Consider the following 55309-nt stretch of genomic DNA (forward strand, 5'->3'; position numbering starts at 1 on the left):
TGCGGCGACGGATTGGCCGGCGTCGTCAACGACACATACTTGCCACCGAACACCGTCGTCGCCTTGATATCGGCATTCACATTCGACGGGATCAACTGCAAATACCGCGGATACACCTCGAGGATGAACTTCGCCGCCGGCTTGCCATCACGCACCGTCTCCGAAATCGACCCCACCCGGCCGATCTCCACCCCATTATAAGTCACCTTCGAACCCGGATCCATCACCAAACCGGCCCGCGAAGCCATCATCGTCAACTCGGTCTTGGGAGTGAAACCTCCGCGAAACTGGATGTAGACCAAGGTGAAGATCACCGCGAGCACCACCAGCACGACAAAGGTCATGAACCGGTAGGGCGGCTCTCGCGAGTCGTTGATCTGAACGGGTGAACCTTCCATGGCCTATTCCGTGGGCCGCAGGATTCTGGGTCCGAAGATGGGCGGCCGCCCGCGCGATCGGTTATCGGGGTAACCCACCGTCGCCACCGCTACCCCTTAACCTCGGGACCGTCGCCACCCGGCGCTGGCCTGTACACCTATGAAATAAGACCAGTGAAATGTACCGCGATGCAGTGGCACAAACAAAGCAACGGCGCAAACCGGCGGGCTCTCGAATAACTTCTCCCACCGACGGGGGCCTAGCGATTGCGTTGGGAAACGAATTATGTTCTCCCGCAGATGTTTCGCGCCCTGAGTATGCTGCTACGGGTTGATGGTGTTGTCGCCGACCCTGCGGCCCCAGACGTATTCGATCGCCTACGGCGATCCGGTGTGCAGGTTGTTGTAGGGCGCGAAATCAGTGCGCACACAACAAACACCGCGACGGCGACAGCTTGTTCGGCGGGTCCGTTGCGAGTTGATCTGGACGGGTGAGCCCGGGCCCGAATCTGCCGACAAGACCGCCGCCGCCCCTCACGTTCGCGCCGCAGCCGTCCGGGCGCTGCGGCGAATGACCCCAGACTTCGCCCGGGACACCTAGATAACCAGGACCCGTGCAATGTACCGCTTCGGCCCCGGGTGCTCGAACCAGCGTTCACATAATTCATGGCCGCCCTGGGTCCAGACCCCAGGTCTAGGCTCGATCAGGACTAGGAAAGGTGCGCGATGCTCGCAGCGTTCGGATTCGAATCCCTGGGCGTGGTCGTCGGGGATATGTACTTCATCGACCCGTCCCCGCACGAGGGTCAAGAGACCCCGGAGCGGGGCGTCAGACTGGAACTTCGGCTCGTCGACCGGGCCGCGCCCCAGGGCTCGATCTACGCCGGCGTCCCGATCGCCTTCACCCGCCCGGTGTGGCGGGTGGATCTTTTCGGGTCCACGGAGAGCCCGCCCGGGACACTGGACCGGGCCCATCACCACCCCCGTTTCGACGGCTGGGAGCCCAGCCGCCGGCACTTCGTCCCCGAGCTGTCGGCCGACCCCCTTGCCTGGTTGACCGAGCAGCTGGCCGACCCGGCCGCCGTGCTGGCCCGCGCCGGCGTCGACGAGGTCAGCGAAGCCGACACCGCCGGACTCGCGGCGGCCGCACCGGAGATCGTCGCCGCGGTGAAACGGTTGCTCGACGGGGTGCGCAGCGGCGAATTGGCCCCTGCCCCCGCCGAACCGGTTGCCGCCGCCCGCACCGGCTGGCTCTGATCGTCGGACGCGGGCCGACATGCATCAGCCCGACGAGGACTGTTTTTGGCTTGTCGGCCTTCGCTTGGTCTTCCATGCTCTGTAGCCGACTGTCGTGTGCGGCCTGCCAGTGTTGGTCGGCCTGATCCTGAAGCTGATCGGGATCGTCCACTCCCCATGCGGCAAATCGCATGGCGGCCTGTTGGTAGCTGTTCGCGGTCCGCTCGTGGGTCCGTGCCAACTCCTCGTGCCGCTGGGCGGCGGCGTGGTGGGCTCCTAGGGCATGGCGCACCGACTCCTCGGCGCGGTGACGCGCCAAGTCCACCGATTCCGACGACGGTCGATCGCCGGCGGCCAACTCATTTCGCCGTTGGTGAAGTTCCTGCACCCGCCGTCGTATCTGGGCCGTGCGGGTGGCCAAACTCGGTCGCGCGCCCTCGGCGGTCTCCGCGGCCTGTCGGGCGGCTCCGGCTCGGGTGCTGCCAACTGCCTCGGTGACTACATACCGATCGTCCCGAACGTGAAACCACGGTCGAGGTGCGCGCCGGACCACGTCGAGAAACCGGAGTCGCTGGTGGGTTAGCGTCGACCCGTGATCCTCAACAACATCGCCCTGACCACCCTTGACGGCCGGCCGACGACGCTGGCCGAATTGTCCGACGGCGCAACGCTGGTCGTCAACGTAGCCTCCAAATGCGGGCTGACGCCGCAATACACGGCACTCGAGAAATTGGCCAAGGACTATGGCGAGCGCGGCCTGACGGTCGTCGGCGTCCCCTGCAACCAGTTCATGGGCCAGGAGCCGGGCACGGCCGACGAGATCCAGGAGTTCTGCTCGACGACCTACGGGGTGACGTTTCCTCTGCTGGCGAAGACCGACGTCAACGGCGAGGACCGTCACCCGCTGTACGCCGAGCTGACCAAAACCGCCGACGCCGACGGCCAGGCCGGAGACATCCAGTGGAACTTCGAGAAGTTTCTCCTCGCCCCCGGCGGTGAGGTGGTGCACCGGTTCCGGCCCCGCACCGAGCCCGACGCCCCCGAGGTCATCAACGCCATCGAGGCCGTCCTGCCCCGATCGGCATGAAAGCGGCCCCCGGAAAATCTCCGGGAGCCGCTTTACCTGGTAGCGGGGACAGGATTCGAACCTGCGACCTCTGGGTTATGAGCCCAGCGAGCTACCGAGCTGCTCCACCCCGCGTTGGTGAATGCCAGGTTACCGAACCGGCGTCACGGCGACCAAATCGCGCGCTCAGCGGCAGTCGAAAGCTCAGATCGGTCAGTGCGACGGCGGGTTCAGCCCGTACCGCTGCGCGATGACGTCCATCCACTCCGGCGATCCGTACGTCAGCCCGTACTTGTCGGCGAGCTCGCCGAACTCGGGCAACTCGTGCAGCGGCGTGCCCGCCGGGCCGTCCGCGTGCTCGGTGAGCAACTCGCCGAGTTCCCGGAAATAGTTCTCGAATCCGCCCGGGGTGATGATCTCGACGATGCGGCCCGGCTCGCTGCCGGCATTCCACATCGCGTGCATCTGGCCGCGGGGTTTGGTGATGTAGCCACCGGGTCCCAAGACCACCTCGCTGTCGTCGGAGCGGAAGCCGATCTCGCCGGCCAGGACGATCGAATGCTCGTCCTCCCGGGTGTGCCGGTGCGCCGCCGTGAGCAGGCCGACCGCGAACGGGTGCTCGACGATGGACACCTCACCGCCGTTGGTCTTGCCGGATATCTTGAACACCGCCCCGAAGCCCGGCAGAGTGACGACGTCACCCTCCCCCGGCTGCACCACGGTCACCCCGATGTCGTTCAGCTCGGTCATGCGACTCACCTTCCTCTTCCTTGCGCCGCAATGCTCGGTCGGCTTGTCAGCCGGCTGCGGCCAGGCCGGTCATCGCGTCGTCATGCGGTGGCCACAGCGGTTGCGGTACCTCGATGCCGAACGGCTTGTCCCAGCCGTTGCGCGATGAAACCTCATGCACGGGATGGCGATTGGCCGCGACGCCCCACCTGCCCAGCGGATAACCGAGGGTGAGCATGGCCGACATCTTCCAGCCCTGCGCAACGGGAACGCCCAGCAACTCGTTCACCTCGTCCTCGAAATTGCGGAGCACCATCGTCATGACACCGCCGACGCCCTCGGCACGGGCCGCGAGCAACGCACTCCAGATCGCCGGGTAGATGTTCGCCCCGCCAAGGTCATCGATGGCGAAGACGAAGAGCAACAGGGGAATTTCTTCGAAGTGGTCGGCCAGGTAATCACCCGAGCCCTTCATTCGTCGCATGGTTGCAACGTGAGCGGCCGGGTCCGCACCGGGGGCCGTCGCCACCATCGGTCCCGTCCCCGCCTTGAACTTCTCGTATTCGAGGGCGCGCGCCTTCCGGAACAATTCGGCGAACTTTCCGATGAGTTCCGGATCGTCGACGGCCACGAAGTGCCAGCGCTGGGTGTTGCCCCCGTTGGGCGCGCGGACCGCCGCATCGAGGATGCGGGCCTGAGTGTCCAGCGGGATCGGATCCGGCCGCAGCCGCCGCATCATCCTGGTGGTGTAGAGGCCTTCGTAGATGTCCATGGCTTCGCTCCCTTCCGCTACTCGGGCCAGCTGTTGTTGAGGATGCGGTCGACGAAGTCGACGCGTTCGAACGCGGGATCGAAGTGCGCCAGCACGTCGGCGTTCATGGTGCCGTCGGTGGTCCGCGGGCGGTGCTTCATGCCGTCGTTGAACGCCGCCAGGATGCGCTGCTTGAACTGTGGGCGGGGGTGGGCGGCGGTCACCGCCGCGAGCGCCTCGGGAGCCAACTGCTCGCGTCCGACACCGACCACGTCGACTTCCACGCCGGCCTGCAGCAGGGCGACCTCGGGGGCCATGAACTCCGGGACGCCGGGGGTGGTGTGCAAGGCGATGCCGAGCCACACCTTGTCTGCGTCGGCTTCGTCGACGCCATGGTTGAGCAGGAAGTCCCGGGCCGCGTTGGCGCCGTCGACCTCGAAGCGGACGGCGGAGCCGCTGTAGCGCTCGGTCAGGCCGAGGTCGTGGAACATCGCCGCGACGTACAGCAACTCCGGATCGGGTTGCAGCCCACGACGCAGGCCCTGCAGCGCGCCGAAGAAGAACACCCGCCGGGAATGGTTGAAGAGCAACTCGTCCTCGGTGTCGCGGATGAGCTCGGTGACCTCGCGCACCAGCGCGGTGTCGGGCACGTGGACGCCGGCGATGGTGTCGATTGAGCTGGTAGTCATGGTGTCGTCTCCTTCCGGTTGCCTATGAGTGTGCGGCCGCCCGGGGAATCCGACCCTGCCCGTTCGGGCCGTCCTGTCCACAGAAAGCGACACAATGGCTGCGTGTCTGCAGCCAAAGCGCGTTCTCGGGTGGTGGCGATCGTCGTCTTCGACGGGGTGACGCTGTTAGACGTCGCGGGCGCCGGTGAGGTGTTCGTCGAGGCCAACCGGTTCGGCGCCGACTACGAGGTGAAAATCGCGTCCGTGGACGGGTGCGACGTCACCAGCTCGATCGGGGCGCGATTGGGCGTCACGGACAGCATTTCGGCGATTGACTCCGCCGATACCGTCATGGTCGCCGGCAGCGACAACCTACCGAGCCGCGCCATCGACCCCGCCCTGGTGGAGGCCATCCGATCGGTCTCGGCACGGACCCGGCGCCTCGCATCTATTTGTACGGGGTCGTTCATCCTCGCGCAGGCCGGCGTGCTGCGCGGCCGGCGTGCGACCACACACTGGCACGACACCCGGTTGCTGGCCCGGGCCTTTCCGGATGTGAGCGTCGAGCCGGACGCGATCTTCGTCCGCGACGGCGACATCTTCACCTCGGCCGGCATCTCGTCGGGCATCGACCTGGCGCTGGCGCTGGTCGAAATGGATTACGGACCGGAGCTGGTACGCGACGTCGCCAGGTGGCTGGTCGTCTACCTCAAACGCGCGGGCGGCCAATCACAATTCTCGGTCTTGCTCGAGGCCGATCCCCCACCGCAGTCTGCCCTGCGCCCGGTCACCGACGCGATCGCGGCCGACCCAGGTGCCGACTACAGCGTGAAAAAGCTTGCGGCCCTGGCCTCTTTGAGCACCCGCCAACTCACCCGGCTGTTTCAATCGGAGCTCGGGATGAGCCCGGCACGCTACGTCGAATTGGTTCGGATCGATTTCGCCCGTGGCGCACTGGAATCCGGCCGGTCGGTCACCGAGACCGCGGGCATGGCCGGCTTCGGCAGCATCGAAACGCTGCGACGCGCATTCGTCAACCACCTGGGCATCAGCCCCAAGGCTTACCGGGACAGATTCCGAACGGCCTACGCGTGACGGCTACTTGGTGTTGTTGTACTTGGTGATCGCGTCGTCCAGCCGCTGCAGCGCCGCACCGTAGCCGGCGAAATCGCCCTTCTTCTGCGCGTCCTTGGCCTCGCCGATCGCCGCCTGAATCTCTTGCAGAGCAGCGGATTTGGCGGGCGACAGCGTCACCGACCCGTCCGGAGCCGGGGGCACGGCCGCGACGGGCGGCGGCGATCCGGGTGTCGCGACCGGCGCCGGCGCGCTGGGCGGCGGACTCGCGACGGGTGTCCCTGCTTCGGTGGGCTGGATGCTCGTCGCGGCCGCACCCGCGCCCGGACCGAACAGCCCGGTCAGGGCGTCCCGCACGGTGGGGCCGTACCCGATCTTGTCGTTGTACATCATCGCCACCCGGATCAGCCGCGGGTAGGACGACGCCGCGTCGCTCGCACCCGGAGAGGCATACACGGGTTCGACATAGAGCAGCCCGCCCTGCCCCACCGGCAGGGTGAGCAGGTTGCCCCACCGGATCCGGTTCTGATTGTCGCGCCCGATCACGCCGAGGTCCTGGGACACCGCAGGATCGGTGGTGATCGCGTTGTTGGCCAGCTTCGGCCCGTTGACCTGACCCGGGATGGTCAGCACGGTGATCCTGCCGTAGGTCCCCGGGTCGGAGCTGGCGCTGATGTAGGCGGCCAGATAGTCGCGCTTGAACCTGTTCATCGCGCTGGTCAGCTGATACGACGCCGTATTGTCGTTCTTCGCAATGTTTTTCGCGACGATGTAGTACGGCGGCTGGTAGCTGCTGGCCGTCGGGTTCGGATCCAGCGGCACGTCCCAGAAATCCGAGGTCGAGAAGAACGTCACCGGATCGTTGACGTGGTATTTCGCCAGCAGCATCCGCTGCACCTTGAACAGGTCCTCGGGATAGCGCAGATGCTCGGCCAGCTCCGGGCTGATGTTGCTCTTGGGCTTCACCGTGCCCGGGAACACCCGCATCCAGGCCTTGAGCACCGGGTCCTGTTCGTCTTGCTGATACAGCGTGACGGTGCCGTCGTAGGCGTCCACGGTCGCCTTCACCGAGTTGCGGATGTAGGAGACCCGCTTGTCCGGCGCCAGCTTGTTGAACGCCACCTCGTTGGAGTCCGCGGTCGCCGATTCCAGCGACGTGAGTTCGGAATACGGGTAGTTGTCCAGTGTGGTGTAGCCGTCGATGATCCACACCAGTCGCTTGTTGACGATCGCCGGGTACACCGCGCTGTCAGTGGTCAGCCACGGCGCCACCGCCTCCACCCGCCGCGCGGGGTCGCGGTTGAACAGGATCTTGCTGTTGGAGCCGATCACGTTGGAGAACAAGAAGTTTCGCTCGGCGAACTTCGCGGCGAACACACTGCGCGACAGCCAGTCGCCGAGCGGGACCCCGCCGAGGCCGCTGTAGGTGTAGTTCTTGGTTTCGTTGTTGGTCTCGTAGTCGTATTCGCGATCGTTGCCGTTGCGGCCGACGATCGCGTAGTCGGCCGACGTATTGGAGATGACCGGCCCGAAGTAAACGCGCGGCTGGTCGAGTTGCGTTGGGCCATCGGACACCACCCCGCCGTTGGCACCGACGACGTTGACCAGGAACTCGGGGTAGCCACCGTTTTGGTTGGGATCGTTGGCGACGCCGCGGACCGTGTTGGCCGGCGAGGCGATGAACCCGTTGCCGTGGGTGTAGACGCTGTGCCGGTTGATCCAGTCTCGCTGGTTCTCGATCAGCCGGTCGGGGTTGAGTTCACGCGCCGCCACGACGTAATCACGCAACGCCCCGTTGCGGTCCTGGTAGCGGTCGATGGAGAGCTGGTCGGGAAAGTAGTAGAAGTTCTTGCCCTGCTGGAACTGGGTGAACGCCGGGCTGACGATCGTCGGGTCGAGTAGCCGGATGTTGGACGTGGTCGCGCGGTCGTCGGCGACCTGCTGGGCGGCGGCCTGGGCGTCGCCGGTGTAGTTGCGATAGGTGACCTGGTCGGAGGTCAGGCCGTAGGCTTGCCGCGTCGCGACGATGCTGCGGCTGATGTACTCGCTTTCCTTCTGCGCGGCATTGGGTTTGACGCTGATCTGCTCGACGATCAGCGGCCACCCGGCGCCAACGATCAGCGAGGACAACAGCAGCAGGACCAACCCGATCGCCGGGATCCGCAAGTCCTTGAGCACGATCGCGGAGAACACGGCGGCCGCGCAGATCAGCGCGATCGCCATCAGGATCAGCTTGGCGGGCAGCACCGCGTTGATGTCGGTGTATCCGGCGCCGGTGAACGGCTTGCCGCCGCGGGTGTGCGACAACAACTCATACCGGTCCAGCCAGTACGCGATCGCCTTGAGCACCACCAACAACCCGACCAGGGTGACCAGCTGGATCCGCGCGGAACGGCTCAGCGCGCCCGTTCGACCCGACAGCCGGATGCCGCCAAAGATGTAGTGCGCCAACAGGTTGGCGACGAAGGCCAAAAACACGGCGACGAACAGATAGCTGAGCAGCAGCCGGTAGAACGGCAACTCGAACGCGTAGAAGCCGAGGTCCTTGCCGAACTGCGGGTCCTTGATGCCGAAGTCGCCGCCGTGCAGGAACAACTGGATCCGCACCCAATAGCTCTGCGCGATGATGCCGGCCAGCAGACCGATCGCCACCGGGATGCCGGCGCTCACCAGTCGCAAGCGGGACAGCACCAGGGCGCGGTAGCGCGCCACCGGATCGTTGTCGTTGCTCGGCACGAACACCGGCCGCGTGCGGTAAGCCACCGCGAGCCCGGCGAACACGATGCCGCCGACCAACAGACCGGCGATCAAGAAGACCACGAACCGGGTGACCAGCACGGTGGAGAACACCGAGCGGTAGCCGAGCTCGCCGAACCACAGCCAGTCGACGTAGGCGTCGATCAGCCGCGGACCCGCGAGCAGCAGTGCGATCACACCCAGTGCGATCAGGATCAGAATCCGGCTACGCCGAGTCAGCTTCGGCATCCGTGCGGTGGGCCGCATCCCCACTGGCTACGCTCCCTGATCGATGGCTAGACGGTGACAACTCTACGCATGGCACTACCCGTGACCATCAAGGTTCGCTAGCAGCTTGGCGGCTGCCCACCCGACCCGATCGCGTGCAGCGCATCCACGGCCTGGCCGAGCGTCTCGACCTTGACCAGCCGCAGGCCGGACGGATTGTCCGAGCTGGCCTCGTAGCAGTTCTTCGCCGGCACCAGGAAGACCGTCGCCCCGGCCGCGTGCGCGGCGACCATCTTGTGGGTGATGCCGCCGATCTGGCCGACCTTGCCGTCGGACGAAATGGTGCCGGTGCCCGCGATGAAGTTCGACTTGGCCAAGTCCCCGGTGGTCAACTTGTCGACCACCGCCAAGCTGAACATCAATCCGGCGGACGGTCCGCCCACATTGGCCAGGTTGAAGTCCACGGAGAACGGCGCCCACGGCGCGTCGAGCACCGCGACACCCAGAAAGCCATAGTCGCGGTCCTTGTTGGCGCCCAGCGTGATCTGCGCCACCCCGGCCGGCTCCTTCTTGCGGCGGTAGTCGATCGTCACCACCTGGCCCGGCTTGGTGTTCTTCAGCAGTCCGGTGAACTCGTCGACGGTGGCCACCGGCACTCCGTTGACCGCGTCGATGGCGTCGCCCGTCTTGAGCTTGCCCGCCGAGGGACCCGGCTCGGGGACCTTGGCGACGGTCACCGCCGCGGGGTACTTGAGGTAGCCCAAGGCCGCATAGGCGGCGCTGTCCTCGGATTGCTTGAAGTCCGCGTTGTTGGCCTTGTCGACGTCCTCGCGCGACTTGCCCGGCGGATAGATGAGGTCGCGCGGCACCAGCTGTTCGGTGTCCGAGAGCCACAGCGTCAGCGCCTCGCCCAGCGTCAAATCGTCGCGCTGGGACACCGTCGTCATGTTGAGGTGGCCGGTCGTCGGGTGCGTCTGGGTGCCCTCGATCGCCACGACCTGCTTGCCGTCGACCTCGCCGAGCGTGTCGAAGGTGGGCCCGGGCCCCAGCGACACGAACGGCACCGTCACCACCGCCAGCAACACGCCGAACGCCAGGATCGGCACCAGCGCGACCATCAAGGTCAGGATGCGCCTGTTCACGCGGATCACACTAGACGGCGGCCCGGGCGCGGGGTTCGGCTGCAACGTTCTACCGCGTTCAGCTACAAGCTGACCCGAGGTCGCGCCCCCTGACCAAGTGGTGAGTACCGTTGGGGGTATGGCTGACCTGCCTTTCGGCTTCTCCTCCGGAGACGACCCCGACAAACCCGGGAAAAAAGATCCCGATTCGGGCTCGAACCCGTCTGACCCGTTCGCCGCCTTCGGCATGAGCGGTGAATTCGGCATGGGCGACCTGGGGCAGATCTTCACCCAACTGGGTCAGATGTTCAGCAGCGCGGGCACTGTCGGGTCGGGCGGAAGCGCCTCGGGTCCGGTGAATTACGAATTGGCGCGGCGGGTCGCGACGAATTCGATCGGTTTTGTGGCGCCGGTTCCGGACACCACCAACTCGGCGATCGCCGACGCGGTGCGCCTGGCCGAAACCTGGCTGGACGGGGCCACGGCGCTGCCCGCGGGCACCACGAAGGCGCTGGGTTGGACCCCCGCCGACTGGGTCGACAACACGTTGGAGACGTGGAAACGGCTCTGCGACCCGATGGCACAACAGATTTCGACGGTCTGGGCGGCGTCGCTGCCCGAAGAGGCCAAGAGCATGGCCGGCCCGCTCATGCAGATGATGTCGCAGATGGGTGGAATGGCGTTCGGGTCGCAGCTGGGGCAGGCGCTGGGCCGATTGTCCCGCGAGGTGTTGACCTCGACCGACATCGGTTTGCCGTTGGGGCCCAAGGGGATTGCTGCGGTGATGCCCGACGCCGTCGAGTCCTTCGCCACCGGCCTGGAACGGCCGCGTAGCGAGGTCCTGACGTTTCTGGCCGCGCGAGAGGCCGCCCACCACCGGCTGTTCAGCCATGTGCCGTGGCTGTCGAGCCAACTGCTTGGCGCCGTCGAGGCGTATGCGATGGGCATGGAGATCGACATGTCCGGCATCGAGGAGCTGGCCCGCGACTTCAATCCGGCGTCGCTGTCGGACCCGGCGGCCATCGAAAACCTGCTCGGGCAGGGCGTTTTCGAACCCCAGGCCACGCCGGCGCAGACGCAGGCACTGGAGCGCCTGGAAACACTGCTCGCCCTGATCGAGGGCTGGGTGCAGGTAGTGGTGGCGGGCGCGCTGGGCGACCGGATTCCGGGCGCGGCCGCGCTGGGCGAGACCATGCGCCGCCGCCGGGCCAGCAGCGGCCCCGCCGAGCAGACCTTCGCCACCCTGGTCGGCCTCGAGCTGCGGCCCCGCAAGATGCGTGAGGCCGCCGCGTTCTGGGAGCGGCTGACGGAGGCCGCCGGGGTCGACACCCGTGACGGGATCTGGCAACACCCCGACCTGCTGCCCGACGCCGATGACCTCGACGAGCCGGCCGGCTTCATCGACCGCGTCATCGGCGGGGACACCAGCGGGATCGACGAAGCCATCGCCAAACTCGAGCGCGAGGGCCAGGGCCCCGACGGCCCGGCCGGCGACGGCGGCCCTGTGGATAACTGACCGGAGACATCACCCCCGGCGTGACACAGTTGCGCGGTGACTCAGCGGTGCGGGGCCGTCCTTTCCACCTATGCGCTGGATCCCGCGTTGCCGGTGCTGCTGCGTCCCGACGGTGCGGTCCAGGTGGGCTGGGATCCGCGCCGCGCGGTGCTGGTCCGCCCGCCGGACGGCCTGGCCGCCGCCGAGCTGGCCACGCTGTTGCGGACGATGTGGTCGCCGACCCCCCTCTCGGAGCTGCAGCGCCGCGCGCTCGACCGAGGCCTGACCGACGCCGAGGGTCTGCGAAACCTGGTCGCGCAACTGGTCAAAGCCGGCGTCGCCACCGAATGCGGGCGACCGCGCGCCCGGGCGGCCTCGGTGCGGATCCACGGCCGCGGCCCGCTCTCCGAACTGCTGGTGGAAACGCTGCGCTGCTCGGGCGCCCGGATCGCGCACAGCAGCCAACCGCACGCCGCGGTGTCCGCCGACGACGTCGACCTGGTGGTGCTGTCGGACTTCCTGGTCGCCGACCCGCGCATGGTGCGTGACCTGCACAACCAGGGCGTCGCGCATCTGTTGGTGCGGGTGCGCGACGGCATCGGGCTGGTCGGTCCGCTGGTGATTCCCGGCGTGACCAGCTGCCTAAGCTGCGCCGACCTGCACCGCCGGGACCGCGACGCGGCGTGGCCGGCCATTTGCGCGCAGCTGCGGGAGACCGTCGGCGTAGCCGATCGGGCCACCGTTCTGGCGACCGCGGCGCTGGCGCTCAGCCAGGTGAACCGGGTGATCGCGGCCGTGCACGGGCAGGAGTCCGCCGAGCCCGGGCCTCCGCAGACGCTGAACGCGACCCTGGAATTCGACCTGCACACCGGCGCGATCGTGACACGACCGTGGACCAGGCATCCGTTGTGCTCCTGCTGACGCACTACTTCCGTTGCGGCACTTGGCGTCGTGGTCGCGAGGTGACGGCCGTTCGCTCCGCCGACCTGCACTTACGAAACGTGACAACGAGTGTTGTCGACGTCTCTCCACATCGCGCTGGTCATCATGGATGATGGATGCGTGGCAGATATCAAAAGGGGCCGTGCCGCGCGGAACGCGAAGCTGGCCAGCATTCCGGTCGGATTCGCCGGCCGGGCAGCGATCGGATTCGGTAAACGGCTGTCGGGCAAGTCCAGGGACGAGGTCCAGGCCGAGCTCCTGGAGAAGGCCGCCCACCAACTGTTCACCGTCCTCGGTGAGCTGAAGGGCGGCGCGATGAAGGTGGGTCAGGCCCTGTCGGTGATGGAAGCCGCGATTCCCGAGGAGTTCGGCGAGCCTTACCGCGAAGCGCTGACCAAGCTGCAAAAGGACGCCCCGCCACTGCCGGCGGCCAAGGTGCACCGCGTGCTCGATGCCCAGCTGGGCACCAAGTGGCGCGAGCGGTTCAGCTCGTTCGACGACACCCCGGTGGCCTCGGCCAGCATCGGCCAGGTCCACAAGGGCGTCTGGGCCGACGGCCGCGAGGTGGCGGTCAAGATCCAGTACCCCGGCGCCGACGAGGCGCTACGCGCCGACCTCAAGACCATGCAGCGCCTGGTCGGCGTGTTCAAGCAGCTCGCACCGGGCGCCGACATCCAGGGCGTGGTCGACGAGCTCATCGAGCGCACCGAGATGGAGCTGGACTACCGGCTGGAGGCCGAGAACCAGCGCGCCTTCGCCAAGGCGTATCACGACCACCCCCACTTCGCGGTGCCGCGCATCGTGGCCAGCGCGCCGAAGGTGGTGATCCAGGAGTGGATGCAGGGCACCCCGATGGCCGAGATCATCCGGCACGGCACCACCGAGCAGCGCGACCTGATGGGCACGCGACTGCTCGAGCTGACCTTCGACGCACCGCGCCGGCTGCAGATGCTGCACGGCGACGCCCACCCCGGCAACTTCATGCTGCTTCCCGACGGCCGCATGGGCGTGATCGACTTCGGTGCCGTCGCGCCGCTGCCCGGCGGGTTGCCGATCGAGCTCGGTATGACCATCCGGCTGGCCCGTGACAAGAACTACGACATGCTGTTGCCGACGATGGAGAAGGCCGGCTTCATCCAAAAGGGCCAGCAGGTGTCGGTGCGCGACATCGACGACATGCTGCGCCAGTACGTCGAACCGGTCGAGGTCGAGGTCTTCCACTACACCCGTAAGTGGCTGCAGAAGATGTCCACCATCGAGATCGACCGGTCGGTGTCCCAGATCCGCACGGCCCGCCAGATGGACCTGCCGCCCAAACTGGTCATCCCGATGCGGGTGATCATGTCGGTGGCCGCAATCCTGTGCCAGCTCGACGCCCACGTGCCGATCAAGGCGCTGTCCGAAGAGCTGGTGCCCGGCTTCGCCGAACCGGACAGCGCGGTCGTCTAGGTCAACTAGGCGGCGGCCTCGTCCTGACTGCCGCCCTTGCGGGGTCGTCCGCGCGGTCGTTTGAAGCTCAAAACCGCGCCGCGGTCGATGATTTCGCCGCCCCACACACCCCAGGGCTCGGCCCGTTCCAACGCGGCGGCCAGGCACTGCCGCCGGACCGGGCAGCCGGCGCACAGCGTCTTGGCCCGCTCGAGATCGGCAGGGGTGTCGGCGAACCACAGGTCGGGATCGCCGACATGACACGGCAGGGCTTGTCTGGGGACTGTCGGTGCCGACATGTCCTACCACCTACTTCCTGGTCTGGGTTACTTTGCCGTGATCCGGACCAGGTCGAAGGGGCGCCGACCTACAACTATGGCCACGGATCCTGGTGACGTCGGGTCCGTGGCCATCTGGGAGAAAACCGGGCTGGTGCTTACCTTGCCTTCGGTGGGCCCCCGACATCTACGGACGCGTCGGTCACGGCGGCGGCGCGATGCTTACGCGCGGCCGCCGGGGCGGCGTGTGCGGCATGGAAGGTACCCGCGGCCAGGGCGGGGCGGGCCATGCCTATGCCGAACGCGTCGTTGATCATCGTGGCCACCCTCCTTCTCCCGTAGTGCCGAGTTGCGGTTTCGAGGGTAAACGGTGACCACCGATGACCACAACCGATTTTCTGACCAGCGGGTTTACCGGTCAGCGCTTGCGGACCAGTTCCAACACATCGGGGCCGTACTGTTCCAGCTTGCGCGCGCCGATGCCGGGAATCCCGATCAGTGCCTCCTCGTCGCCGGGCAGCAGCTCGGCGATGGCGATCAGCGTGTTGTCGGTGAAGACGACGTAGGCGGGCACCTTCTGCTCCTTGGCGACGTCCAGGCGCCAAGCCTTGAGCCGCAGCAAGAGGTCCTCGTCGATGTCGGCGGCACAGGTCTCACAGCGCCGCAGCATGACGGCCGCCGGGGTGGTCAGGTTGTTGTTGCAGATCCGGCAGCGCGTCGCCGTGGCCCGGTTACGCCGGGACTTGTTCGGCGCCGCATCGGCCCGCGCCTGGGGCGCGATGCCGTTGAGGAACCGCGACGGCTTGCGGCCCTGGCGCCCGCCCGGGCTGCGCGCCAGCGCCCAGCTGAGCGCCAAATGCATTCGGGCCCTGGTGATTCCGACGTAGAGTAGCCGCCGCTCCTCCTCGACCGCTTCGCTTTCGGCGCCGTGTGCCAGCGCGTGCGAGATGGGCAGCGTGCCGTCGGCCAGTCCGACCAGAAACACCGCGTCCCACTCGAGCCCCTTGGCGGCGTGCAGCGAGGCCAGCGCGACGCCCTGCACCACCGGTGGGTGCCGGGCGTCGGCCCGCGTGCGCAGTTCGGCCACCAGTCGGGGGAAGTCGAGCTGCGGTCGTTGGGCCACCTCGTCGTCGACCAGCTCGGCCAGCGCGGTCAGGGCCTCCCATCGCTCCCGGGCCCGGGTGCCGACGGGTTCGGAGGCCGTCAGCCCCAACGGCTCCAGGATCGCGCGGACCACGGTGGTCAGCGGCTCCGGTAGGGGCTCGCCGCCGGTCCGCTCCGCGCCCCGCTGCAACGCCAGCAGGGCCTGCTTGATCTCCTGGCGGTTGAAAAATCCTTCGCCCCCGCGAACCTGATAGGGAATGCCGGCCTCGGTCAACGCCTCCTCGTAGATTTCCGACTGCGCGTTGACCCGGTACAGCACCGCGATCTCCGACGGCGGGGTGCCGGATTCGATGAGCCGCTTGATCGACACCGCGACCGCGGCGGCCTCGGCCGGTTCGTCGGGATGCTCGTGGAACGACGGCGCCGGACCCGGCGCCCGCTGACCCACCAGGTGCAGCTTGCTACCGGCGACCCGGCCGCGGGCCGCCGCGATCACCTGGTTGGCCAACGACACCACCTGCGGGGTGGAGCGGTAGTCGCGCTCCAGGCGCACCACGGTGGCGTCGGGGAACCGGCGGGAGAAGTCGAGCAGGAACCGCGGAGAGGCCCCGGTGAACGAGTAGATGGTCTGGTTGGCGTCGCCCACCACCGTCAGGTCGTCGCGATCGCCCAGCCACGCCGTCAGCACCCGCTGCTGCAACGGCGTGACGTCCTGATATTCGTCGACGACGAAGCAGCGGTACCGGTCCCGGAACTCCTCGGCCACGGCGGCATCGTTTTCGATCGCGGCCGCGGTGTGCAGCAACAGGTCGTCGAAATCCAGCAGGGTGACGTTCTCGTCGCGCACCTTGAGTGCCTCGTAGGCGGCGTAAACGCCGGCAACCCGGGCGGCGTCCAGCGGGATGTCGCGTGCGGCGGCGGCCACCGCGGCCGGGTATTCCTCCGGCCCGATCAACGACGCTTTGGCCCACTCGATCTCACCGGCCAGGTCGCGCACGTCGTCGGTGCTGACGTTGATGCGGGCGCGGCCGGCCGCCCGCGCGACCACCGCGAATTTGCTGTCCAGCAGCTGCCATCCCGTGTCGCCGACCACGCGCGGCCAGAAATACCGCAGCTGCCGGTGGGCGGCCGCGTGGAAGGTCAGGGCCGAGACCGCGCCGACGGTCGTGCCCGCGCCCGCCGTGGCGTCGATCGTGCGCAACCTCGAGCGCATCTCCCCCGCCGCCCGCTGGGTGAACGTGACCGCCAGCACCTGCCCGGCCGCCACGTGGCCGCCGGCGACCAGCTGGGCGATCCGGTGCGTGATGGTGCGGGTCTTTCCCGTTCCGGCGCCGGCCAGCACGCAGACCGGGCCGCGGGGAGCCAGCACGGCCTCGCGCTGCTCGTCGTCCAGCCCGGCTGTCAATGGATCGGCAACCGTCGGCATGGCGTCCATCTTGGCAGCGGTCGCCGACAAACCCGGCGCATCGCCACGCCCTAATCGGCGGGAGTGGCGAGTCGCCCCGGCGAGTCGGCGGATCTCACGACGCATTCCGCTGCGCGCCGGGGCCGCACCCCCGGCGTGGAATGCGTCGTCGCCCGGCTACGTTAACCAGCTATGACCTCTGCCCCGCTCACCGTCTACACGACCTCCTGGTGCGGTTACTGCCATCGGCTCATGACCGTGCTGAAGTCCAACGGAATCCCCTACGAGGCGGTCGACATCGAGCACGACGCGACGGCCGCTGATTTCGTCAGCTCGGTCAACGGCGGCAACCGGACGGTTCCGACGGTGAAGTTCGCCGATGGGTCGACGCTGACCAATCCGACCGCGGCCCAGGTGAAGGCGAAGCTGGCCGAGGCCGGCGCCTAGCTGTACCCGGTCAGTCGATCGCGGCCCAGGATTCGATGATCACCCGGGCGATCGAAATCGACCCGGGCAGCAGCAGTTTCGAGTCCGACGAGCTGGACCAGTCCCCCGCCGCCAGCGCGGCGCGCACCTCATCGCGGGTGAACCAGGCCGCCTCGGCGATCTCGCCGTCGTTGAACGAGAATTCTTCACCCGGGTCACCGACGGCGTGGAAGCCGACCATCAGCGAGCGCGGGAACGGCCACGGCTGACTGCCCAGGTATCGCACGTCGCGGACGCTCAGGCCGATCTCCTCGCGGATCTCGCGAGCGACGCACACCTCGAAAGATTCGCCGGCCTCGACGAACCCGGCCAGCAGCGAGAACATCCGCTCCGGCCACACCGCCTGGCGGGCCAGCACCGCGCGGTCACCGCCGTCGTGGATCAGGCAGATCACCGCCGGGTCGATCCGGGGAAACTCCTCGTGACCGGTGACCGGATTGACGCGGGCCCAGCCCGCCCGGGCCGGTCTCGTCGGCGAGCCGTCCTCGGGGCTGAAACGCGCCTTCTCATGCCAGTTCAGCAAGGCGACGGCGGCGGACACCAGCTGGCTGCTGGTGTCGTCGAAGATCGGGCCGAGGCTGCGCAGGTTCACCACCTCGGCGTGCGCGTCGGGATCCTCCGGGGCCTGCAGCGCGCCGCGGATGCCCCAGACGTGACGGCCGTCCTCGATGCGGCCCAGAAACACGGCCTCCGACGGCGGCTTGTCGCCTATTTCGACGGCGGCACCGAGAACCACCCTGCCGTCGGCGGCCAGCACCTGATTGCGCGAATCCACCCGCAGCAGCGCCGCATCCGCCCAGCCGGCGCTGGCCGCCTCGACGTCGGTGCGCAGCTGATCGGCGCGGTCGGCACCCACACGCGACAGCAGCGGGACGCTGCGCAGCTGAAAGTCCGCTATCGCCATCAGTGGTCGGCGTCTCGGATGTAGAGCAGTCGGTCGTTGGACTCGATGGCGTCCACTTCCGGTGCGCCGATGCGCAGCAGGTGGCCGTCGCGCACCACGCCGAGCACGATGTCGCGCAGGTGCCGCGGCGATCCGCCGACTTCGGTCTGCTCCACTTCCCGCTCGGCGATGGCCAGCCCGACGTCCGGGGTCAGCAGATCTTCGATCATCTCCACGACGCTGGGTGTGGTGGTGGCCAGCCCGAGCAGCCGGCCGGCGGTGGCCGAGGACACCACCACCGAGTCCGCACCCGACTGCTGCAGCAGGTGCTGGTTTTCCGTCTCGCGGATCGAGGCGACGATCTTGGCGTTGGGTGCGATCTCGCGGGCCGTCAGCGTCACCAGCACCGCGGTGTCGTCGCGGCTGGTCGCGACGATGATGGACGCCGCATGCTGGGCGCCGGCCAGCCGCAGCACGTCGGCTTTGGTGGCATCGCCATGCAGGGTGACCAGGCCCGCGCTTTGGGCGTGCTCGAGCGTGCTGCGATCGGTGTCGACGACGACGACCTCAGTCTGAACCGTCTCGTCACCGAGGATCGCGGCGACCGCCGTCTTCCCCTTGGTCCCATAACCGATCACGATGGTGTGGTTGCGCACTCTGCTCCTCCAACGCTGAATCTTCCACCCGTGGCGAGACCGCTCGGAAAGCACTTCGAGCGTGGTGCCGACCAACACGGCCAAGAACGCGATGCGCAGCGCGGTGAAGATCAGGGTGTGCACCAGACGCGCGGTTTCGGTGTACGGCGTGATGTCGCCGTAGCCGGTGGTCGACAGCGACACCGCTGAGAAGTACACACAGTCCAGGAAGGTCAGCGGTTCGTCGCGGACGTCACGGTAACCGTTGCGGTCCAGGTAGACGATGAGCGCCGCGGCGAACAGCACCACCAATGCGATGGCCAGGCGGCGGGTGATGACCCGGATGGGACTCGCATGCTCCTCGGGGATGCGCACCACGCCGATCAGCTGGTGGCCGCGCTGAGCAGTCAGGGTTTCGTCCAGACCGCGCAGCCTTCGGGACCTACCGTTGCCCACGGCGGCCCGTCATCGGCTTATCTTTTGCGCACGAGACACGCACGGGTCTTATGTAACCACGGCCACAGCTCCGCCAATACTCGGGCGGCGCACGTCACACCCGGACTCGACGGTCGCCGTCCGGATCCATCAGCAGCCCTGCGAGCGCCGCGTCGCTCGGCAGTTCCTCGGGTATCACGGTGGTGCGGGCACGCACGTAGTAGAAGGCGGTGCGCACCGAGGATTCCGGGACGCCGGCCAACGCCGCCCACGCCAGCCGGTACACGGCGAGCTGGACGGCGGCCTGCCGCATCGCTTCCGGCCCGCGCGGCGGTTCACCGGTCTTCCAGTCCACCACGGTGGCGCCGCCGTCGGGATCGGCGAAGACGGCGTCGATGCGCCCGCGTACCAGTGTGTCACCGATCGGCATTTCGAAGGGCACCTCCACGGCAACGGGAGTCCTTGCGGCCCAAGGCGATTTGTTGAAGGCATCCTGCAGCGCGGCCAGTTCCGCGGCGTCGCCGGCCTCGGAATCCGCGGCGCCCGGCAGATCGCCCAGCTCGAACAGACACTCGGCGCCATAGAATTTCTGAACCCAGGCGTGAAAGGCATTGCCCAACAGAGCATGCGGCTCCGGCCGAGACGGCAACCGGTGCACCAACCGCTGCACGGTGCCCGCCGGGTCGCGGGCCAGGCCGACCAGGGAGCTGACCGACAACTGGCCGGGCAGGGCACGGGGCGCCGGCTGCATCGCCCGGGCGCGCTCGGCCAGCAGCGCATCGACGTCGGCGGCCCAGCCCTCCACATCGACACCCGTCTCGCTCGTGGCGCTCATCAGCGCCTGCCTCACCAATGCGGCCCCATGCTCGAGGTCGTCGCGGCGCCGCGCCGGCGGTTCGGGCGGCCATACCGCTTCGACGACGTTGTCGCGTAGCGGGTTTCGTTCACCGTCGGCGGGCGGGGGCACCCAATGTTCCACCGTTCCGCAAGGGTCGCCGGTCGCGGCCGAATCATCGATCAAGGCCTTGATTTCGCAGAGGAATTCCGACGGCCCGCGCGGCTTGATGCCGGTGCCGCCCCAGTGGTGTCCGGACACCAGCAGGGTGTCCTCGGCCCGTGTGACGGCGACGTACAACAGCCGCCGCTCCTCGTCGATGCGCCGCTGCTCGAGCTGGCGGCGATGCTCGGAGATCTTGTCCGACAGTTGCTTTCGATTGGTGACGTCGGAGGTGTCCATTACCGGAATGCCCAGCGCGCCCGCGGCGGCGCGATCGCCGCGCAACAGCGGCGGCAGCTCGGCGGCGTCGGTGAGCCAAGTGCTCTTCGACCCCGTCGACGGGAAGGTGCCGCCGGACAGGTGGGCCACCGCGACGACCTGCCATTCCAGCCCCTTCGCGGAGTGCACGGTGAGCACCTGGACGCGGTCGCGGGCGACCGTCAATGGAGCTGGCGCCAAACCATTCTCGACGGTCTCGGCGACGTCGAGGAATGCCAGCAGGCCGGCCACCGACGTGGATGCCGATCCGTCCGCAGGCCCGGTCGCGGAGTCGGCGCTTTCCGCATAACCGGCGACGACGTCCGCGAACGCGTCCAGGTTCTCGGTGCCGGCCCAGCCGGCACCGAGAACCGCCGCGGCCCGGATTTCGCAGTCGATGCCCAGCACACGGCGCACCTCGGCGACCAAATCGGGCAGCGGGTGACCGAGGTGGGCGCGCAGCGCACTCAGCTCGGCGGCCAGCGCGGTGATGCGCCGATATCCCGGAGCCGAATAGGCGTTGGCCGCACCGGGATCGGAGATCGCGTCCGCCAGGCACACGGTATCGGCGTCGGGGCCGGCAGCCCTCGCGATCGACTCGGGCGAGGAAACAGCGGCGGGCGGCACGGCTCCGCCGAGTGCACGCGCGCGCTGCCACAGCGCCGCGAGGTCGCGGGCGCCGAGGCGCCAGCGTGGCCCGGTGAGCACCCGCATCGTCGCCGCGCCGGCCGTCGGATCGGCGACCAGGCGCAGCATGGCCACCACCTCCGCGACCTCGGGAATGGTGAGCAGCCCGGCCAGCCCGACGACCTCGACGGGGATGCCGCGGGCGCGCAACGCCTCGGCCATGGGCGCGGCATCGGCGTTGCGGCGCACCAGCACCGCGGCCGTCGGCGGCCCGGCGCCGTCGTCGCGGGCCCGCCGGTATCGCTGGTCGAGATGGTCGGCGATCCACTCCCGCTCGGCCGTGACATCGGGCAGCAATGCGCAGTGGACGGTACCGGCCGGGGCATCCGGGCGCGGGCGCAGCGCGTGCACCGCCACCGATCGCCGACGCGCCTCCGCCGAGACCGCGTTGGCAACCCGCAGGGTACGCGGCGGATTGCGCCAGCTGGTGCGCAATTCGAGGATCGGCGCGGGGGTGCCGTCGGATCGGGGGAAGTCGGTGGTGAACCGCGGCAGATTGGTCGCCGACGCGCCGCGCCAGCCGTAGATCGACTGAATGGGGTCGCCGACGGCCGTCAGCGCCAGCCCGTCGTCGACTCCCCCACCGAATAGTGCTGAGAGCGCGATGCGTTGGGCGTGCCCCGTGTCCTGATACTCGTCGAGGAGTACCACCCGGTAGCGGCCGCGCAGCTCCGCGCCGACTTGTGGGAACGCCGACGCCAGCCTGGCCGCCGAGGCCATCTGCATCCCGAAGTCCATCGCCTTGGCGGCGCGCATGCGGTCGTTGAGCGCGTCGAGCAGCGGCACCAGTTCGGTGCGTTCGGTCTGGGTGGCCAGCAGCCGCAGCAGCCATTGACTCGGGCCGCGGTCCCGTTGGTAGGGACCCGCGGGCAGGGAGTGGATGAGCCGCTCCAACTCCACGTGGGTGTCGCGCAGCTGGCCGGTGTCCACCAGGTGTTCGGCCAGTTGTCCCCACAGCCGCAGCACCATCGAGGTGACGACCGCGGGGGTCTTGTCGGTTCGCAGTTGCCCCGGATACGTGTTCACCACGTCGAAAGCCAGCTGCCACAACTCGGTTTCGCCGAGCAGCCGGGTGTCCGGTTCGACGGGCAGCAACAGCCCGTAGTCGCGCAGCAACGAGCCCGCGAAGGCGTGGTAGGTGCTGACCGTCGGCGCGCCGTCGGTGTCGATAGCCGCATCGCCTGCGGTGCCCGGCGCTCCCAGGCCGACGCCGGCCAGCCGGGCCAGCCGGGACCGGACGCGACGCAGCAGCTGGCCGGCGGCCTTACGGGTGAACGTCAGTCCGAGCACCTGGCCGGGCGCGGCGTAGCCGTTGGCGATCAGCCACACCACCCGCGCGGCCATGGTCTCGGTCTTGCCGGCGCCGGCCCCGGCGATGACCACCAGCGGCCCCGGCGGCGCGGCGATCACGGCGGCCTGCTCCTCGGTCGGCGGGAAAAGCCCCAGTGCGCCGGCCAATTCGGCGGGGCTGTAGCGCGGCGGGGTCATCGCTGCGATCCGTCGGCGTGGGCTGGGCAGTTCGGCCGGACGGGGCAGTGCGCGCAGCCGTCGTTGCGCCGCGCGATGAACTGCGGACCCGACGTCGCACCCGCCGCACGCGCGATGACCCCACGCCACTCCTCTCCGGCGGTGGCGGTCAGCGGATCCTGTTCGCGTTCAGCAACTCCGGACGCCCCGGTCTTGCCGAGGTATACGAGCCGCGCGCCGCCGGGCTCGACGTTGTCGGTCCCGTCGCCGACCAATCCCTCGGCCACCGCCAGCTGATACATGGCCAACTGGGCGTGCTGTTGCGCATCGTCCTTGCTGACAGGTGTCTTGCCGGTTTTGATGTCGACGATCACCAGGCGCCCGGCCGCATCGCGCTCCAGCCGGTCGACCCGGCCACGCAGCCGCACCTCGCCGCCGTCCTCGGTGGCCACGGTTCCGTCGATCTCGACCTCGACGCCGACCTCGGTCAGCGCGCCGCGGGTCTGCGCCCGCCACTCGACAAACGCCTCCAGCATGGCGCGGTGCCGGGCCAGCTCGTTGGCCGAATGCCATTGCGCCGCAAAGGGCAGATGCTTCCAGGCGCGGTCCAGCTCGGCCAGCAATTCCGATTCGCTCCGGTGCGGTTCGGCGATCAGGGCGTGCACCACCGACCCGATCGCCGAGCGCACGTCGCGAGCGTCGGATCCGCCGTGCCGCTCGGCGAGCCAGCGCAGCGGGCACTCGTTGAGTGTCTGCATGGTCGACGGCGTCAAGGTGACCACGTCGCCGCTGTCGCGCAGCGGTTCGGTGGTGCTGATCGGGGTCAGGCCGTGCCATCCGGCCGGGTCGGCGCCGGGCACACCGGCTTTGGCCAGCCGAGCCAATTGCGTTGCCGCGCAGTCGCGGGCGCGCTCGTCCACCGCCCCGTCGGGCGCGCACACCACGCCGCGCAGCCTGCCTACCAGCGCGGCCGCGGACAACATCCGCGGCGCCGAGACCGGTTGCACGCCGGCGCCATCGGCGTCTCCGTCGGCCCACTGCGCGATCTCGGTGAAGAACGCTGACGGCAGCGCGGCCTCCACACCGGCGTCGCTGTCGACGGCCGTCACCAGCAGCCAGCGCCGGGCCCGGCCCATCGCCGCCACCAACAGCCTGCGCTCCTCGGCCAGCAGCGGCGCCCGCACCGAGGCGTGCGCGCCGACGCCGTCCAGCACGTCCAGCAGCCGCTGAGTGGCCAGCACGCCGCCGCGCGGAACGGTGTTGGGCCACAAGCCATCCTGCAGTCCGGCGATGACCACGAAATCCCATTCGTGCCCCAGCGCGGCGTGCGCGCTGAGCACCCTGACCTGCTCGGCCGCGACGGCCGGCTCGCGGGTGACACTCGGCAACGCGAGCGAGGCGATGTGCTCGACCAGACCACGCAACGACGCACCCGAGGTGCGCGACACGTAGTCGTCGGCGACCTCGAACAGCGCGGTGACCGACTCGAGGTCCCGGGTGGCCTGCGCGGCGGCGGGGCCGCCGCGCTCGCTCACCGTCAGCCAGCGGCGCTGCAGCCCGGACCGGTGCCAGGCCGCCCACAGGGTGTAGCGAGGGTCGTCACCGGCGGCATGCGAGCGTGCGGCCGCGTCCAGCACCGCGCGGACCCTTCGCAGCGGGGCGAATTGCGGTCCCGGCGGCGTCACGTCAGCGGACAGCGCCTCGACCAACAGGTCGGCGAAGTCTCCCGGCAGGCGACCGGGGTTGGCGCGCTGCAGCGTTCGGCGCAGCCGGCGCAACGAGACCGGATCGACACGACCGATGGGGCCGGTCAGCAATGCCAGCGCCTGCTGCCCGTCGATCCCGTCGGCGATCGCCAGCAGCACGGTGAGCAGGGCCCGCGCGGCCGGCTCCTCGGACAGCGGACCGCGCACCGCGGGTGCGGCCACCGGCACCCCGGCGGCGGCCAGCGCGCGAGGTAATCGCGCACCGGCGCGCGGCACCGACCGGACGATGACCGCCATCTGCGACCAGGGCACGCTGTCGATCAGGTGTGCCCGCCGCAGCGCGTCGGCGATGGTCGCCGCCTCGGCGTGCGCCGACGCGGCCAGTCGCACCGTCACGGATCCCTCCCCCGCACCGGCGCCGTCGATCCACCGGCCGCTGCTGCCGCCGGGCAACCTTCCGGCGATACCGCTGACCGCGCGCGCCACGGCGGGCGCGCAGCGGTGCGACGTCGACAGCGTCACCGAAGGCCCGTCGCCGCCGAGCAGCCCGGCCGGTTCGCCGCCCCGGAAGCCGAACACCGCCTGGTTGGGATCGCCGGCGATCAGCGCCAGTTCGGCGCCCGCCGCGAGCACCCGGACCAGGCGGGCGGCCTGCGGGTCGAGTTGCTGGGCGTCGTCGATCAGCAACACGCGGATCCGGCCGCGTTCGGCCGACAGCAACTCGGGGTCGACGGCGAACGCTTCCAGCGCGGCGCCGACCAATTCCGCCGCGCCCAGCGCCGGTGCCGTCGCCTCCGGCGCGGCGGTGCCCACCGCCGCGCGCAGCAGCATGACCTGTTCGTACTGGCGGGCGAATTGGCCGGCGGCGCTCCACTCCGGCCGCCGGCAACGACGGCCGAGCCGCTCCAGCTCCCGGGGATCCACGCCGCGCTCGGCGCAGCGAGCCAACAGGTTTCGAAGCTCGGTCGCGAAGCCGGCGGTGCTCAGTGCGGGCCGCAGCTGGGCCGGCCACGCCGTCGCCGCGCGCGGTCCGTCCTCGAGGTCTCCGGCCAGCAGTTCCCGGATGATGGCGTCCTGCTCGGCGCTGGTGACAAGCCGGGGGGGCGCCTCGCCGGCGCGTCCGGCGGCGCGACGCAGGACGGCGTACGCGTACCCGTGCACGGTCCGCACCAGCGGCTCGCTGACGGCGGCCCGGCCCGGGCCGGTGGATCGCGAGCGCAGCAGCGCCGTCGTCAACGCGCCGCGCTCGGCCATGCCGATCCGCCCGGAACCGCTAAGCAGCAGAACCGATTCCGGGTTGACACCGGCGTCGATCCGCGCGACCGCGGCGTCTATCAGCAGGCTGCTCTTGCCGGTGCCGGGCCCACCGAGAATGCGGAGCTGACCGCGCGCACCGAGGTCTAAGACGGTGTGCGCTTCGGCATCCCACGTGTAGGCCATGACGGCATGACATCACGAGGGTCCGACAAGTCCGCTAACGCGCCACGAATGCGGATCGCAGCAACCGGTCGTCGAACCCGCCGACCGTCTCGCCGGTGACCGCGTAGTGGTACACCGCGACGCGGAAGATCTGGCTGAGCGCGGTGGAGACGAACGAGATCGCCACGGCGACGGCGAATGTGGCGGCCAGCACGGCGAGGCCGAGCGGTGCGAGACGAGCCGCGATCAGCGCGATGCCACCCACCACACCGCCCACCACGACCACCAGCGCGACCAGGAACGTCACCACCCCGATGGTGGCCGCCCCGGCCGCGCTCTCGCCCCAGCGGGCCTTGATGGTGTCCACCGAGCGGCGCAGTGACCGAAACGGTCCGGTTCCTTCGAGCGCGATCACGGGTATGACGAAAAACGTTGCGACGGCCCACGCAGCGCCGACCAGGTCCGCGACGAGCTTGCCCAGGTTCGGCAGGCGCTCCTCGACCGCCTTGAGGATCAGCCCGACCGTGGTCGCCACCAACGTCCATCCCAGGATCGGAACTATCCGGCGCGCCGCCGCGTCGATGCCCTCGGCGACCGTGGTGTCCTCGCCACGCATCGAGCGCACCGCGCAGGCGGCCAGCGCCACATTGAAGAAAATGGCGATGAACGTGGACGCGTATGCCGTCGCCGCCCCCGCGATGTAGTAGACGGGGTCCCGGTTGTCGACGTGATGGCCGCCGAGCACGCCGCGCACCAGCAGCGTCGGCGCCCAGATCGCGACCGTCGCCAGGGCGGCGAACGAGGTGGACAGGACCGGGAAGAAGACGAGCGACCGGTCCTTCCTCAGCACCTCCCAGCTCTGCCTCGAAAGCGCCCAGCCGCGCCTGATTCTGCCCATGAGCGCTCCCGTTGCGTCGTCGAGGAAGATCGAGCGGTTCAGCGTACCCGGGTCGCCACCTACTCTGGAGCGCGAGCGAACGACGACCGGAAGGAGGGGTCGAAGACCATGCACGACGAAGAACGCGGCTTTCCCATCGACGAGGCGCCGGAGGGCGACGCGGTGGAACAACTGCGGCCCGCGGATTCCGACGACGAGACCGGTCTGGACGTCGACTACGTGGCCGCCGGGGACCGGGAGGCCAACGAGGCCGACGTGATCGAGCAGGCCTACATCGTCTCCACCGAGGACGATCGGGATGACGACCGGTGAGGACCGCCGGCCGCTTCCGATAGCGGCGGCTGGCACCATCGACGCGTGACCGCGAAATTACATGTGCACCGCTACGGCCCGTCCGGTCCAGCACGGATCCTGGCGTTGCACGGATTGACCGGCCACGGCCAGCGCTGGCGTCAGCTTTCCGGCTTTCTGCCCGGGATCGGCGTCGCCGCACCGGATCTGGTCGGCCACGGCCGGTCTTCGTGGGCCGCGCCGTGGACCATCGACGCCAACGTCGCGGCGCTGGCCGCACTGCTCGACGAGCAGCCCGACACGCCCGTGGTGATCGTGGGTCACTCGTTCGGGGGCGGGCTGGCGATGCACCTGGCGGCGACGCGCCCCGGCCAGGTGGCGGGGCTGCTGCTGCTCGATCCGGCGGTGGGGCTGGACGGCGGCTGGATGCGCGAGATCGCCGAGGCGATGCTGTCCTCGCCCGACTATCCGGACGCCGAGGAAGCGCGCATGGAAAAGATGCACGGCTCCTGGTCCGATGTGGAACCCGCCCTGCTCGACGCCGAGATCGACGAGCACCTGATCACGCTGCCCGGCGGGCGCTACGGCTGGCGGGTCAGCCTGCCGGCGATGATGTCGTACTGGAGCGAGCTGGCCCGCGACCCCGTGCTGCCGCCCGCGAGGACCCCCACGGTCTTGGTGCGGGCCAAGCGGACCACCCCGCCCTATGTCACCGACGAACTGATCGACGGCCTGGCGCAGCGGTTGGGATCGGATTTCCGGCTGCTCGATTTCGACTGCAACCACATGGTGCCCTACGCCAAGCCCCACGAGGTCGCCGCGTTGACCCGCGAGCTGTTGGACGGCCGCTGACCGTGGCGCCGGTGACCGACGAGCAGGTCGAGCGGGTGCGGGCACTGGTCGCCGCGATCCCGTCCGGCCGGGTCGCCACTTACGGCGACATCGCCGCTGTCGCAGGGCTTTCCAGCCCGCGTATCGTCGGCTGGATCATGCGGACCGACTCGTCGGACCTGCCCTGGCACCGGGTGATCACCGCCTCCGGGCGTCCGGCTCGTCACCTCACGACCCGGCAGCTGGAGTTGCTGCGCGCCGAAGGCGTGCTGGCGACCGACGGCAGAATCGCGCTGCACGAGGTTCGCCACGAGTTTCCGGACGAACGCTAGAGCACCAGCCGGACCAGCGCCGCGGTGCGCGCCAGGCCGGGAAATGCCTCCGCGGTGGATCGCGGATGCAGCGCGTGAACCGCAAGACGAAACATCAACGCCCGCAACAACATTTGCGGCCATTCCGGCAGGGCGTTCCAGCGCTCGATCAGGCCGTCGTCGGCCTCCCCCCACGACAGCGCGTCGATGACGACCACTCCGGCCGCCCACGAGGCGGGCCGCCAGTAGGGCGTGATGTCGGTGATTCCCGGCGCCGCCGTGCCGACGAAAAGCACCGTTCCGTAGAGGTCCCCGTGCACCAGCTGGCTGGGGCTCTTGGTCGGCTTGCGCAAGGTGGCGAGCTGGTGGATCAGCTCCACCGACCGCTCGGCGTCCGCCATCGGGGGGGCCACCCTCGCGCCCGGGGGCACCGAGGCCAGCGGCCGATCCTCCCAGGCCGCGCGATCGGCGGCGATGAAGATGTCGACCTCACCCCACGGCGCGGCGGGCGCCTGCGTCAGAAAGCGGGGGCGGTCCAGTTTGCCAGTCGCCTCATGCAGGCGTACCGCCGCGGAGACGACTTCGTCATGGCGGGGCTCCGGCGTCCCGGCCACGAAGGTGTCGGCCCGCCACCCGGAAACGACGTAGCGCCCGTCGGTGGAACGGACCGGCCGGGCCAGCCGGACGCCGTCGACGAACAGGGTTTCGCGGACTCGGGCGGACCAGGCCGCGCGCGCGTTGTCGGCCACCAGCGACAGGACCACTTCACCGCACCGGAAGCCGCCCTCCCAACTGGCACCCAGATAGACGGGCTTTACGCCGGCCAAGCCAAACGCCGACAGCACATGATCCGGCGGTGGCTCGACTGTCACACCGGTACTCTAACGAGTCCAACAGGCGTTCTGAGTCAGTACATGATCATGTCGGGTTGCATCTGCTGCGCCCATGCCACGATCCCGCCCTGCAAATGCACCGCATCGGCGTATCCGGCCTTGCGCAGCACCGCCAGCGCCTGGGCCGAGCGCACCCCCGTCTTGCAGTACAGCACCGGCAAACGATCCTGCGGCAGCTTTGCCAGACCCTCGCCGGAAGTGATCGACGACTGCGGAATCAGCTGCGCCCCTTCGATATGCACGATCTCGAACTCCACCGGCTCGCGCACGTCGATCAGGGCCAGCTTCTTGCCGGAATCCAGCCAGTCCCGCAATTCTCGCGGGGTGATGGCCGACGCGTCCCCGCGCGCGACGGACTCGGGCGCCACACCGCACAACTGCTCGTAGTCGACCAGCTCGGTGATCTTCGGCCGCGACGCGTCCGACGGGTCACGGCGGATCGCGATGGTGCGATACGTCATCTCCAGCGCGTCGTAGATCATCAGCCGGCCCAGCAGAGAGTCACCGATCCCGGTGATGAGTTTGATCACTTCGGTGCTCATCACCGAGGCGATCGAGGCGCAGACGATGCCCAGCACGCCGCCCTCGGCGCAGGAGGGGACGGACCCGGCCGACGGGGGCTCGGGGTAGAGATCGCGATAGTTGAGTCCACGCCCGTCCGGCGCGTCCTCCCAGCACACCGAGACCTGGCCCTCGAACCGGTAGATCGACCCCCACACGTAGGGCTTTCCGGCCAGCACCGCGGCGTCGTTGACCAGATACCGCGTCGCGAAGTTGTCGGTGCCGTCCACGATCAGGTCGTAGGAGCCGAACAACTCGACCGCGTTGGTCGAGTCCAGACGGAACTCGTGCAGCCGCACGTCGACGAGCGGGTTGATGGCGTTGATGGACTCGCGCGCCGACTGGGCCTTGGACCGTCCGACGTCGGCCACGCCGTGGATGATCTGCCGCTGCAGGTTCGACTCGTCGACCACATCGAAATCGACGATGCCGATCGTGCCCACGCCGGCGGCCGCCAGGTAGAGCAACGTCGGCGCGCCGAGCCCGCCCGCGCCGATCACCAGCACCCGGGCGTTCTTGAGCCGCTTCTGCCCCTCGGGGCCGAGGCCGGGAATGAGCAGGTGACGGCTGTAGCGGGCCACCTCGTCGCCACTGAGGTGATCTGCGGGCGCCACCAACGGCGGCAGCGGCGTCGACACTGCGAAACATCTCCTTGGTTGGCCTAGCGGAAAGCGTCTACCACCATCACAGCAGCCCGTCGAGGGCGCGGCAACGCGCACCGGCGCGCATCGCCGGCCGGGGCTAGGCGATCGGGTACGGCCAGGGGTTGAACCGGCAGGTCTTCCCGTCGGCCTTGACGACGTCGGGGTCGAACTGGGCGGCGTCGTTGTTCGACGTGGAGAACGTCTGCTGCATCATCACCGGCGCCAGGGCGCCCTGCTGCTCACACGGCTCGTGGTGCAGATAACCGATGGCGTGGCCGACCTCATGGTTGATCACATACTGCCGGTAGGACCCGATGTCCCCCTCGAACGGCACGGCTCCGCGTATCCAGCGAGCCTCGTTGAGGAAGACCCGCGACTCGCGGTTTGCACCGAAAACCGGGTTGTAGCAAGAGGTTTCGAGGCGGAACTCGTACCCGCACCCCTCGCGAACCGTCACGGGTGACACCAGGGAGATCCGAAAGTCGGGTTTACCGTTGTCGATCCGGACGAACGCGAACTGCGGGTTGTGGGTCCAGCCCTTCGGATTGCCGAGCGTCTGTTCGACCATCTGGGCGAAGGCGTCGTCGCCGCCGAACATGGTCGGGTCGATGCCGTTCTCCACTTCGACGGTGTACCTGAACACCTTTGCGGTGCCCTGGCCGATCTGGGGCGTGCTGCCCGGCACGACATGCCACGTCTTGTCGCCCGCCTCGGTGAACGGGCCGCCGTCGGGCAGGGTGCCGGCGGGCAGGTTGGCGTCGAACGCGGCCAGCCCGCGCGGCGGGGCATCGATGATCGTCGTGCCGACCGCACCGATCGCCGGCGGACTCTGGATGGGCTGGCTGGCGGTCGGCTTCGGCGCACCGGTGCCCGTCACCGTCTGATACATGACCACCGCGGTGACCACCACCAGGACCGGCAGGGCGTACGCGCGCCACCCATAAGTGGAGACGAACCGGCCCAGCCAGGTTTGTTTGCGCCATTGTCGTGGCCGCTCGCGGTCGGCCCGCGCCCGCCCGGGCTCCCGCGCGAGGGGGTCGCGCAGCGCCCGCAGCGGCTCTCGCCACTCGTCGCGCAACACCGGCACGCGACCCGTGCTGCGCGGCGGCCGGGGGGAGGTCATTTCCCCAGGATTACACAGCCGCCGACCGGCGCCGTCCGTGGCGCGCCCGAATCCGCCTTCCGACACCGCTTCTGCCTGCGGCGACGACCGCGATGACGGCCGCATCGACTCCTCGGGTAGTAAGGTACGTTCCACGGGCTGCGAGCGGGCTGACCCCGCGTTACCGGGGCCGGCCGCTGATATCAGATGAGGAATCGATGAGCGAACTCGCCAAGGTGCCGGCGCGGCGCGCCGTCAGATCGGCTGACCGCGGTCGGCCGGCGGACGGAGCAGCGGTTTCGAACCGGCGAGGCAACCGGTTGCCCCGCGACGAGCGGCGCGGCCAATTGCTCATCGTGGCCAGCGACGTGTTCGTCGACCGCGGCTACCACGCGGCGGGTATGGACGAGATCGCCGACCGCGCAGGCGTTAGCAAACCCGTTCTGTATCAGCACTTTTCGAGCAAGCTCGAGCTGTACCTCGCGGTGCTGGCGCGACACGTGCACAACCTGGTCTCGGGCGTTCAGAACGCGCTGAGCACCACCACCGACAACCGGCGCCGACTGCACTCCGCGGTGCAGGCGTTCTTCGATTTCATCGAGCACGACAGCCAGGGCTACCGGCTGATCTTCGAGAACGACTACGTCACCGAACCCGAGGTGGCCGCCCAGGTTCGCGTGGCCACCGAATCCTGCATCGACGCCGTGTTCGCATTGATCAGCGAGGATTCCGGTCTGGACCCGCACCGGGCCCGGATGATCGCCGTCGGTCTGGTCGGCATCAGCGTCGACTGCGCCAGGTATTGGCTGGACTCCGACCGTCCGATTTCCAAGGCGGACGCCGTCGACGGCACCGTTCAATTCGCCTGGGGCGGGCTGTCACACGTGCCGCTCACGCGCTCCTGAACTTCACCTGCCTGCGTGCTTGCCGGACTCGGCGCTGATCCCGAAGCCCACCCGGCGCGCGTCGGCGACGCCGATCTCGACGTAGGCGATCCTGGCGGTGTGAATCAGGAAGCGGCGGCCCCGTTCGTCGCTCAGGCGCAGCAGACCCGACCCGTCGCTGAGGGCGGCGCTGACCAGTTCTTCGACCTCGGCGGGGGTCTGGGTGCTGGCAAGGACCAGCTCGCGCGGACTATCCGTGATACCGATCTTGACCTCCACGGTCACCCCTTCCATGGGTCTTGCGGCCTTGCGCAGGGTATTGAAGTCCCGGCCCTGTCAGCAGCAGGCTAGTGGACGCCGCTGAACCCCACCTCGCCGCGTCCCCACACTTCGCGGTCAGCGAAACCTTGGTCGCGGCCCGGTAACGATTCGCTTGCAGGTTGTCTCGGGCACCCGCGCTATACCCGATCCGTGTTTTCACATCGCTAACTTCGGCACCATGGGTACCACGTGGGCGCACCTTGACGACAGGATCCGGGATTACCCCGACGACGAGCTTGACGATGCTTGCGACACCGATCCCCACCTGAACGCCGACTACAACTGGACGGGCTGGCCGGTCGAGTCTCGCTGGCGCCCGGCCACGGCGGTGCTGGGCGCGGTGGTCGCCCTGGGCGCCATCGCCACCGCGGTCATCATCAACAGCGGCGACAGCGCGTCCACCAAGGCCACCGTTGGTGCACCGGCTCCCCACCCGGTGACCTCGGCACCCTCGACGACGAAGGCATCGGTGGCGCCCAGCGCCGCCCCGCGCCCGACCCAGTTGCCGCCCGAGACGGTCACGACGGTCACCACGCCCAGCGCCGCGCCCATCGCGCCGCCGGCGATGGCGGCGCCCACCGTTGCGCCCCCGCTCGCGGCGGCACCACCGCAGGCCGCGCTGAACCCGCGGACCATCCTGTACAGCGTGAATGGAACGAAGCAGCTGCTGGACCTGGTGAACATCGTCTACACCGACGCGCGGGGCGTACCGCAGACCGAGTTCAACGTGTCGCTGCCGTGGTCCAAGGTGGTCGTGCTGAACCCTGGCGTGGAGACCAAATCCGTCGTCGCGACCAGCTTCTACGGCCGACTCAACTGCTCGGTCTTCAACGCCGCCGGACAGCGGATCATCGCGTCCACCACCTCGAACATGGCGACCTGCGCAGGCTGAGCCCCGGCTGCGTCAGCTCAGGCCCAGTTCGTGCATGCGCCGCTCGTGCGTCTGCTGCATCCGGTCGAAGAAAGCGTTGAGCTGGCCCAGCCCACCGGCGCCCGACATCACCAGGTCGACCAGCTCGTCGTGGTCGGCCAGCAGGTACTGGGCCTGGGTGATCGCTTCCCCGAACAGCCGGCGGGACCACAGCGCCAGCCGGCTGCGTTGCTTGCCGCTGGACGTCACCGCGGCGCGCACCTCGGCGACGACGAACTGCGAGTGCCCGGTCTCCGAGAGGGTCGCGCGAACCACGTCGGCGACCTCGTCGGGCAGACCGTGGGCGATCTCGAGGTACAGATCGGCCGCCAGGGCGTCGCCCACATAGGTCTTGACCAAGGCCTCGAGCCACGTGCTTGGCATCGTCAGCCGGTGGTAGTTCTCGAGCGCCGAGACGTACTTGGACATCGCCGACACGACGTCGACGCCTCGGCTTTCCAGCGCGTCGCGCAGCTGCTCGTAGTGCTGCATCTCGGCGGCGGCCATGCTCGCCATGGATATCCGTCCGCGCAGGTCGGGGGCCATCCGCGCCTCGTCGGTGAGCCGGTAGAACGCGGCGATCTCGCCGTAGGCCAAGACCGCGAACAGCTCGTTGACACCCGGGTGATCGGCCGACAGCCGCCGGGCGGCCGAATCGTCGATTTGGTCGGCGTCCAGATCGGCTTGGGAGGGCTCGCATGAGGGCCGGGTCATGGCAACACTGTAGTCGGCTGACTTAGCGCGAAATGGGAACCAGCTGTCGACCAGCTATCATGTAGGTAGATGGCGGCTGTATTCATGCCGTAATTGTTTTTCAAGCCGCTATCGGCGAAATGTGCGTGCACAGCTGGCCCGCCCTAACGGGGCCATCCCAGACTGAGCCAGGGCCGGCGACTCGGCGACGAAATCGGAGTCGGAACTCGTGCGCGCGTGACCGCGACAGAGAAACACCGACACAAACCGATACGTCACCGAGAGGCTACTTACCCACGCATGACCACACTCACCAGCACAACTGAACTCGCCCCCCAACCAACATTCGCGCAAATCGGCGTCCGCGACGAGATCGTGCGCGCGCTCGCCGAAAAGGGGATCGAAACCCCTTTTGCCATCCAAGAACTGACCCTGCCGATGGCGCTCGCCGGCGACGACCTGATCGGCCAGGCCCGCACCGGTATGGGCAAGACCTTCGCCTTCGGCGTGCCGCTGCTGCAGCGCATCACCGCCGGCACCGCGACACGCCCCCTCAACGGCACGCCGCGGGCCCTGATCGTGGTCCCCACCCGCGAGCTGTGCCTGCAGGTCACCGATGACCTGACGCTGGCGGCCAAGTACCTGTCCGCCGATAAGGACGATGCCGGCCGGGACAGGGCGCTGTCCGTCGTCCCCATCTACGGCGGGCGCCCCTACGAGCCGCAGATCGAGGCGCTGCGCGCCGGCGCCGACGTCGTGGTGGGCACGCCGGGCCGGCTGCTCGACCTGAGCCAGCAGAACCACCTGCAACTGGGCGGGTTGTCGGTGCTGGTGCTCGACGAGGCCGACGAGATGCTCGACCTGGGCTTCCTGCCCGACATCGAGCGCATCCTGCGTCAGATCCCGACCGACCGGCAGTCCATGCTGTTCTCGGCGACCATGCCGGACCCGATCATCACGCTGGCCCGCACCTTCATGAACCAGCCCACCCACATCCGGGCGGAGGCGCCGCACTCGGCGGCCACCCACGACACCACCGTCCAGTACGTCTACCGGGCCCACGCCCTGGACAAGGTGGAGCTGGTCAGCCGGGTGCTGCAGGCCGAGGGCCGCGGCGCGACGATGATCTTCACCCGCACCAAGCGCACCGCGCAGAAGGTGGCCGACGAGCTGGCCGAGCGCGGCTTCGCGGTGGGCGCGGTGCACGGTGACCTGGGCCAGGCGGCCCGCGAGAAGGCGCTCAAGGCCTTCCGGACCGGCGACATCAACGTGCTGGTCGCCACCGACGTCGCCGCCCGCGGCATCGACATCGACGACATCACCCACGTCATCAACTACCAGATCCCCGAGGACGAGCAGGCCTACGTGCACCGCATCGGCCGTACGGGCCGCGCCGGTAAGACCGGTATCGCGGTCACCCTGGTGGACTGGGACGAGCTACCCCGCTGGTCGATGATCGACAAAGCGCTGGGTCTGGACTGCCCCGAGCCCGCCGAGACCTATTCCAATTCGCCGCACCTCCACGCCGAGCTGGGCATCCCCGCCGAAGCCCGCGGCACGGTGGGCGCGGCCCGCAAGCCGCAAAGTCAGCGCCGCGGCGGCGACCGGGACGGCAAGAAGCCGGAGCAGAAGTCGGAGAGGCCCGCGCGCCGTTCCGGCACCCGGCGGCGCACCCGTGGCGGCCAGCCCGTCAGCGCGCACCCGTCGGGCAACGGCACCGCGAGCCCCAACGGCGACGCCACCCCGGAAACCCCGGTCGCCTCGCCCCCGGGTAACGCCGGCTCCACCCGGCGCCGCCGTCGGCGCCGCAAGCCCGCCGACGGGCAAGCCGCCGCAGCGGCCGTGGCCGGCACGCAGAGCAACTAAAAGTCCCCGCCGACGCATGGTCAGACCCGAGCGCCGGACCAAAGGCGACATCATCGCCGCCGCGGCCATCGTGGTCGTGGTCGCCGCAGTCGCGGCGCTGATCTGGTGGAGCAGCGACGCCCGGGCCACCGTCAGCCGGCCCGCGGCCTTTCCCGCACCCAATCCGGCCCCGGCCCGTCAGGTGCCCGCCGTCCTCAAGCAGCTGTGGAGCGCCGCCAGCCCGGCTACCACCGCCCCAGTGGTAGCGGGCGGAGTGGTCGTCACCGCCGCGGGCCGCCAGATCGACGGGCGCGATCCCGACACCGGCCAGTCCCGCTGGAGCTACGCCCGCGACGCCGACCTGTGCGGGGTCACCTGGCTGTACCGCTACGCCGTCGGCGTCTATCGCGACGATCGCGGCTGTGGCCAGGTGAGCACGGTGGACGGCGCCACCGGTCGCCGCGGGCCCGCCCGCAGCGGTTACGCCGATCCGCGGGTGCGGCTCTCCTCCGACGGCATGACGGTGTTGTCGGTCGGCGACACGCGGCTGGAGCTGTGGCGTTCGGACATGGTCCGGATGCTGGCCTACGGCGAGTCCGATGCCCGGGTGAAACCGGCGACGCGCGGGCTGCACTCCGGCTGCAGGCTGATCTCGGCCGCGGCCAGTTCGCAGGCAGTGTCGGTGCTGGAGAGCTGCGCGAAGCAGGCCGACCTGCGGTTGGTGCTGTTGCGTCCGGGCAAGGACGACGACGAACCGCAGCAACACATCGTGGCCGAACCTGGGATCGCCCCGGATTCGGGCGCCCGGGTGCTGACCGTCGCGGAGAACACCACCGCGGTATACCTGCCCACACCACAGCCCCGCGTAGACGTGATCGACGAAACCGGCGCCACCGTGTCGAGCACCCCGCTGCCAAAACCGCCGTCGCGCTCGGCCGCGGTCTCGCACCCCGGCAGCCTGATCACCTGGTGGACCGGCGATTCGCTGATGGTCTTCGACACGAACACGTTGGCGCTGCGCTACACCATCGCCGCGGGCGACAAGACGCCGTTGGGGCCCGGGGTGATGATGGCGGGGCGGCTACTGGTGCCTCTCACCAACGCGATCGGGGTCTACGACCCGCTCAATGGCGCCAACGAACGCTACATTCCGGTGGACCGGTCGACGAGCGCCCCGCTGGCCGGAAAGCCGGTGTTCCCGGCCGTGATCGGCTCGCGACTGCTCGAGCAGCGCGGCGACACCCTGGTCGCGCTGGGGTAGCTAAACCTCGACGGCGAACGTCGGCAGCGGCTTGCCGCTCTTCCAGTGCTTGAGCAACGCCGCCGCCAGGTCGCCGTAGGCCGCCGCCCCCTTGTTCTTGCGGCCGGCCATCACCGACGAGCCCGAGGCGCTGGCCTCGGCGAATCGCACGGTGCGCGGAATCGGCGGGGCCAGCACCGGCAGGTTGTACCGGTCGGCGACGTCGGCCAGGACGTCGCGGGTGTGGGTGGTACGCGAGTCGTACAGCGTCGGCAGGGCGCCGAGCAGGCGCAGCTCCGGGTTGGTGATCTGCTGGACGTCGGAGACCGTGCGCAGGAACTGGCCGACCCCGCGGTGCGCGAGCGTCTCGCACTGCAGCGGCACGATGACCTCGTCGGCGGCCGTCAGCCCGTTGAGGGTGAGCACGCCCAGCGACGGCGGGCAGTCGATGATCACCACGTCGAATTCGTCGCCGAGTTTGGCCAGCGCGCGCTTGAGCGCATATTCGCGGCCGGCCCGCATCAGCAGCATCGCTTCGGCGCCGGCCAGGTCGATGTTGGCCGGCAGCAGCGTCATTCCCTCCGCCGTCTCGACCAGCGCGGCGTTGGGCTCGACCTCGCCGAGCAGCACCTCGTGCACGGAGACCGGTAGTTTGTCCGGGTCTTGGCCCAGCGAGAAGGTCAGGCAGCCCTGCGGATCGAGGTCGACCAGCAGTACCCGCTTGTTATCGTCCAGCATCGCCGCACCCAGCGACGCGACAGTGGTCGTCTTGGCGACACCACCCTTTTGGTTGGCCACCGCCAATACCCGGGTCTTAGCAGCCATAGGCCCGGCTCTCCCCTCTGCGAAATCGCCATGCGCTCAACAACGCCCATCCTGGCACGTTCGCTCGCCGTGCGCTGCGGCCGACGGGCCCGGCATGTCGTCCGGCAGAATCAATTGCTATGGGCTTGCACAACCACCGCCTGATGCTGCTGCGCCACGGCGAGACCGAGTGGTCGAAGTCGGGTCAGCACACGGGACGCACGGACCTCGAACTCACCGACACCGGCCGCGTCCAGGCCGAGCTGGCCGGCCGCGTCCTGCGTGAACTGGACCTTGTCGACCCGTTGGTGGTCAGCAGCCCGCGCATCCGTGCCCTGACCACAGCCAAGCTGGCGGTACTCAGCGTCGACGAGGTCTCCCCCCTGCTCGCGGAATGGGATTACGGATCCTACGAGGGGCTGACGACTCCGCAGATCCAAGAATCGGTGCCCGATTGGATGGTCTGGACGCACGGCTGCCCCGACGGCGAGAGCGTGGCGCAGGTCAGCGACCGCGCGGATCAAGCTGTCGCCTTTGCGTTGCAACACATGAGCTCGCGCGACGTGGTGTTCGTGGGGCACAGCCACTTCTCCCGTTCGGTGATCACCCGCTGGGTGGAGCTGCCCCTCGTCGAGGGCAGCCGCTTCTGGATGCTGGCCGGCTCCATCGCCGTCTGTGGATTCGAGCATGGCGTGCGGCAGCTGCGCGCGCTCGGATTGACCAATCAGCCACAGGCGATCAAACCCGGGTGAGCGGCGAAGGCGAGGCTGCGCGCCGCGCGGCGCGATCAGGAGTCGAGCAGCTGAACAGCGAACCGCCGTTCGCGCTGTGCGGGCCGACCGGGACCCTGATCGCCGATGGGGTGCGGCGACGCTACGGTGAGTTGGCCGCGGCGCAGGCCGCGCTGCGCTCGGGCGAAGCACCGATCGTGTTGGGGGCCTTGCCTTTCGACGTCACCAGACCGGCAGCGTTGTCGACGCCGGAGACGGTGAACGCCACGGGCGGGCCCCCGGACTGGCCGCAAGACGGCCTGCCGCCGGTGCGAGTCGCCGAAGCCGTGCCGCCACCGGTCGAATACCGGGAACGGATCCGCCGAGCCTGTGCGCAGCTCGCCGCCGCCCACAACCCGCTGGAAAAGGTGGTTCTGGCCCGCGCCCTGCGGCTCGTTGCCGACACCCCGCTGGATGCGCGGGTGATCCTGCGCCGGCTCATCGCCGCCGACCCGGCGGCCTACGGCTACCTGGTGGACCTGAGCGCCGCCGGGGACGAATACTCGGGCACCGCCCTGGTGGGCGCCAGTCCCGAGCTGTTGGTCGCGCGCAGCGGCGACCGCGTCGAGTGCCGGCCGTTCGCCGGGTCGGCCCCGCGTGCCGCCGACCCGCAGACCGACGCCGCCAACGGCGCCGCGCTGGCCGCCTCGGCCAAGAATCGTCATGAGCACCGGCTGGTCATCGAGACCATCAGGGCCGCGCTGCAGCCGTTGTGCGACGACCTGACGATTGCCGCCGAACCGCGGCTGAGCACCACCGCCACGGTGTGGCATCTGTGCACACCGATCACCGGCCGCTTGCGTGACACCTCAAGCACCGCAATCGATCTGGCGTTGGCGCTGCACCCCACCCCGGCGGTCGGTGGGGTGCCGACGAAGGCCGCGGCCGAGCTGATCACCGAATTGGAAGGCGACCGCGGGTTCTACGCCGGGGCGGTGGGCTGGTGCGACGCCCGCGGCGACGGGCGCTGGGTGGTGGCGCTGCGCTGCGCCCAGCTGTCGGCCGACCGGCGCGGCGCGCTGGCCCGGGCCGGCGGCGGTATCGTCGCCGAGTCCGACCCCGACGAGGAAGTCGCCGAAACGACAACGAAATTCCGCACGATCCTCAATGCCCTCGGAGTTGAACAATGAGCCGGCACGTCCGTCGCGCCACGCCGCAAGACGCCGCCGCGATCACCGAAATGATCCACGCGCTGGCCGAATTCGAGCATGCCGCCGATCAGTGCACGGTGACCGAAACACAGATCACGGCAGCGCTTTTCGGCGAGGCGCCGACGGTGCACGGGCATGTCGCCGAGGTGGACGGCGAGATCGCCGCGATGGCGCTGTGGTTCGTCAACTTCTCCACCTGGGACGGCGTGGCGGGCATCTACCTGGAAGACCTGTTCGTACGTCCGGAATTCCGCCGGCGCGGGTTGGCCCGGGCGCTGTTGGCGGCGTTGGCGTCCGAGTGCCTACAACGGGGCTACACCCGGCTGTCCTGGGCGGTGCTGAACTGGAACGCCGACGCCATCACGCTCTACGACGGGATCGGCGGGGAGCCGCAGAACGAATGGACGACCTACCGGCTGTCCGGGGCGTCGTTGGCCGGCTTGGCGGAATCACCCTGATCGCCGGCGGCCCAGCGCACCGCGGCCGGACTGAACAGCAATCCCAGCACGATCAGCGCCACCACGCCCGCCGGAATCCCGAAGCCCGGTTGATGTGATCCGACCGCGAGGTACCACGCCACCGGCAGCAACAGCAGCTGGGTGATGACGGCCAGCCCGCGGCCCCAGCGCTTGCCGAGGATCAGCGCGCGGCCCGCGGCGATCACCCCCGCGCCGACCAGTACGAACCAGCCCGCCGTCGCCAGGCCGTTGACCACCTGCTGATCGGCTCCCGCAATGCCGCGCACCACCAACACGACCGCCACGATCAACGCCGCAATCCCCTGCAGCACAACGATCAGGCCGGCGCGGCGAACGGGGGCCGGGGCGGCGGGCGGAGTCACAGCGTCAGCGTAGTCAGGGCGGCCTCCCGCTCCCCGGCGGTTCCCCCACAGCCGCTCCTTAACCGGCCCGCCTAAGCTCGTGCCTCATGCGGGCCGTGCTGATCGTCAACCCCACAGCCACTTCCACCACCCCAGCCGGTCGCGATCTGCTGGCCCACGCTCTCAAGAGCCGCCTGCAGCTCTCTGTCGAACACACCAATCACCGTGGTCACGGCACCGAGCTCGCGCAGAAGGCCGTCGCCGACGGTATCGATCTGGTGGTCGTGCATGGCGGCGACGGCACGGTGAGCGGGGTGGTCAACGGCTTGCTCGGCAGGCCGGGGCCGCTGCCGAGCGGACCGGTACCTGCGGTTGCGGTGGTACCCGGCGGTTCGGCGAACGTGCTCGCGCGGTCTCTGGGCATCTCCGCGGATCCGGTCGCGGCCACCAATCAGCTCATCCAGTTGCTCGACGACTACCAGAGGCGCCGCACCTGGCGGCGGATCGGCCTGATCGACTGCGGCGAGCGCTGGGCGGTGTTCAACACGGGCATGGGCGTCGACGCCGAGGTGGTGGCCGCGGTCGAGGCCGAGCGGGACAAGGGCGGCAAGGTTTCTGCGTGGCGCTACATCCGCGCGGCGGTGCCCGCCGTGTGGGCTTACACGCGCCGCGAACCGATGCTGACGCTGGAACTTCCCGGCCGCGATCCCATTACCGGGGTCAGCTTCGCGTTCGTGTCGAATTCCAGCCCGTGGACCTTCGCCAACGAACGGCCGGTGTGGACCAATCCCGGCTGCAGCTTCGAGTCAGGCCTGGGGGTGTTCGCGCCCACCACCATGAAGACGATCCCCACCCTGCGAATAGTGCGGCAGATGCTCGCCAAACGACCCACGTTCGACTTCAAGCACCTCATCACCGAAGACGACCTGCCCTGCGTGCGAGTTACCTCGACCGCAGGCGCGGTGGCGTGCCAGTTCGACGGTGACTACCTCGGCGGGCGCGAAACCATGACGTTCAAAGCGGTCCCAGACGCGCTGGCGGTGGTCGCGCCTCCTCAGCAGAAATGGCGCTGAACTGGGGGTATGACGCACCCCATGCGGCGCGCGAGGAGAAATTTCACCGGAGCGCCCGTGGAGTGTAGTACAACGGAGTGAGAGCTTGGCTACGAGTTGATCAAAGTGAGATAGCCCACGAGCGAACTCACGCTATTGACATCTGTTGAGCCTGTGAAACGATCAAAAGGTTGCATGCAGAAACTACGTAGGAGTCCGGACTCCTTTTCTTCTGCACGCGTAAAACAGCCGAAGAAAATGGCCGTGCGCCTTGCTGCGCACTCAGTAAGGAGTAAAGACGTATGGATTGGCGCCACAAGGCGGTCTGTCGTGACGAAGACCCGGAGCTGTTCTTCCCGGTAGGGAACAGCGGCCCGGCGCTCGCGCAGATCGCTGACGCGAAACTGGTCTGTAATCGGTGTCCGGTGACCACAGAGTGCCTCGGTTGGGCCCTGAACACTGGCCAGGACTCGGGCGTCTGGGGCGGCATGAGCGAAGACGAGCGGCGCGCACTGAAGCGTCGCAACGCCCGGACGAAGGCCCGCAGCGGGGTTTAGCCCACATAACGCAAATAGTGCGGCCTCGACGAAAGTCGGGGCCGCACCTTTGCGTGTGGCGCGGTGCGACGCAGGTGCCTACAGCAGCAAACGGGTTCGCCGGCCGATCGGTACCCGCAGCACCACGTCGGTGCCGCGGGCGGGCGCGTCACGCATGCCCAGGGTGCCGTCCAACTCGGCCGACACCAGCGTCCGCACGATCTGCAGGCCGAGGCTGTCGGAGGTCTCCAGGCTGAATCCCTTCGGCAGTCCGCGGCCGTCGTCGTGCACCACGACGTCGAGCCAGCGCGCGGATCGCTCGGCGCGGATCGTCACCGAGCCCTCTTCGGCCGCCGGGTCAAAGGCGTGTTCGATCGCGTTCTGGACCAGTTCGGTGATCACCATGATCAGGGCGGTGGCCCGGTCGGAGTCCAGCACACCGAGGTCGCCGACGCGGTTGATGCGGATCGGCCGGTCTACCGACGCCACGTCGTTCATGATCGGCAGGATCCGGTCGATCACCTCGTCGAGGTTGACCTGCTCGTCCACCGACATCGACAGCGCGTCGTGCACCAGCGCGATTGACGACACCCGGCGCACCGACTCGATCAGTGCCTCCCGCCCCTCCGCGTTGACGGTCCGGCGGGCCTGCAGCCGCAACAGCGCCGCCACGGTTTGCAGGTTGTTCTTCACCCGGTGGTGGATCTCCCGGATGGTGGCGTCCTTGGAAATCAGGGCCCGGTCGCGGCGCTTGACCTCCGTGACGTCGCGGATCAGCACGGCCGCACCCGCGCTAGCTCCGTCGACCATCAACGGCAGCGTGCGCAGCAGCACCGTGGCTCCCCCGGCGTCGACCTCCATGCGCATGCTGCGCCCGCCGGCCACCAGATCGCGTACGTGTTCGGCCACCTCCTGTGCCTCGAACGGGTCGGAGATCAACGGGCGCGTGACCTCGATGAGGTTGCGCCCCTCCAGCTCGGTGGTCAGGCCCATCCGGTGGTAGGCCGACAGCGCGTTGGGACTGGCATATGCGACGACGCCGTGCACGTCGAGGCGGATGAAGCCATCGCCCGCCCGCGGGGTCGAGCGCGACATCACCACGTCCCCCACGTCAGGGAAAGTCCCCTCGGCGAGCATCTGGACCAGATCGGTGGCGCAGTCCCGGTAGGCGATCTCCAGCTGACCGGACGTGCGGTCGGCGGCCAGCGCGGTCTGATGGTGGGTGAGCACGGCCACCACCTTGCCGCCGTAGCGCACCGGAGACGCCTCGACGTGGGTGCCCGGTAACCACGAATCCTCAGGCCCCGCAACGTCGTTGCGCTTGGCGGTGCCCGACGCGAAGGTCTCGGCCACGAGAGTCAACCGGTCCGACCCGACCGCGGTGCCGACCGCGTCGGTCTGCAACGCCGTGGGCGCCGTGTTCGGCCGGCACTGCGCCACACAAACCAGCACGCCGTCGTCGCGCCGCACCCACATCAGGTAGTCGGCGAACGACAGGTCGGCCAGAAGCTGCCACTCCCCGACCACGGCGTGCAGGTGGTCCACCGCGTTGCCCGGCAGCATGGTGTGTTCGGCGAGCAGATCACCGAGAGTTGACATCGCTTACTCCCCGGGTGTTCCCGGCGGCTGGTCGAAGGGGCCTGACGGCTAGCTGATCACCGCGATGAGGTCGCCCGCCTGAATCACGTCGCCCACCGACACGCTGACCTTGCTGACGGTGCCGCCCACTTCGGCCAGGACGGGGATCTCCATCTTCATCGACTCCAGCAGCACCACGATGTCGCCTTTGCCGATCTGGTCACCCTCGTTCACAACGACTTCGAGCACGCTGGCCACGATCTCGGCACGCACATCCTCCGCCATCTTCACCCCACTCGTCTCGGCCCTCGTGCAGGCTGGCTGCTGGTCATCACGGTTCAATCCGGCCCATCAGGCTCGGATACATCGAACCACAGGGCCACTCGGCATTGCGGCGCACGGGGCCCGGAGTGGCGCCACGAGGGTGAAGACACTGCATGGGACGTCTCGTGAGAGAATGGCCGTCAAGCCAACGGGCGCCGGGCGCCTAGTTTGACAGCAATCACGGAGGTTTTCACCATGGCCAAACGGGGCCGTAAGAAGCGCGACCGCAAGCACAGCAAGGCCAACCACGGAAAGCGCCCCAACTCCTGACGGGGGCTACTGCGTACCCCGGATGATCGTGGTGCGCCGGATCTCGAGCCGGAGCCGCTCGCGCAGCCCCTCGGGGGCCTTCTCGCCCCGGCATTTGGTGGCGATCAACGCCTTGATTCGCTCTTCGAGGCCGTAGTGCTTGAAGCAGCCGGGGCACGCCTCGAGGTGGCGGCGCAGCTGCTCGCGGGTGTCCGGGCCGCATTCACCGTCGAGCAGCAGCCAGACCTGGCGGATGACCTCCGCGCAGCCGACGCTGCCGTGTGACTCGTCGTTGGGGCAGGCGTCGGGCGAGGCACCGCCCTGGCCAGAGAACTCGCTCATGACGACACCTCCTCGTGTGTCTGCTGACCGCGGTTGAAGCCGCGCTCCTTGGCAACGTCGGCCAACAGGCCACGCAGCTGCCGTCGGCCGCGGTGCAGCCGTGACATTACCGTTCCGATCGGCGTATCCATGATCTCGGCGATTTCCTTGTACGGGAAGCCTTCGACATCGGCGTAATAGACCGCCATCCGGAATTCCTCCGGCAAAGCCGCCAGCGCATCCTTGATCTCCGAGTCCGGGAGCGCCTCCAGGGCCTCCACCTCTGCCGAACGCAGCCCGGTGGACGAGTGCTCGGCGTTGGAGGCCAGCTGCCAGTCGGTGATCTCCTCGGTCGGATACTCCGCGGGTTGGCGCTGCTTCTTGCGATAGCTGTTGATGTAGGTGTTGGTCAGAATGCGGTACAGCCACGCCTTGAGATTGGTGCCGGCCCGGAACGAGCGGAATCCCGCATAGGCCTTGACCATGGTCTCTTGCAGCAGATCTTCGGCGTCGGCGGGATTGCGCGTCATGCGCAGCGCGCCGCCATAGAGCTGGTCCAGCAGGGGTATCGCGTCGCGCTCGAACCGCGCCGTCAGTTCCGCGTCCGTCTCTTCGGGCGCCGCGGGCTCGAACACCTCGGGCCCCGTCGCGCCATCGCGGCCATCTTCAGAATCGGCCATGTCGATCAACCCGGTCCCTTCTGCGGCGGTGTTGCCGGAGAGCACCAAAAGCGCCACCGGACTCGCAAGGAAGCCAGCCAACCGCTCCTCGCCTAACAGGCTCGTCGCCGTTGACACCACGCTGCTCCTCCAATCTAAAGGCTGACCCCGACACCGTCCGTCCGGGTCCGCTCCACCGCATATGAAACCGACTGGATCAACGCCGCGCGCGACCTCGCTATTTCCGCAGCGCGCTGTGGCCGGACGCCGGCCCTGGCCACCCGGATCGGGCCCCCAGCCGGGGGGCTCGGGCGTGGCGTTAGTGTGACGCCATGTCCCACGCCAAGTCTCTGCAAGGCAAGACCATGTTCATCTCCGGCGCCAGCCGCGGCATCGGCCTGGCGATCGCCAAGCGCGCCGCAGCCGACGGCGCCAACATCGCGCTCATCGCCAAGACGGCCGAGCCGCACCCGAAGCTACCGGGAACGGTGTTCACGGCGGCCAAAGAACTCGAGGAAGCCGGGGGGCAGGCCCTGCCGATCGTCGGGGACGTCCGCGACCCGGAATCGGTCGAGGCGGCCGTAGCCAAGACCGTCGAGCAGTTCGGCGGCATCGACATCTGCGTCAACAATGCGTCGGCGATCAACCTGGGATCCATCTCCGAGGTGCCGATGAAGCGGTTCGACCTGATGAACGGCATCCAGGTGCGCGGCACGTACGCGGTCTCGCAAGCGTGCCTGCCCCACATGAAGGGCCGGGAGAACCCGCACATCCTGACGCTGTCCCCGCCGGTGCTGCTGGGCCAGGAGTGGCTGAAGCCGACCGCCTACATGATGGCCAAGTTCGGTATGACGTTGTGCGCGTTGGGTATCGCGCAGGAGATGCGCGAGGAGGGCATCGCGTCCAACACGCTGTGGCCGCGCACGCTGGTGGCCACCGCCGCGGTGCAGAACCTGCTCGGCGGCGACGAGGCGATGGGACGCGCCCGCAAGCCGGAGATCTACTCCGACGCCGCCTACGTCATCCTCAACAAGCCGTCGAAGGAGTTCACCGGCAACATGCTGTTGTGCGAGGACGTGCTGGTGGAGTCCGGCGTCACCGACCTGTCGACCTACGACTGCATTCCCGGCTCGAAGCTGGGCGTCGATTTCTGGGTGGACGGCGTGAACCCGCCGGGGTACACAGGCCCCTAGCTGCTCGTGACCGCCACGCCGGGCATTGCCGCGTTGGTGAAAGCCGGTGTGCGGCATGAAGTCCTGACCTTCGATCACGATCGGCGGGAGCAGTCGTTCGGCGCGGAGGCGGTCAAAGCGCTCACCGAGGCCGCCGGCATCGAATCCGGACAGGTCTACAAGACGCTGATCATCACCGTCCCCGGCGGGCTGGCGGTCGCGATCGTGCCGGCGATCGGCCGGCTCTCGCTGAAGGCGGCCGCCGCCGCGCTGGGAGTCGCCAAGGCAGCCATGGCCGACGCTTCGGTGGCCGAGCGGACCACCGGGTACGTGCTCGGCGCGGTGTCGCCGTTCGGTCAGCGCAAGGCGCTGCCGACCGTCGTCGATTCCAGCGCGCTGGCGTGGGATCGGGTGTTCTGCAGTGCCGGTCGCCGGGGCTGGGAGGTCGCGGTGGCGCCCCAGGATCTGATCCGCCTCACCGGCGCGGTCACCGCCGACATCAGCAGAACGTGACGACGACCTTGTCCGCGACCCCGGGGTGTGGTCGCTATTCGCGTTAGACCGTCAGGTATCCGCCGTCGACGGCGATGGTGGTGCCGGTGATGTAGGAGGCGGCGTCGGTACACAAGAACAGCGCCGCGCCGGCGCAGTCCCGGGGTGTACCCGGCCTGCCCAGAGGGGTGTGGAAGCCGATCTCGACGTCCATCACCTCAGGAATTCCCATGGCCGGCTGCGTCATTCGGGTGTCGATGAACCCGGGCGCGATGGCGTTGACCCGGATCCCGTCGTCGGCCCACCGGCGAGACAGGTTCATGGTCAGGGCGATCAGGCCCATCTTCGACGAGGCATAGCCGGGGACGAAGACCGCCGAGCGGAAAGCGGACATCGAGACCACGCTGACGACGCTCGCGCCGCCCAGCGCCTGGCTGGACTTGAGCCGTTCGTGACAGCGCATCGTCAGCCGCATCGGACCGAGCATGTTCTGTGCCACCGACGCGACGTAGCCATCCGGGTCGTATTCGTCGCCGGCGGGATAGGTGCCACCCGCGTTGTTGACCAGGATGTCCAGGTCCCCCAGCGAATCCGCCAGGGCGTCAACCGATTCGGCATCTTGGATCTGGCACTGCCGGTATGTGAACGCGCCCAGCTCCTTTTCGGGATAGTCCGCGGCAGACCCGCGGGTGCCGGTCACCGTGACGGTGGCCCCGGCTTCGGCGAAGCCGGTGGCGATGGCGTTGCCGATGCCGTTGGTACCGCCGGTCACCAGCACGTGGGCGCCGGTGAAGTCGAAGTTGACGGTGTTCATTCGGTCGTCCTCAATTGAGGTCGCCTGCTCCGAAGCGCTCCCGATGAATCGTCAGCCCGTCGCAGCGAAGGTACCGACCGCGCTGTTGGACAAGCTACGTTCAGCGTCGGCGTGCGGTTCCCGAGGCCGCCTCGCGGTCGTCAGAGCGATCACCGACGTTTCAACAACGGGAACGCAGAAGTAGCACAGACCGGGTGCGGGTTCGGGAAAGCTGCACTCGGGGCAAAGATCTGGACAAAGCAATTCACTCGCCATGAGATCGATGGTCACGCCGACGGGTTCTCCGGCGCCACGTCGGCGAGCAAAAGGTATGGATGTGCCACAAAATCGTTGCTCAATCGATGTCAGGCGGTCCCAGCGGCACGAAGAGCCGGCACTGAAAACGGCAATGACGCACCCGACACACCGATTACGGTTTTGCGCCCGAAAGGCTTTTGTTGAGCGTTGCGGTAAAGCGGTGCTAAAGGATTTTCATCTGCTCGGGCTGCGGCTCGGCCGGCTGGAGCAACTGCGGACCGTTGTTGCGGACGTTGTTGACCAACGTCGACACCTCGCGCATCCGGATGCTGCGCACATCGGGTGTGCGGGCCAGCAGGTCCTCGTCGATCGCGGCGTCCGGGTCCAGCCACCGGTCCCAGTCGCGCTCGGGCACCACCAGCGGCATCCGATCGTGGATCTGTGCCAACTCCCCCGGCGCATCGGTGGTGATGATGGTGCAGCTCAACAGCGGCGAAGCATCCTTGACCGGTTTCCAGACCGACCACAGGCCCGCCATGAACAGCGGCTCCCCGTCTTCGGAGTACATGAAGAACGGCGTCTTGCGGGTCTTCTTGCCGGCCGCATCGTCGGAGTTGACCCGCCATTCGTAGTAGCCGTCCATCGGGATCAGGCAGCGCTTGGACTTGGCGCTGGTCCGGAAGGCGGGCGACGTGGTGACCTTGTCCGCGCGAGCGTTGATCAGCATCGGGCCCTTGGTGTCGGGGGCGCCGTCGGCACCGGCCTTGGCCCACGGCGGCACCAACCCCCAGCGCATCAGCCGCACCCGCCGCGTCGGCTGGTCGTCGGGCTCGGAATGCCGGCTGACGACGGTCGCGATGGTCGAGGTCGGCGCCACGTTGTAGTTGGGGGCGGTGGACCCGGCGTCGGCGCCGATCGCCTCGTCAATCGCCTTGATCTTCTCGGCCAGCAGGGCCGGATCGGTCGTTACCGCGAACCGTCCACACATACATTCCATGGTGGCAGAAACCGGCGACAGGCAATGATGGACCGATGAGTACGTGGACGGCCCCCGTGGCATCGCGGCCCGTGCGGGCGACCGTGACCGTTCCCGGTTCGAAGTCGCAGACCAACCGGGCCCTGGTGCTCGCAGGGCTGGCGGCCGCTCTGGGATCGGGGTCGCCGACCATCAGCGGAACGCTGCGCAGCCGGGACACCGACCTGATGATCGGGGCGCTGCGCACCCTGGGCTTGCGTGTCGATGGCGACGGGACCGAGCTCACCGTCAGCGGTCGGGTCGCGCCGGAGACTCCGGCGCAAGTCGATTGCGGCCTGGCCGGCACGGTGCTGCGATTCGTGCCGCCGCTGGCGGCCCTGGCCGAGTCGGCGGTGGAGTTCGACGGCGACGAGCAGGCCCGGGCACGGCCCATCGCGCCGCTGCTCGACGCGCTGCGCGGGCTCGGCGTCCGGATCGATGGCTCCGGTCTCCCGTTCCGGGTGCTGGGCGCAGGTTCGATCACCGGCGGCACGGTGGAAATCGATGCCTCGGCCTCTTCGCAGTTTGTCTCGGGTTTGCTGTTGAGCGGGGCCTCTTTCGCCGAGGGACTGACTGTGCGACACACCGGTGCGGCACTGCCGTCGGCGCCGCACATCGCGATGACGGTGGTGATGTTGCGGCAGGCCGGCGTCGACGTCGACGACTCCGAGCCCAACCGCTGGACGGTGCGCCCGGGGCCGGTCGCGGCGCGGCACTGGGAGGTCGAGCCCGATCTGACGAACGCCGTTCCGTTCATGTCGGCCGCGGTGGTCACCGGCGGCGCCGTGCGCATCACCGGCTGGCCGGCCGACAGCGTGCAGCCCGCCGAGGACATCTTGTCCGTGTTGGGCAAGCTGAACACCGTTGTCAACCATGACGATTCGTATCTCGAGGTGCGCGGCTCCGGGGAATACGGCGGTTTCGACGTCGACCTGCGCGCCGTTGGCGAGCTGACACCGTCGGTGGCCGCGCTGGCCGCGCTGGCGACGCCCGGATCGGTGTCCCGGCTCACCGGCATCGCTCACCTGCGCGGGCACGAGACCGATCGGCTCGCCGCGCTCAGCGCCGAGATCAACCGCCTCGGCGGCGATTGCGAGGAAACGGCCGACGGCCTGGTGATCACCGCGACGCCGCTGCGCGCCGGGACGTGGCACGCGTACGCCGACCACCGGATGGCGATGGCGGGCGCGATCGTCGGCTTGCGGGTGGACGGGGTCGAGGTGAGCGACATCGGCGCCACCAGCAAGACGCTGCCGGACTTTCCACAGCTGTGGGCCCGGATGCTGGAGCACGGCATGTGAGGCCGGGCGACTACGACGAGTCCGACGTCAAGATCCGGTCCGGCCGCGGCTCGCGACCGCGGACCAAGACTCGCCCCGAGCACGCCGACGCCGAGGCCGCGATGGTGGTCAGCGTCGACCGCGGCCGGTGGGGATGTGTGCTGGGCGGAGACGTCGATCGCCGGGTCACCGCCATGCGGGCCCGCGAACTGGGCCGCACCCCCATCGTGGTGGGCGACGACGTCGACGTGGTGGGCGATCTGTCCGGGCGACCGGATACGTTGGCCCGCATCGTGCGTCGCGGCGAACGCCGAACGGTGTTACGGCGCACCGCCGATGACACCGATCCGACCGAACGGGTGGTGGTCGCCAACGCCGACCAGCTGCTGATCGTGGTGGCGCTGGCCGACCCCCCGCCCCGCACCGGACTGGTGGACCGGACGCTGATCGCCGCCTATGCCGGCGGCCTCGCGCCGATCCTGTGCCTGACCAAGACCGACCTCGCCCCGCCCGAGCCGTTCGCGGAGCAGTTCGTCGACCTGGACCTGACGGTGATCGCCGCCGGCCGCGACGATCCCCTGCTCGCCGTGGCGGATTTGCTCGCGGGCAAGATCACCGTGCTGCTCGGGCATTCCGGCGTCGGCAAGTCCACGTTGGTCAACCGCCTGGTGCCCGACGCGGACCGCGCCGTCGGCGACGTGACCGACATCGGCAGGGGACGGCACACCTCGACGCAGTCGGTGGCGCTGCCGTTGACCGAGCCGCTGGGCACCACCGGCTGGGTGATCGACACGCCGGGCATCCGGTCCTTCGGGCTCGCACACATCCAGCCCGACGACGTGATGATGGCGTTTTCCGATTTGGCCGAGGCCATCGCGGATTGCCCGCGCGGCTGCGGGCACATGGGGCCGCCGGCCGATCCGGAGTGCGCCCTGGACACACTGACCGGGCCCGCCGTGCGCCGCGTCGCCGCGGCCCGCCGGCTGCTGGCCTCGCTCAACCAGACTTCTTAGCCAGTCGCATGCCGAGCTCGTCGGGCGGCACCGGATGCCCCTCGGTGCACCGGATTTCGACGCTCGCCTCCGCGCCGCAACCCAGATGGACCAGCCGCAGCCGGTTGCGGCCCGGCAGATGGCGCCTCCCCCACTCGAACATCGCCCACACCACCGGCATGAAAGCGATGCCGGCATCGGTGAGCACGTACTCGTCGCGGCTGCGTTGGCCGGGCTCCCGATAGGGCTGGCGCCGTAGCAGACCCAGCTCGACCAGTTCGCTCAGCCGCGCCGAGGTGGCGGCCTTGGTGATGCCCACCCGGCGGGCGAAGTCGTCGAATCGGGTGGTGCCGTAATAGGCCTCGCGCATGATCAGCATCGCGGACTTGGTTCCGACGACCGCCATCGTCTTCTCGATCGCGCACTCGCCCACCGCCGACCAGGTGTCGCGGTCGGCGAGCGGTCCTTGCAGCAGTGTCATCTAAATCACCTCCGCGCCTGGGTTGCTTTAAGCATACCGAGGTGTTTATCTGGGTACAGCGATCTATACCTAGATCAAACCGGGACTCGAGGAGGAGTCATGAACCGCGACGCCGTCATCGTCGGAGCCGTCCGCACCCCGATAGGCAAGGGCAAGGCCAGTGGCGCGCTGCATGACGTGCTGCCCGCAGATCTGCTGGCGCACAGCCTGCGCGAGCTGGTGGCGCGCACCGGGGTCGATCCGGCGCAAGTCGACGATGTCATCGCCGGCGCGGTCACCCAGGTCGGCGACCAGACGGCCAACATCGCCCGTAATGCCCTGCTGGGCGCGGGTTTCCCGGAGTCGGTCCCCGGCGTCACGATCGACCGGCAATGCGGCAGCAGCCAGCAGGCCATCAGCTTCGCGGCCCAGGGTGTGATCGCCGGCGCCTACGACCTGGTCATCGCCGGTGGCGTGGAGTCGATGAGCCGCGTCCCGATGGGCACCCAGGTCCTGCCGGGCAGCAACCCGATGGGTGAGGACATGACCCGGCGCTACCCCGACGGACTGGTGCCGCAGGGCATCAGCGCCGAACTGATCGCCGCGAAGTGGGGCTTCTCGCGCGCGCAGCTCGACGAGTTCTCCGCGGGCAGCCACGAGAAGGCCGCCCGCGCCACCAAGGAAGGCCTGTTCGACAACGAGCTCATTCCGATCGCCGGCCTGGCCACCGACGAGATCATCCGGCCCGGCACGACGGTCGACACGCTGGCCGGGTTGCAGCCGGCGTTCTACAGCGACGCAGCCAACGCCCGCTTCCCACAGATCAATTGGGAGATCACGCCCGGCAATTCGTCGCCGCTGTCCGATGGCAGTGCGGCGGTGTTGATCACCAGCAGCGAGGTCGCCGGCAGACTGGGCCTGCGTCCGCTGGCCCGGATCCACACCACCACCGTGGTGGGCTCCGACCCGCTGTACATGCTGACCGGCGTGATTCCGGCCACCGAGAAGGTGTTACGGCGGGCCGGGCTGACACTCGCCGACATCGACCTGTTCGAGGTGAACGAGGCGTTCGCGCCCGTCGTGCTGGCCTGGGCCAAGGACACCGGCGCGGATCTGGCCAAGACCAACGTCAACGGTGGTGCGATCGCGATCGGTCACCCGTTGGGCGCCAGCGGCGCTCGGCTGATGACGACTCTGGTCAACGCGCTCGAACAGCGCGGCGGACGGTACGCCTTACAGACGATGTGTGAGGGCGGCGGCATGGCCAACGCCACCATCATCGAGCGGTTGGGCTAGTCCGATGACCGAGATCGAATTCACCGGGGTCCGGGTGCGCTACGACAGCTCCAGGAGCTACGACGAACTGCGCGCCGCGTTGCTCGCCGACATCGGCGAGCAACCGGTGCCGATCAACGACATCGCGGCGACCCCCGGCGACTGGAAGTCATATCAAGAGCGCATCGAACCACTGGTGGGGCCAAGCGGATTCATGTTGTTCGGCGTCGTCGACCACGGGGCGTGGATCCCCAAGGCCGGCATCGACCGCAAGGCGCTGCGGGTGATTCTCGGCAACCCGTTGATCGCGATCACGATGCTGCGCCACGACGTCAAGGCGGGATTGTTCGCCCCGGTCGAGCTGCTGATCGCCGACGAGGGCGCCGGCAGCAGCCTGACCTACGTCAAGCCGTCGTCGCTGATGGTGTTCGAGCCCAACCCCGAGTTGCTCAGCGCCGCACAGGGGCTCGACGCGAAGCTGGCGGCGCTGGCCGCCAAGGTGACCGGAGGCTGCTGAAGCTGCCCAGTTACGTTGTGGCGCTGGGTGCATACTGCTCGCCCAGCGGACCGCAGCGGATGTCGAAACGCTCGCGGACCGTGTCGAGGACACGGCGCTGGCGCTCGCGTTCCCGGCGATGCGTGAGCATGAAGCGCGCCAGGCCGGGCAGGCGGCGCGGCAGCGGGTACCAGTTATCGAAATCGAGTCCGTTTTCGCTGAATATGTGCCTGGGGACGTTGTCGTAGATCAGGCCGAGGTTGTGCTGGACGAGCGCGAACAGCACGTACGGAAAAGCCAACGGCGTCTTCTGCCTCAGGCCCATCCAGTCGACTTCGTAGAGCGGGAGCTCACCCAGCTTGTCCAGGAACAGCAGGTGGCCCAGGAAGTACCCGATGAACGCGGGCAAGTGCAGTACGGCCGACCGCACGTTGATGGAAACGACTGCGCCACTGGGCGAAACGTAGGGCTCGTAGGGGTACTCGTCGGGGAATTTGACGTATCCCGTGCAGTTGACGACCCAGCTGCCTGGTTCGATCGCCTTCGTCGACCCGCTCCGGAACACCAACTCGGTCGTGTCATTGCGATCGACGGCATCCTCGAAATAGTCCATGACGACATCGTTCAACCCCGCCGAGATCGTGCGGTTCTCGGCCTGCGACAACACTCCCAACACAAAGTTGTCCGCCTGCGGGGTCAGGAACGTGCCATGGGTGGCCCGGTACCAATTTTGGACGTCTGACTCATTCGTGCCGTCGTAGCGGCGACTCAATTGTGTGGCGAGGTTGCTCGTCGGTGTGCCCTTCCACCACCGCCGAGTGCCGCTCGGAAACAGATCGTCGCGACAGGAGAAGAATGTTCCGCGGCCGGCGACGAGGTTGACCTCGCGGCCGGGGTGCGTGGAGATCAAAGCATGCGCGGTGTCCATCGCGGTTTTTCCGCCGCCGATGATCCACACCGGCGCATCGCTCTCGCTGATCTCGCCCGACCGGACGTCACAGTAGTCGGGCGACACCGAATGGACACGTGTGCTGGAGATGGCGAGCGGTTCGTTAGGCGTGATTCCCAGGCCATAGGCTTTGATCAATCGCTTGGCCTCGACGGCGAGCATCCGGCCGTCGGCAGCCCTGGCGGTGACCCGCACGATTCCGTTCGCTTCTTCCTCCGACTCGAAGTCCCAGCCGAAGTATTCGTCCACCTGCACGCGTTCCCTTATCACGTCCATGCAGTGCTGAAAATGGTCGAGCACTTCGCCTTTGGTCGCCAAGTAGGAGGGGTCCTTGCCGATGGTCCACGCGATGTTGCCCGCCGTGAACATCGGGTGCGGTTGGTGCAGGCGCACATACGGGTACACATCGACCCACATGCCGCCGACGCGCGGCCGACGATCGATCAGGATCACCTTCTTGTCCCGCGACAGGTATCGGCTCGCGGCGAACAGGGCATTCAGCCCGGCGATGCCTGCTCCAACGATGCAAACGTCACAGGTTTCTACCGGTGGGGGCTGAGACGCGGACATCGGACCACCTTTCCTTGCACCGGTACAAGTATGTGCCCACGCCGCGGCGCGGCATAGCGTAATCGACTACGCGAACCCGGCCCCGAACCTAGGCGCGCGCTACGCCTTCCGCGATACGCAATGCGCCGGGCGCGCTGGCCGGGACGGCCGGCATTGCGGGCGCCACGGGAGCGACGCGCACGTAGGGCGAACCAAGCGGCGGGCGCGGGTCCGGCTCTCCTCTGTTGGGCCACAACGAGGTTGCGCGCTCGGCGAGCG

General features: G+C 68.6%; 56 protein-coding genes, 1 tRNA gene and 1 pseudogene (1 of these 58 cut by a window edge). 26 read left to right on the plus strand and 32 right to left on the minus strand.

The window, feature by feature from the left end; genetic code table 11:
• Positions 1 to 398 (minus strand): MlaD family protein (locus tag AC5Y4H_RS14745; RefSeq protein ID WP_499982861.1); only part of this gene is annotated, 398 nt, incomplete at its 3' end.
• 303 nt (positions 399 to 701) lie between these two features.
• Positions 702 to 791, minus strand: a pseudogene (locus AC5Y4H_RS14750) (hypothetical protein); the annotation flags it as partial.
• Positions 792 to 1103: 312 nt separating this feature from the next.
• Between AC5Y4H_RS14750 and AC5Y4H_RS14755 the strand changes: the two are divergent.
• Together AC5Y4H_RS14755 and AC5Y4H_RS14760 are read left to right on the plus strand one after the other, a co-directional pair.
• The gene (locus tag AC5Y4H_RS14755; protein WP_499982862.1) at positions 1104 to 1634 is read left to right on the plus strand and encodes a hypothetical protein; all 531 of its coding nucleotides are present in this window, start codon (positions 1104 to 1106) and stop codon (positions 1632 to 1634) included.
• Positions 1635 to 2205: 571 nt separating this feature from the next.
• On the plus strand, positions 2206 to 2700 hold the full coding sequence (locus tag AC5Y4H_RS14760; RefSeq protein WP_499982864.1) for a glutathione peroxidase: 495 nt from the start codon (positions 2206 to 2208) through the stop codon (positions 2698 to 2700).
• A 37-nt stretch (positions 2701 to 2737) separates the two neighbouring features.
• Here the strand turns inward: AC5Y4H_RS14760 and AC5Y4H_RS14765 are convergent.
• From AC5Y4H_RS14765 to AC5Y4H_RS14780, 4 genes are all read right to left on the minus strand, one after another.
• Positions 2738 to 2814: transfer RNA gene (locus tag AC5Y4H_RS14765), tRNA-Met, on the minus strand.
• Positions 2815 to 2892: 78 nt separating this feature from the next.
• Positions 2893 to 3429: a cupin domain-containing protein gene (locus tag AC5Y4H_RS14770; protein WP_499982865.1), complete on the minus strand. Its 537-nt coding sequence runs from the start codon at positions 3427 to 3429 to the stop codon at positions 2893 to 2895.
• A gap of 46 nt (positions 3430 to 3475) precedes the next feature.
• A complete protein-coding gene (locus tag AC5Y4H_RS14775; RefSeq protein ID WP_499982866.1) occupies positions 3476 to 4180 on the minus strand; it encodes a nitroreductase family protein in 705 nt (234 codons plus the stop codon).
• Positions 4181 to 4197: 17 nt separating this feature from the next.
• A complete protein-coding gene (locus AC5Y4H_RS14780) occupies positions 4198 to 4848 on the minus strand; it encodes an HD domain-containing protein (protein ID WP_499982868.1) in 651 nt (216 codons plus the stop codon).
• Between the two features lie 129 nt (positions 4849 to 4977).
• Between AC5Y4H_RS14780 and AC5Y4H_RS14785 the strand changes: the two genes are divergently transcribed.
• Positions 4978 to 5922: a GlxA family transcriptional regulator gene (locus AC5Y4H_RS14785; RefSeq protein WP_499983045.1), complete on the plus strand. Its 945-nt coding sequence runs from the start codon at positions 4978 to 4980 to the stop codon at positions 5920 to 5922.
• Between the two features lie 3 nt (positions 5923 to 5925).
• Here AC5Y4H_RS14785 and AC5Y4H_RS14790 read toward each other — a convergent pair whose 3' ends face one another.
• Positions 5926 to 8910, minus strand: coding sequence for a UPF0182 family protein (locus AC5Y4H_RS14790; protein ID WP_499982871.1), 2985 nt, complete (start codon positions 8908 to 8910; stop codon positions 5926 to 5928).
• A 74-nt stretch (positions 8911 to 8984) separates the two neighbouring features.
• Positions 8985 to 10007, minus strand: coding sequence for a YlbL family protein (locus tag AC5Y4H_RS14795; protein ID WP_499982873.1), 1023 nt, complete (start codon positions 10005 to 10007; stop codon positions 8985 to 8987).
• Positions 10008 to 10107: 100 nt separating this feature from the next.
• Here AC5Y4H_RS14795 and AC5Y4H_RS14800 point away from each other — a divergent pair, with 100 nt between their 5' ends.
• From AC5Y4H_RS14800 to AC5Y4H_RS14810, 3 genes are all read left to right on the plus strand, one after another.
• Positions 10108 to 11502: a zinc-dependent metalloprotease gene (locus tag AC5Y4H_RS14800; RefSeq protein ID WP_499982874.1), complete on the plus strand. Its 1395-nt coding sequence runs from the start codon at positions 10108 to 10110 to the stop codon at positions 11500 to 11502.
• Positions 11503 to 11538: 36 nt separating this feature from the next.
• On the plus strand, positions 11539 to 12402 hold the full coding sequence (locus AC5Y4H_RS14805) for a cyclodehydratase (RefSeq protein ID WP_499982877.1): 864 nt from the start codon (positions 11539 to 11541) through the stop codon (positions 12400 to 12402).
• Between the two features lie 126 nt (positions 12403 to 12528).
• Complete coding sequence (locus AC5Y4H_RS14810; protein ID WP_499982879.1) at positions 12529 to 13872, plus strand: macrolide-binding ATPase MABP-1; 1344 nt, start codon at positions 12529 to 12531, stop codon at positions 13870 to 13872.
• Between the two features lie 5 nt (positions 13873 to 13877).
• Here AC5Y4H_RS14810 and AC5Y4H_RS14815 read toward each other — a convergent pair whose 3' ends face one another.
• From AC5Y4H_RS14815 to AC5Y4H_RS14825, 3 genes are all read right to left on the minus strand, one after another.
• Positions 13878 to 14150 carry a WhiB family transcriptional regulator gene (locus AC5Y4H_RS14815; RefSeq protein ID WP_499982881.1) on the minus strand — a complete coding sequence of 91 codons (273 nt, stop codon included), beginning with the start codon at positions 14148 to 14150 and terminating at the stop codon, positions 13878 to 13880.
• Positions 14151 to 14287: 137 nt separating this feature from the next.
• Positions 14288 to 14446: a hypothetical protein gene (locus AC5Y4H_RS14820; protein WP_499982883.1), complete on the minus strand. Its 159-nt coding sequence runs from the start codon at positions 14444 to 14446 to the stop codon at positions 14288 to 14290.
• A gap of 101 nt (positions 14447 to 14547) precedes the next feature.
• Positions 14548 to 16659 carry an ATP-dependent DNA helicase UvrD2 gene (locus AC5Y4H_RS14825; RefSeq protein WP_499982885.1) on the minus strand — a complete coding sequence of 704 codons (2112 nt, stop codon included), beginning with the start codon at positions 16657 to 16659 and terminating at the stop codon, positions 14548 to 14550.
• Positions 16660 to 16830: 171 nt separating this feature from the next.
• On the opposite strand from AC5Y4H_RS14825, the gene mrx1 reads away from it, so the two are divergent.
• On the plus strand, positions 16831 to 17085 hold the full coding sequence (gene mrx1, locus AC5Y4H_RS14830; RefSeq protein WP_499982887.1) for a mycoredoxin Mrx1: 255 nt from the start codon (positions 16831 to 16833) through the stop codon (positions 17083 to 17085).
• Between the two features lie 10 nt (positions 17086 to 17095).
• On the opposite strand, the gene nudC is transcribed toward mrx1, so the two are convergent.
• The 5 genes from nudC to AC5Y4H_RS14855 form a co-directional block, all read right to left on the minus strand.
• Positions 17096 to 18028, minus strand: a complete 933-nt coding sequence (nudC, locus tag AC5Y4H_RS14835; RefSeq protein WP_499982888.1) for an NAD(+) diphosphatase — start codon at positions 18026 to 18028, stop codon at positions 17096 to 17098.
• Positions 18028 to 19098: a potassium channel family protein gene (locus AC5Y4H_RS14840; RefSeq protein WP_499982890.1), complete on the minus strand. Its 1071-nt coding sequence runs from the start codon at positions 19096 to 19098 to the stop codon at positions 18028 to 18030. Before AC5Y4H_RS14840 ends, nudC begins: the two co-directional genes overlap by 1 nt.
• Before the next feature lie 94 nt (positions 19099 to 19192).
• The gene (locus AC5Y4H_RS14845) at positions 19193 to 22507 is read right to left on the minus strand and encodes an ATP-dependent helicase (protein ID WP_499982891.1); all 3315 of its coding nucleotides are present in this window, start codon (positions 22505 to 22507) and stop codon (positions 19193 to 19195) included.
• Complete coding sequence (locus tag AC5Y4H_RS14850) at positions 22504 to 25632, minus strand: PD-(D/E)XK nuclease family protein (RefSeq protein WP_499982894.1); 3129 nt, start codon at positions 25630 to 25632, stop codon at positions 22504 to 22506. The genes AC5Y4H_RS14845 and AC5Y4H_RS14850 overlap by 4 nt, the downstream gene beginning before the upstream one ends.
• A gap of 34 nt (positions 25633 to 25666) precedes the next feature.
• Positions 25667 to 26509: a DUF6159 family protein gene (locus AC5Y4H_RS14855; protein ID WP_499982895.1), complete on the minus strand. Its 843-nt coding sequence runs from the start codon at positions 26507 to 26509 to the stop codon at positions 25667 to 25669.
• A 108-nt stretch (positions 26510 to 26617) separates the two neighbouring features.
• Here AC5Y4H_RS14855 and AC5Y4H_RS14860 point away from each other — a divergent pair, with 108 nt between their 5' ends.
• Genes AC5Y4H_RS14860 through AC5Y4H_RS14870 form a run of 3 tightly spaced genes read left to right on the plus strand, consistent with a single transcriptional unit; the run spans position 26618 to position 27963 of the window.
• A complete protein-coding gene (locus AC5Y4H_RS14860) occupies positions 26618 to 26821 on the plus strand; it encodes an Rv3202a family protein (protein ID WP_499982897.1) in 204 nt (67 codons plus the stop codon).
• Positions 26822 to 26866: 45 nt separating this feature from the next.
• On the plus strand, positions 26867 to 27652 hold the full coding sequence (locus tag AC5Y4H_RS14865; protein WP_499982898.1) for an alpha/beta fold hydrolase: 786 nt from the start codon (positions 26867 to 26869) through the stop codon (positions 27650 to 27652).
• Positions 27653 to 27654: 2 nt separating this feature from the next.
• Positions 27655 to 27963 (plus strand): MGMT family protein, encoded by a 309-nt coding sequence (locus AC5Y4H_RS14870; RefSeq protein ID WP_499982900.1) that lies wholly within the window; start codon positions 27655 to 27657, stop codon positions 27961 to 27963.
• Here AC5Y4H_RS14870 and AC5Y4H_RS14875 read toward each other — a convergent pair.
• The 3 genes from AC5Y4H_RS14875 to AC5Y4H_RS14885 form a co-directional block, all read right to left on the minus strand.
• On the minus strand, positions 27960 to 28814 hold the full coding sequence (locus tag AC5Y4H_RS14875; RefSeq protein ID WP_499982902.1) for a TIGR02569 family protein: 855 nt from the start codon (positions 28812 to 28814) through the stop codon (positions 27960 to 27962). The genes AC5Y4H_RS14870 and AC5Y4H_RS14875 overlap by 4 nt on opposite strands.
• A gap of 35 nt (positions 28815 to 28849) precedes the next feature.
• Positions 28850 to 30034, minus strand: coding sequence for an adenylyltransferase/sulfurtransferase MoeZ (gene moeZ, locus AC5Y4H_RS14880; protein WP_499982904.1), 1185 nt, complete (start codon positions 30032 to 30034; stop codon positions 28850 to 28852).
• A gap of 103 nt (positions 30035 to 30137) precedes the next feature.
• Positions 30138 to 31268: a DUF3152 domain-containing protein gene (locus tag AC5Y4H_RS14885; protein WP_499982907.1), complete on the minus strand. Its 1131-nt coding sequence runs from the start codon at positions 31266 to 31268 to the stop codon at positions 30138 to 30140.
• A gap of 92 nt (positions 31269 to 31360) precedes the next feature.
• On the opposite strand from AC5Y4H_RS14885, the gene fasR reads away from it, so the two are divergent.
• Complete coding sequence (gene fasR, locus AC5Y4H_RS14890) at positions 31361 to 32047, plus strand: HTH-type transcriptional activator FasR (RefSeq protein ID WP_067128143.1); 687 nt, start codon at positions 31361 to 31363, stop codon at positions 32045 to 32047.
• Positions 32048 to 32050: 3 nt separating this feature from the next.
• On the opposite strand, the gene AC5Y4H_RS14895 is transcribed toward fasR, so the two are convergent.
• The gene (locus tag AC5Y4H_RS14895; protein ID WP_499982909.1) at positions 32051 to 32305 is read right to left on the minus strand and encodes a DUF3107 domain-containing protein; all 255 of its coding nucleotides are present in this window, start codon (positions 32303 to 32305) and stop codon (positions 32051 to 32053) included.
• A 220-nt stretch (positions 32306 to 32525) separates the two neighbouring features.
• Between AC5Y4H_RS14895 and AC5Y4H_RS14900 the strand changes: the two genes are divergently transcribed.
• On the plus strand, positions 32526 to 33239 hold the full coding sequence (locus tag AC5Y4H_RS14900; protein ID WP_499982910.1) for an MmpS family transport accessory protein: 714 nt from the start codon (positions 32526 to 32528) through the stop codon (positions 33237 to 33239).
• Between the two features lie 12 nt (positions 33240 to 33251).
• Here AC5Y4H_RS14900 and AC5Y4H_RS14905 read toward each other — a convergent pair whose 3' ends face one another.
• On the minus strand, positions 33252 to 33971 hold the full coding sequence (locus AC5Y4H_RS14905; protein WP_499982912.1) for a ferritin-like fold-containing protein: 720 nt from the start codon (positions 33969 to 33971) through the stop codon (positions 33252 to 33254).
• Positions 33972 to 34250: 279 nt separating this feature from the next.
• Here AC5Y4H_RS14905 and AC5Y4H_RS14910 point away from each other — a divergent pair, with 279 nt between their 5' ends.
• Entirely contained in the window at positions 34251 to 35816 is a 1566-nt protein-coding gene (locus AC5Y4H_RS14910; protein ID WP_499982914.1) for a DEAD/DEAH box helicase, read from the plus strand.
• A gap of 16 nt (positions 35817 to 35832) precedes the next feature.
• Entirely contained in the window at positions 35833 to 37056 is a 1224-nt protein-coding gene (locus AC5Y4H_RS14915) for an Rv3212 family protein (protein ID WP_499982917.1), read from the plus strand.
• Here the strand turns inward: AC5Y4H_RS14915 and AC5Y4H_RS14920 are convergent, their stop codons facing one another.
• Complete coding sequence (locus tag AC5Y4H_RS14920; RefSeq protein WP_499982920.1) at positions 37057 to 37860, minus strand: ParA family protein; 804 nt, start codon at positions 37858 to 37860, stop codon at positions 37057 to 37059.
• 119 nt (positions 37861 to 37979) lie between these two features.
• Between AC5Y4H_RS14920 and AC5Y4H_RS14925 the strand changes: the two genes are divergently transcribed.
• From AC5Y4H_RS14925 to AC5Y4H_RS14935, 3 genes are read left to right on the plus strand one after another with little or no spacing between them, the layout of a single operon-like run.
• Entirely contained in the window at positions 37980 to 38591 is a 612-nt protein-coding gene (locus tag AC5Y4H_RS14925) for an acid phosphatase (RefSeq protein WP_499982924.1), read from the plus strand.
• 50 nt (positions 38592 to 38641) lie between these two features.
• Complete coding sequence (locus tag AC5Y4H_RS14930) at positions 38642 to 39739, plus strand: isochorismate synthase (RefSeq protein ID WP_499983046.1); 1098 nt, start codon at positions 38642 to 38644, stop codon at positions 39737 to 39739.
• Positions 39736 to 40218: a GNAT family N-acetyltransferase gene (locus tag AC5Y4H_RS14935; protein WP_499982925.1), complete on the plus strand. Its 483-nt coding sequence runs from the start codon at positions 39736 to 39738 to the stop codon at positions 40216 to 40218. The genes AC5Y4H_RS14930 and AC5Y4H_RS14935 overlap by 4 nt, the downstream gene beginning before the upstream one ends.
• On the opposite strand, the gene AC5Y4H_RS14940 is transcribed toward AC5Y4H_RS14935, so the two are convergent.
• Complete coding sequence (locus AC5Y4H_RS14940; RefSeq protein ID WP_499982928.1) at positions 40170 to 40601, minus strand: hypothetical protein; 432 nt, start codon at positions 40599 to 40601, stop codon at positions 40170 to 40172. The genes AC5Y4H_RS14935 and AC5Y4H_RS14940 overlap by 49 nt on opposite strands.
• Before the next feature lie 86 nt (positions 40602 to 40687).
• On the opposite strand from AC5Y4H_RS14940, the gene AC5Y4H_RS14945 reads away from it, so the two are divergent.
• Positions 40688 to 41653, plus strand: a complete 966-nt coding sequence (locus AC5Y4H_RS14945) for a diacylglycerol/lipid kinase family protein (protein ID WP_499982930.1) — start codon at positions 40688 to 40690, stop codon at positions 41651 to 41653.
• Between the two features lie 281 nt (positions 41654 to 41934).
• The gene (gene whiB1 / locus AC5Y4H_RS14950; protein ID WP_003874607.1) at positions 41935 to 42189 is read left to right on the plus strand and encodes a transcriptional regulator WhiB1; all 255 of its coding nucleotides are present in this window, start codon (positions 41935 to 41937) and stop codon (positions 42187 to 42189) included.
• 78 nt (positions 42190 to 42267) lie between these two features.
• Here whiB1 and AC5Y4H_RS14955 read toward each other — a convergent pair whose 3' ends face one another.
• On the minus strand, positions 42268 to 43767 hold the full coding sequence (locus AC5Y4H_RS14955) for a sensor histidine kinase (RefSeq protein ID WP_499982931.1): 1500 nt from the start codon (positions 43765 to 43767) through the stop codon (positions 42268 to 42270).
• A gap of 48 nt (positions 43768 to 43815) precedes the next feature.
• On the minus strand, positions 43816 to 44031 hold the full coding sequence (locus AC5Y4H_RS14960) for a biotin/lipoyl-binding carrier protein (protein ID WP_007773063.1): 216 nt from the start codon (positions 44029 to 44031) through the stop codon (positions 43816 to 43818).
• A 234-nt stretch (positions 44032 to 44265) separates the two neighbouring features.
• Here AC5Y4H_RS14960 and AC5Y4H_RS14965 point away from each other — a divergent pair, with 234 nt between their 5' ends.
• Positions 44266 to 44340 carry a 50S ribosomal protein bL37 gene (locus tag AC5Y4H_RS14965; RefSeq protein WP_085976515.1) on the plus strand — a complete coding sequence of 25 codons (75 nt, stop codon included), beginning with the start codon at positions 44266 to 44268 and terminating at the stop codon, positions 44338 to 44340.
• Positions 44341 to 44346: 6 nt separating this feature from the next.
• On the opposite strand, the gene rsrA is transcribed toward AC5Y4H_RS14965, so the two are convergent.
• Both rsrA and AC5Y4H_RS14975 read right to left on the minus strand, forming a co-directional pair.
• On the minus strand, positions 44347 to 44661 hold the full coding sequence (gene rsrA, locus AC5Y4H_RS14970; protein WP_499982933.1) for a mycothiol system anti-sigma-R factor: 315 nt from the start codon (positions 44659 to 44661) through the stop codon (positions 44347 to 44349).
• Positions 44658 to 45320: a sigma-70 family RNA polymerase sigma factor gene (locus AC5Y4H_RS14975; RefSeq protein WP_499983047.1), complete on the minus strand. Its 663-nt coding sequence runs from the start codon at positions 45318 to 45320 to the stop codon at positions 44658 to 44660. The genes rsrA and AC5Y4H_RS14975 overlap by 4 nt, the downstream gene beginning before the upstream one ends.
• A gap of 311 nt (positions 45321 to 45631) precedes the next feature.
• Here AC5Y4H_RS14975 and AC5Y4H_RS14980 point away from each other — a divergent pair, with 311 nt between their 5' ends.
• A complete protein-coding gene (locus AC5Y4H_RS14980; protein ID WP_499982935.1) occupies positions 45632 to 46492 on the plus strand; it encodes an SDR family oxidoreductase in 861 nt (286 codons plus the stop codon).
• A gap of 6 nt (positions 46493 to 46498) precedes the next feature.
• Complete coding sequence (locus tag AC5Y4H_RS14985) at positions 46499 to 46984, plus strand: aminoacyl-tRNA deacylase (RefSeq protein ID WP_499982937.1); 486 nt, start codon at positions 46499 to 46501, stop codon at positions 46982 to 46984.
• A 43-nt stretch (positions 46985 to 47027) separates the two neighbouring features.
• Here AC5Y4H_RS14985 and AC5Y4H_RS14990 read toward each other — a convergent pair whose 3' ends face one another.
• Complete coding sequence (locus tag AC5Y4H_RS14990) at positions 47028 to 47777, minus strand: SDR family NAD(P)-dependent oxidoreductase (protein WP_499982939.1); 750 nt, start codon at positions 47775 to 47777, stop codon at positions 47028 to 47030.
• 460 nt (positions 47778 to 48237) lie between these two features.
• The gene (locus AC5Y4H_RS14995) at positions 48238 to 49002 is read right to left on the minus strand and encodes an SOS response-associated peptidase (RefSeq protein WP_499982940.1); all 765 of its coding nucleotides are present in this window, start codon (positions 49000 to 49002) and stop codon (positions 48238 to 48240) included.
• 44 nt (positions 49003 to 49046) lie between these two features.
• Here AC5Y4H_RS14995 and aroA point away from each other — a divergent pair, with 44 nt between their 5' ends.
• Together aroA and rsgA are read left to right on the plus strand one after the other, a co-directional pair.
• Positions 49047 to 50330, plus strand: coding sequence for a 3-phosphoshikimate 1-carboxyvinyltransferase (gene aroA, locus AC5Y4H_RS15000; RefSeq protein ID WP_499982943.1), 1284 nt, complete (start codon positions 49047 to 49049; stop codon positions 50328 to 50330).
• Complete coding sequence (gene rsgA / locus AC5Y4H_RS15005) at positions 50327 to 51322, plus strand: ribosome small subunit-dependent GTPase A (protein ID WP_499982945.1); 996 nt, start codon at positions 50327 to 50329, stop codon at positions 51320 to 51322. Before aroA ends, rsgA begins: the two co-directional genes overlap by 4 nt.
• Here rsgA and AC5Y4H_RS15010 read toward each other — a convergent pair.
• Complete coding sequence (locus tag AC5Y4H_RS15010) at positions 51306 to 51782, minus strand: winged helix-turn-helix transcriptional regulator (protein ID WP_499982947.1); 477 nt, start codon at positions 51780 to 51782, stop codon at positions 51306 to 51308. The two genes, rsgA and AC5Y4H_RS15010, sit on opposite strands and share 17 nt — an antisense overlap.
• Before the next feature lie 99 nt (positions 51783 to 51881).
• On the opposite strand from AC5Y4H_RS15010, the gene AC5Y4H_RS15015 reads away from it, so the two are divergent.
• Both AC5Y4H_RS15015 and AC5Y4H_RS15020 read left to right on the plus strand, forming a co-directional pair.
• The gene (locus AC5Y4H_RS15015; protein ID WP_499982949.1) at positions 51882 to 53057 is read left to right on the plus strand and encodes a thiolase family protein; all 1176 of its coding nucleotides are present in this window, start codon (positions 51882 to 51884) and stop codon (positions 53055 to 53057) included.
• A gap of 4 nt (positions 53058 to 53061) precedes the next feature.
• Entirely contained in the window at positions 53062 to 53553 is a 492-nt protein-coding gene (locus tag AC5Y4H_RS15020; RefSeq protein ID WP_499982950.1) for a DUF302 domain-containing protein, read from the plus strand.
• Between the two features lie 10 nt (positions 53554 to 53563).
• Here AC5Y4H_RS15020 and AC5Y4H_RS15025 read toward each other — a convergent pair whose 3' ends face one another.
• Both AC5Y4H_RS15025 and AC5Y4H_RS15030 read right to left on the minus strand, forming a co-directional pair.
• Positions 53564 to 55051, minus strand: a complete 1488-nt coding sequence (locus tag AC5Y4H_RS15025; protein WP_499982952.1) for an FAD-dependent oxidoreductase — start codon at positions 55049 to 55051, stop codon at positions 53564 to 53566.
• A gap of 88 nt (positions 55052 to 55139) precedes the next feature.
• Positions 55140 to 55309, minus strand: partial view of a GMC oxidoreductase gene (locus AC5Y4H_RS15030; protein ID WP_499982954.1) — the 3' portion only. 1558 nt of this gene lie beyond the right edge of the window; 170 of the gene's 1728 nt are visible here — the last part of the coding sequence; its start codon lies off the right edge, out of view; the stop codon is at positions 55140 to 55142.

The sequence above is a fragment of the Mycobacterium sp. NGS58 genome (genome assembly GCF_059812385.1).

What these genes read in the sequence shown, in the direction of transcription:
- AC5Y4H_RS14910 (WP_499982914.1), top strand. Translation starts at nt 34,251, where the DNA reads ATGACCACACTCACCAGCACAACTGAACTCGCCCCCCAACCAACATTC.
- AC5Y4H_RS15020 (WP_499982950.1), top strand. Translation starts at nt 53,062, where the DNA reads ATGACCGAGATCGAATTCACCGGGGTCCGGGTGCGCTACGACAGCTCC.
- AC5Y4H_RS14845 (WP_499982891.1), bottom strand. Translation starts at nt 22,507, where the DNA reads ATGACCCCGCCGCGCTACAGCCCCGCCGAATTGGCCGGCGCACTGGGG.
- AC5Y4H_RS14775 (WP_499982866.1), bottom strand. Translation starts at nt 4,180, where the DNA reads ATGGACATCTACGAAGGCCTCTACACCACCAGGATGATGCGGCGGCTG.
- AC5Y4H_RS14990 (WP_499982939.1), bottom strand. Translation starts at nt 47,777, where the DNA reads ATGAACACCGTCAACTTCGACTTCACCGGCGCCCACGTGCTGGTGACC.
- whiB1 (WP_003874607.1), top strand. Translation starts at nt 41,935, where the DNA reads ATGGATTGGCGCCACAAGGCGGTCTGTCGTGACGAAGACCCGGAGCTG.
- AC5Y4H_RS14810 (WP_499982879.1), top strand. Translation starts at nt 12,529, where the DNA reads ATGGATGATGGATGCGTGGCAGATATCAAAAGGGGCCGTGCCGCGCGG.
- AC5Y4H_RS14815 (WP_499982881.1), bottom strand. Translation starts at nt 14,150, where the DNA reads ATGTCGGCACCGACAGTCCCCAGACAAGCCCTGCCGTGTCATGTCGGC.
- nudC (WP_499982888.1), bottom strand. Translation starts at nt 18,028, where the DNA reads ATGGCGATAGCGGACTTTCAGCTGCGCAGCGTCCCGCTGCTGTCGCGT.
- AC5Y4H_RS14975 (WP_499983047.1), bottom strand. Translation starts at nt 45,320, where the DNA reads ATGGCCGATTCTGAAGATGGCCGCGATGGCGCGACGGGGCCCGAGGTG.
- AC5Y4H_RS14780 (WP_499982868.1), bottom strand. Translation starts at nt 4,848, where the DNA reads ATGACTACCAGCTCAATCGACACCATCGCCGGCGTCCACGTGCCCGAC.
- AC5Y4H_RS14860 (WP_499982897.1), top strand. Translation starts at nt 26,618, where the DNA reads ATGCACGACGAAGAACGCGGCTTTCCCATCGACGAGGCGCCGGAGGGC.
- AC5Y4H_RS14755 (WP_499982862.1), top strand. Translation starts at nt 1,104, where the DNA reads ATGCTCGCAGCGTTCGGATTCGAATCCCTGGGCGTGGTCGTCGGGGAT.
- AC5Y4H_RS14900 (WP_499982910.1), top strand. Translation starts at nt 32,526, where the DNA reads ATGGGTACCACGTGGGCGCACCTTGACGACAGGATCCGGGATTACCCC.
- AC5Y4H_RS14855 (WP_499982895.1), bottom strand. Translation starts at nt 26,509, where the DNA reads ATGGGCAGAATCAGGCGCGGCTGGGCGCTTTCGAGGCAGAGCTGGGAG.
- mrx1 (WP_499982887.1), top strand. Translation starts at nt 16,831, where the DNA reads ATGACCTCTGCCCCGCTCACCGTCTACACGACCTCCTGGTGCGGTTAC.
- AC5Y4H_RS14935 (WP_499982925.1), top strand. Translation starts at nt 39,736, where the DNA reads ATGAGCCGGCACGTCCGTCGCGCCACGCCGCAAGACGCCGCCGCGATC.
- AC5Y4H_RS14945 (WP_499982930.1), top strand. Translation starts at nt 40,688, where the DNA reads ATGCGGGCCGTGCTGATCGTCAACCCCACAGCCACTTCCACCACCCCA.
- AC5Y4H_RS14850 (WP_499982894.1), bottom strand. Translation starts at nt 25,632, where the DNA reads ATGGCCTACACGTGGGATGCCGAAGCGCACACCGTCTTAGACCTCGGT.
- fasR (WP_067128143.1), top strand. Translation starts at nt 31,361, where the DNA reads ATGAGCGAACTCGCCAAGGTGCCGGCGCGGCGCGCCGTCAGATCGGCT.
- AC5Y4H_RS14925 (WP_499982924.1), top strand. Translation starts at nt 37,980, where the DNA reads ATGGGCTTGCACAACCACCGCCTGATGCTGCTGCGCCACGGCGAGACC.
- AC5Y4H_RS14770 (WP_499982865.1), bottom strand. Translation starts at nt 3,429, where the DNA reads ATGACCGAGCTGAACGACATCGGGGTGACCGTGGTGCAGCCGGGGGAG.
- AC5Y4H_RS14885 (WP_499982907.1), bottom strand. Translation starts at nt 31,268, where the DNA reads ATGCGGCCGTCATCGCGGTCGTCGCCGCAGGCAGAAGCGGTGTCGGAA.
- aroA (WP_499982943.1), top strand. Translation starts at nt 49,047, where the DNA reads ATGAGTACGTGGACGGCCCCCGTGGCATCGCGGCCCGTGCGGGCGACC.
- AC5Y4H_RS14825 (WP_499982885.1), bottom strand. Translation starts at nt 16,659, where the DNA reads ATGCCGACGGTTGCCGATCCATTGACAGCCGGGCTGGACGACGAGCAG.
- AC5Y4H_RS14955 (WP_499982931.1), bottom strand. Translation starts at nt 43,767, where the DNA reads ATGTCAACTCTCGGTGATCTGCTCGCCGAACACACCATGCTGCCGGGC.
- AC5Y4H_RS15010 (WP_499982947.1), bottom strand. Translation starts at nt 51,782, where the DNA reads ATGACACTGCTGCAAGGACCGCTCGCCGACCGCGACACCTGGTCGGCG.
- AC5Y4H_RS14820 (WP_499982883.1), bottom strand. Translation starts at nt 14,446, where the DNA reads ATGATCAACGACGCGTTCGGCATAGGCATGGCCCGCCCCGCCCTGGCC.
- AC5Y4H_RS14920 (WP_499982920.1), bottom strand. Translation starts at nt 37,860, where the DNA reads ATGGCTGCTAAGACCCGGGTATTGGCGGTGGCCAACCAAAAGGGTGGT.
- AC5Y4H_RS15015 (WP_499982949.1), top strand. Translation starts at nt 51,882, where the DNA reads ATGAACCGCGACGCCGTCATCGTCGGAGCCGTCCGCACCCCGATAGGC.
- AC5Y4H_RS14980 (WP_499982935.1), top strand. Translation starts at nt 45,632, where the DNA reads ATGTCCCACGCCAAGTCTCTGCAAGGCAAGACCATGTTCATCTCCGGC.
- AC5Y4H_RS14915 (WP_499982917.1), top strand. Translation starts at nt 35,833, where the DNA reads ATGGTCAGACCCGAGCGCCGGACCAAAGGCGACATCATCGCCGCCGCG.
- rsrA (WP_499982933.1), bottom strand. Translation starts at nt 44,661, where the DNA reads ATGAGCGAGTTCTCTGGCCAGGGCGGTGCCTCGCCCGACGCCTGCCCC.
- AC5Y4H_RS15025 (WP_499982952.1), bottom strand. Translation starts at nt 55,051, where the DNA reads ATGTCCGCGTCTCAGCCCCCACCGGTAGAAACCTGTGACGTTTGCATC.
- AC5Y4H_RS14960 (WP_007773063.1), bottom strand. Translation starts at nt 44,031, where the DNA reads ATGGCGGAGGATGTGCGTGCCGAGATCGTGGCCAGCGTGCTCGAAGTC.
- AC5Y4H_RS14995 (WP_499982940.1), bottom strand. Translation starts at nt 49,002, where the DNA reads ATGTGTGGACGGTTCGCGGTAACGACCGATCCGGCCCTGCTGGCCGAG.
- AC5Y4H_RS14905 (WP_499982912.1), bottom strand. Translation starts at nt 33,971, where the DNA reads ATGACCCGGCCCTCATGCGAGCCCTCCCAAGCCGATCTGGACGCCGAC.